Below are 56,300 nucleotides of genomic sequence, written 5' to 3'. Positions count from 1 at the left end.
AGGTGATGCACGCTGAATCGCGGGGGAGTGGTGGAGCCTTCACCGGAGGTTTCGTAAAGTCCAAAGGTCGGCGGGTTTCCGCCTTTGGGCAGGCTCGTGGAGCCGGGGTTCAGGCAGTAGACGCCATCGGCGTTCTTTTCGGCGGTAAAGATATGTGTATGACCGGAGAAGTACACGTCGGCCTTGTAGTGGCTGAACAGATACGGGTCGTACAGGTGACCGTGGCTCAAAAATAGGCGCAGTCCGTTTTCTTCTAATTCGGCGTAGTCCGCGAGGCAGGGGAATCCCAGCACCATCTGGTCCACTTCGGCGTCGCAGTTGCCGCGAACGGCGGTAATCTTGTCCTTAAGCGGGCTCAAGAGCTCGACAACTCCTTGCGGGTCGTGTCCGCCGGGCAGCGGGTTCCGGGGACCGTGATAAAGAAGATCGCCCAAAAGGAAAATGCGGTCGCATTTGAGCTTGTCGAGGTAAGAAAGTGCCATCTTGCAGGCGAAAGCAGAACCGTGGATATCAGATAGGACTAAAGTACGCATGATAATTTGTTTTTTTATTAGAATATAGCTTTTAAGTGCCACACGGATTTTATTTTACTAACGTAAAATCAGTTTATATAACTTTTTTTTCTAAAATGCCGTTAGGCATTTCCAACCCGTGTGGTATTAAATTAAATTTGCTTAGTCTGAATTCTTGAGGTTCCGGGAGGTCTTCTGTGAAATATTTTGCTGCGTTGTTGCTTTCTGCCGTTTTGTTTGTCGCCTGCGGTGATGAATCTAGTAGCTCTGCACCTGCTCCAGACCCGAGCGAAGAATCGTCTTCGTCACTTGAAAAGACAACGGAATCTAGCTCCTCGGCAAAGCCCACTTCTAGCGAAGACAAACAGTCTTCTTCTTCTGCGAAAAAAGATAACTCTAGCAGCAGTGCTGTGAAGGCTTCTTCTTCAAGCGCCACACCGAAGTCGAGCAGTAGCGAAGAAGTAAAGCAGTCTTCTTCGAGTATTGTGGCTTCGAGCAGCAGCGTGGCGGAGCAGTCAAGTAGCAGTTTTGTTATTCCAATGGATTTAAATCCCGGAATGTCTTATAGTGATTTAGAAGATCCTAGGGATTCTAGGACATACAAATATTTTGCTGTCACAGGAAAGGATACCAGTGGAAAAAAAGTGACGATAAATGTTATGGCTCAAAACCTGAATGTCGGTGTAATGGTTGATGGTGAAAAGAACCAAGAAGATGATTCCAAAATTGAACGATACTGTTATGATAATGATTCTATCAATTGCCTAATATATGGAGGCTTGTACCAGTGGGCCGAAATGATGCAATTGCCGAGCCGTTGTAACACCGAGAGCTGTGCAGACCTTATAAAGCCAAACCACCAGGGAATCTGCCCGGCTGGTTGGCGTCTTCTGACGTACAATGATTTCTATATCGTGGTACATGCTGAAGGTAATAAAAATGGTGTCGAGGATGTTCGAGCGACAGCCTTTGGGGGGTACAATTATTCTGGTTATAGCTTGATTGGTGCTGGCGCTAGGGTTGACGATGCTACCTCGAAATTTACGGATTTAGATGATGGGGCTTATTGGTTTTTTCCAACAGAACAGGTAACTCGCGTGTATCGAGGTGGTGCATCTTTTTCAAGTAAGTCTATGAAGACTTTCAATAATGGGTATGGCCCTAAATTGGATGGATATTCTGTTCGCTGTGTAATGGTTGAATAAATTGCCGATGCTGACCTTCGTCAGCATGACAACTGGCGGAACAGGGGCAACGCGACAGCAGAAGAGTAACCGCTGAAGAAAGCGGAGGCGAGTGCCTGACCGCAAAGCGAACATTCCGGAACGGCCATGTGAGCGTGCGGTGCAGGCCGAGGCGGAGCGTTCCTTTTTCATGCATCAAAGGAGATCCCGGCTTTCGCCGGGAAGACAGTCGGAGAGTCATGCCCAAAGGCGGAGGAAAGTAAGTCGGCGAGCGAACATTAGAGGCCGAAGGCCGAATCCATGTGAGCGAGGCGAGCTTATACTCATAGAGCATAACTCAACTAAGGCAACAAGTTGCCAAGTTTCGTTTACTTTCTGGAGCCGTGGGCATTTTTAATCAGTGAGGCTCTTTTGTTTGATTTTGGGGTTTTAGGGGCAGTGCCCCTAGGCGAGGGGGTGGAGAGCAACGAAGTGCGAACCAGGGGGAGACTTCCCCCCTTGGAAGTGGGGTCGGCCATAGCTTATTTTTTCCGTTTTTCGGCTTCGAGGGGCGATTTTCCATTGTCTGAAACACGAAAAAGTGCTATATTTGTTCCGTAAAATTCTAATTACCTTAAAAGGAAGGTTAAAATCATGGCAAGAAAGAAGATTGCACTTGTTGGTGCTGGTCAAATCGGTGGTACAATGGCTCTCGTTATCGCCCAGAAGAATCTTGGCGACGTTGTTCTTATCGACATTCCGCAGACTCAGGGTATGCCTAAGGGTAAGGCCCTCGATATCATGGAAGGCCGCTCTGTCATCAACTCCTCCGTGGATCTTCAGGGTTCTACCGACTACTCTGCTATCAAGGGTGCCGATGTCGTGATCGTTACCGCCGGTTTCCCGCGTATGCCGGGCATGAGCCGCGACGACCTTCTGGACAAGAACTGCGGCGTTATCAAGACTGTCGCTGAAGCCATCAAGGAAAACGCTCCGGATGCATTCGTAATCGTGATTACGAACCCGCTCGACGCCATGGTCTACAACATGCAGAAGCAGTCCGGTCTCCCGGCCAACAAGGTGATCGGTATGGCTGGCGTGCTTGACTCTGCCCGTCTCGCTTGCTTCGTTGCCGACGAACTCGGCGTGTCTGTCGAAGACGTGAAGGCCCTCGTGATGGGCGGCCACGGCGACACCATGGTTTCCATCATGGAATGCGTCACTGTCGGTGGTATCCCGGTTTCTCAGCTCATGAGCAAGGAAAAGTTTGCTGAACTCGCCAAGCGTACCGCTGGTGCCGGTGGCGAAATCGTGAACCTCCTCGGCCGCGGCTCCGCTTTCTACAGCCCGGCTACTTCTGCCGTGCACATGGCAGAAGCCTACCTCCTCGATAAGAAGAACGTGTTCTCTTGCGCTGCCAAGCTGAACGGCGAATACGGCGTGAAGGGCCTCTACTGCGGCGTGCCGGTTGTCGTTGGTGCAAACGGTGTCGAAAAGATCATCGAAGTTTCTATGAACGACGAAGAAAAGGCTGCTTTCGCAAAGTCTGTTGACGCCTGCCGCAAGAACGCTGAATGGGTCGACGCACATACGTAATCTTCAATAGAAGGTTTTGAAAAAGTCCCCGGTTTACGCCGGGGATTTTTTTTGCAAAAAAGAATGCCTCCGAGTGACTCGGAGGCGTTTCTCGTTTAAACTTGTTAAACTCGACTACTTGTAGTTGAACCAGTAGCCGATGCCGACGACCAGGCGGGAGTTAGAGACGTCGCCGTGTTCGTACATGTTGGTCAGGCCGTGGGTGTACTTGAGGGAGAATTCAAGGCCGAAACCAAGGGTAAAGCCGAGGCCGCCGCCGATTTCGACGTTCAGGAGCTTCTGTTCGTCGACGCTTTCCCATTCTCCGGCAGCGCCGTAATAGTACTGTTCGAAGAGGTTGACGTCGATTGTTGCGCCGGCTTCGAAGAAGAATGCATTGGAAACGTAGAAACGTGCCATTGCGGGGACTTGGATAGCCAAACCGAAGGATGCGTCATCTTCAGCGTCGTTGGAATAGTGGGTGCCAAAGCCGGTGTCATCGTCACCATTGACATAATTGGCGAAGCCGATCAACAGGCCTGCACCGGTATGGATGCCGAAGCGGTTGTTAACACCGATCAAGGCATTGAAAGAAAGGACAATGTTGGAATAGGAATAGTCTCCAAAATCCGGAGCGTTATCACCCTTGAGGAACACGGTTGCTTCGTCCAAGTAAATGCCGAAAATGTTCGGCTTGTTGAAGTCTGCGAAGGCGTTGGAAAATGCCATCAGGAAGACGGCGATTGCGAGGAGTTTTTTCATATTTTTTCCTTTTTTACTTTGTTCTTGCAAATAACCTAACCGGTTTTCGCTTGAGATGCAATGTAGTAAAAAAGTATTCTTTCGCAAGTATATGCGCGATAAAAAGTATGAAAGTGTGATTGTGGACAAATAAATTTAGTGAAAATCATGAAAAAACCTTGCTAATTAAGTAGTTTTTGCTAAAATGTGGACTTTTAATAAAAATTTTTGTTGACTTTTTCGAAAATAAAAGGTATATTAGGGGTATACCGTCAGGGAGTACTATATGTGTATGGGATTTGGTTTTCGTGGAATGTTTGGTTTCGCGGTGACGATTTGGGGCGCCACCGCCCTTTTTGCGGCCGATTGGTACGCGAAGGATAACTTGCAGCCGGGTCATGACCCGAGCATGATTCGCTTTGAGGACGGCTACGCCCTCATGAGCACCAATAACAATCTGCAATTGTGGACATCGGAAGATGCCTACACTTGGCGTGACCACAAGTCGACCGTGAGCAAGATTCCGCAGTGGGCCTATACCTACGCGCCCAAGACCGAGGGCATCTGGGCTCCGGACCTTTTCTACATGAACGGCGAGTATCGCGTTTACTATTGCGTGTCGGAATTCGGCGTGCGCAATTCGGCTATCGGTTACCAGTCGACGACTTCGATTATGCCGGGTACAACAGGCTATGGCTGGAAGGACCATGGCCATGTTTTCCATACGAAGCAGGGGACAGATTCGTATAACGCTATCGACGCCGACGTGGTCAAGGATACCGAGGGCAATTACTGGATGGCTTTCGGTTCGTTCGGGCTCGGCATTCAGTTGATCAAGTTGGACGCGACTACGGGCTACCAGGCGAGCGACGACAAGACGGTCTACAACATTGCTCGCCGTACGAGCAAGGAAAGCGGTGGTGCCGAAGAAGGCCCGAGCCTGATTGAGCATAATGGACAGTACTTCTTGTTTACGGCTTGGGATAAGTGCTGCCAGCAGGGCGCAAATATCGAGCAGACTACCTACAAGACGGCTTACGGTCGCGCTGACAAGGTGACGGGCCCGTACAAGGACCGCGCCGGTTACAATATGGCGACAGGTGGTGGCACGATTCTTTTGGAACGCTACGGACGCTACGTGGGCCCGGGCGGTGGCGAGGCCTTCCAGGACTTGAACCGAGTGCGCTTTGTGCATCACTACTACGATCTGAATGGCGACAAATACAACCATATTCACATTCGTGATGTCGTGTTTACCGAGGATAACTGGGCTGAGATGGGACAGCCCTTCCTCGGGCGTTATTTGAGTGCCGAAGTCGAACATGGCGCGCTGACGCGTGCGGTGTCGGGCGACCTTGCGATTACGCGGAGCAATACAGCTTCGAACGGGGAGTATCTCGCTTACGTGAATACCGCAGGTTCCAAGATTCGCTTGCCGATGAACATTATGCAGGCGGGAAACTACCTGCTGCGTTATCGCTATGCCAACGGTGGTGATGCGGCTGCGGAGCACAAGGTGACGGTGAATGGTAAGTCACAGACGGTGACGCTCCCGCCCACAGGTTCCTGGGGCACGTTCCCCGAAAAGTCTGTGGTGATGGTGCCTGCGACGCTCAAGCGTGGCGGCAACTTCATCGAAATCGAGCCGCAGCCGAACGGAAATTTTGCGGAACTCGACCGTATCGATTTCTTGCGCATTATCCGCGATACGATTCCCGCGAACGGCTTTGACAACGGCATCCGCGTGCGTTTGACGGCGGACGATGAATTCGCCATCAAGGACGGCGGCTACGCAATTTTCGAAAATGTGGTGCTGGATTCGCTCAAGGATATCGGCAATGTTTTCCTTCAGGTGAAAAACGCTTATTCGGGTAAGATCGTGATTCGCGATGGCAAGAAGGACGGGACGGCGCTCTTCACATGTGACCTGTCAAATAGTTCTCTCATGGGCGGCGGCTGGTCTGCGGTGAAATGCTCGGGCGATATGGGCCTGCGCGGCGTCAAGGACCTGTACCTGACGGCATCGGGAATTTCCGGCGAGGCGATTCTCGGGAATCTCATCTTTGAACCGATGCAGGTTGTCTGCGTTCAGGAACCGTGCGGCGACCCGATTTCCAGTTCCAGCGGTTCTGGCATTACCTCGAGTTCTTCGAATACGACTGCGATTGCCCCGCGTGCAATTCGCCACGATTCTCAGATGCCCGCCCGCAAGGCCTACCGCGACCTGAAGGGCCGCGCCTTCGACAAGCAAATCCCGTATCGCGTGATGTTCTAACCTTAATTGTCATCCCCGCGTAGGCGGGGATCTCCTAGAAAGGTTCTTGTTATGCATAAAGTTTCCTCAATCGCGTTGCTTGCGGCTGTGGCTTGTTTTGCGGCGAATCCGCTCACTACGAAGTTCTATTCGGCGGATGCGGCGGCGCTCGTGTATCACGACAGCCTGTTCATTTTTGCGGGGCATGACGAGCAGGGCCCGCAGGGCAATAACAACAAGGCGTTCGTGATGAACGACTGGCACGTGATGGTGACCGACGACATGGAAAACTATCACGACTACGGTGCTGTGCTGAGCGTGAAGACCTTCAAGTGGGCGAATGCGAGCGCATTTGCAGGGCATTGCGAATACCGTAACGGCAAGTTCTACTGGTATGTGGCGGTACATCACGGAACCATCAAGGAAAACGGGAGCGAAGGCTTTGCCATCGGTGTCGCTGTTGCTGACCATCCGTCGGGACCGTGGACGGACGCACTTGGGCATGCGCTGGTGACCGACAACACGCAAAATGACGTGGCGTTGAATATCGACCCCGCGATTTTTTACGATGGCGATGATATCTGGATGTATTGGGGCTCGTGGAATGCGGGCCGCCGCGTGAAACTCAAGGAAAACATGCTCGAACTCGCGAGCACTCCCGAAGACATCAAGATTAAGGACTTTTTCGAGGCCCCGTGGATGCACAAATACCGCGGCAACTACTACTTCAGTTACGCTTCGGGGTACCCCTCCACGACGAACTACTCGATGGCGCCGAGCTTGAATGGCCCCTGGACGCAGAAGGGCGTCATCAACGACAAACTTGACAATTCCGAGACGAACCACCAGGCAATTTTCAAGTATCTCGGGCACTGGTATTTTATGTATCATGGAGCGAACTCTCCGGGCGGCTGGACTTACCGCCGTTCCGTGAATATTGACTACCTGTATTATGACGAAAATGCGAATATCCAGAAAATCAAGCGCACCTCGACGGGTGTAGACAAGGTGAATAACGCTCCGCTTGCCGAAGGAGGCTACCGCTTGATGGTGACGCATAGCAATATGGCGCTCGAAGACGAGAATGGCATTGTGGTGCAGCGCCCGGCGGATGAGTCTTCCGACGCGCAACTCTGGGTGATTGCGAAGGGAGATTCCGCACGCCATTACACGCTCAAGAACTTTGCGACCGGCCGCTATTACTGCCCGCCCAAGGCATTGCTCGATACGGTCAAGACATCCGAGACTGCTTGTAATATCCGCATCGAGAATGCGTCTGTGAACAAGGGCTATTACGTTTATGGCGATTACGATAGCGATTTTGTGGGCGACGTGCTGAACATCTCGAAGGAAACGGGCATGCCTGTGATTACGTGGGTCCGCACCGGAACGGATAACCAGAAATTCCAATTTAAGGCCGCCCAGTTGCCGGAACCTGTCGTAGATTCTTCGAGTTCGGAGGTTGAGTCAAGTTCGAGCGATATCGGAATTTCAAGCTCGTCCGGAACGACTGCGATTGGATCGCGCGCTGTCCGTCCTGACAATACGATGCTGCCTGCCCGCAAGGGTTATCGCGACATCAAGGGCCGTAGCTTCGACAAGCAAATCCCGTACAGGGTGATGTTCTAGTTCTGCTAGAAAATGTTTGCTTGCAAGGTGAAACTTTTTAGTGTATTTTTGGTTTGTGGTGTATGGGTAAAGCGAGGGAAAATGAAATTCGGGATTGGCAAGGCTTCTGTCGTAACGACTGCGGCAATGCTTACTTTGGCTTATTCGGCCTTTGCGGCCGATTGGTACGCGAAGGAGACTCGCTGGGCGGGGCATGACCCGGACATTATCCGTTACGAGGACGGCTATGCGCTTGCCACGACGGACAACCACATGCTCATGCAGTTCTCCGAAGACGCGCTGAACTGGAAGAACGGCGAACCTGCCATGCCGAAGTTTTCTCAGTGGCTTTACAAGTATGCGCCGAACATGATTGACATCTGGGCGCCGGACATTCATTACATCGGCGGGGAATACCGCATGTACTATTGCGGTTCCGAGATGGGCATCCGCTCGTCGGGCATGGGCTTTATGGCGAGCAAGGAAATCGACCCGACAAAGCCTGGCTACGGTTGGACGGACATGGGCGAGGTGATTCACACGGTCAAGAGCGATTCGTACAACGCGATTGACGCGGCAGTGCTGAAGGACAACGATGGTAAGGTCTGGATGGCGTTCGGTTCGTGGGGCACGGGCATCCACATTCTGGAACTGAACGAAGAAACAGGCAAGGTGAAAGACGGCGCGAAGATGATCAACATCGCGAACCGCGGCGGTTCGGGCATCGAGGGCGCAAGCCTTATCGAACACGACGGTTACTATTACCTGTTTACGGCGTGGGATAACTGCTGCAAGAAGGGCGCTGACCTCGAAAACAATTCTTACAAGACGACGGTGGGACGCTCCAGTCGCATTGACGGCGGGTATGTGGACCGCAGCGGCAAGGCGCTCTTGAATGGCGGTGGCACGATTCTGTTGAGCCGTTACGGGCGCTACTACGGGCCTGCGGGCGGCGAGGCGTTCCAGGACGTGAATCGCCAGCGTTTTGTGAATCATTACTACGACAAGAATGATGGCGGAAACTCCTACATCCAAGTCCGCGATATCGTCTATACAGACGATGGCTGGCCGGAACTGGGACAACCGTTCCTCGGGCGTTATCTGAGTGCCGAGGCGGAACAAGGCGCTTTGACTCATGTGGATATTTCGAGCAGCTCGACGGCCTCGAACGGAGAATTCTGCGCTTACATCAACTACGAAGACAGCAAGATTCGCTTGCCGATGATTATCCCCCAGGCAGGCGACTACCTGATTCGCTACCGCTATGACAACAACTGGACCGAAGACGGTGCAAACGGTAGCTCGCATTTTGTGAGCGTCAACGGCAAAAATCAGGAAGTGGCGCTGCCGTTGACAGGCGCATGGAGCGCTTTCCCCGAAAAGTCGGTGGTGTACATTCCCACGAAATTCAAGCGCGGTTCGAACTTCATCGAGATTACGAAGGGCAAGCATTATGCGGAACTCGACCGTCTCGACTTCTTGCGCATTATTCGCGATACGATTCCGGCGAACGGCTTCGATAACGGTATCCGCGTGCGACTCACCGAAAAAGATGAGTTCGCCATTAAGGATGGCGGCTATGCAATTTTCGAGAACGTGATTACGGATTCCATCGCGGGGCCGGGCGTGCTTGTGCAGGTGAAGAACGGCGCGGGCGGAACGCTGAACATCCGTAAGGAAAGTAAGAAGGGCGACGTGATTTCCAAGTGCGAGTTGCCCTCGGCGGGTGATGCGAGCAAGTGGATTGACGTGCGCTGCACCAACCTTCCGGAAATCAAGGGCGTGCAGGACTTCTACCTGACGGCGGAAGGCCTCGGCGGTGAAATTCTCCTCGGAAACATCAAGTTTGACGAAGGCGTGAAAGATACGACGACTGCAATCCGCCGGATCGATGGGCGCGATAATCGAGCCCTTCGTGCGGGCGACATGCGCGGCCAGAATAAAAAATACCGCGACCTAAAAGGCCGGCGGTATGATAAGCAAATCCCGTATAGGGTGATGTTCTAGGCTTTAGCCCAGTCCTTATATTTCATCCAGATGTGCAGCCAGATTCGGGCGACGGAATCGATTGCGTCGCTGAAGATCATGGTGCTGTACATCTCGAAATATTTGCCCCATTCTGTTTCCGTCTCGAATTCCTTCATGGATTTTGTGTTTTCGAAATCTTCGGGAATCAGGAAATACGAGAACAGGTAGGAATATTGCGAAACGACGCTCATGTAGTCCCACACATTGTTGTTCTTGCCACCCCAGCCGTGCATGTACTTGCGGGTGGCAATTTCCTTTTCCACGTTTGTGGTGAATGGGGAGGCTGTCAGCGGTAGCGGATAACCATCCGGATCGTAGAAGAATCGGTTGTTGTCCTTGTCAATTTTGTAGGCCTTGCTAATGGCGTCTTCCCATTTCTTTTCGATGCCACCGTGAATGCCCTTGCCGTCGGAATAGGGGCGACAGTCGCAGTGCAGGGGCATGTGGCAGTCGGCAATGTAGTGGCTCAAAATGAAGAATCGCATGGCGATGTGGTTGCCCGATGTTGCGATGGGGCAGCCCTTTTCTTCGCGGTTAAGCATTTTGAAGTTGTCGATGATGCTGTGCGAAACTGCTTCGCAGCGGTCTGCGCAGTTGCCGCCTTCGATATTGTAGGGCTTGCTCTTGAGCGGCGATTCCTTGGACATCTTGGTGAAAATGCTATGGGTCGAGGGTAGACTGCCGAAGGTGTTGTAGGTGCCGTCTTCGTCGGGGCGGTATTTGACGATGTGGCTGGTGGCCATGTCCTTGAAAACATCGTCGGGGTACCAGGCTCCCTTAATCACGAAGTCGCGGTAATCCTTGAACCATTTGACTAAGGCCTTGGCCTCGGTGCGTACTTTTTCACTGACTCCGTTAGTGACTTTTTCATCGGTTGTGGTGGCGATAACTTCCAAACGCTTGATAGCCATAAAGGCAATCCAGGCGTGCGAATATTTTTTCATGCTAAAAGGCTCCTTTTTCTTAAAATATAAGAAAAAGGGATGTTTTGTACTTTAAATGTATTACAAAAGAATACGTTTGTGATTTTTATAAATTTCCTATATTTGCACTATGCTTACCATTAATGGACAGAGTGTCGATGCGGCGGGCAAGACCGTTGCTGAATACCTTGCTGAAGCAGGGTATAATACCGTGCGCATCGCTGTAGAACGGAACGAAGAAATTGTGCCCAAGGCGAAGTACGCTGAGACGGTGTTGGCCGACGGCGACGTAGTCGAGGTCGTGAATTTTGTAGGCGGCGGGTGATGGATTCTCGCGTGCCTTCGCAGAATGAGATGCATGCTGCGCTTGAAAAGCGGCAGGGTGCAGAAGCTGTGCGCAAATTGCAGGCGGCAACAGTTGCTGTTTGCGGTTTGGGTGGGCTCGGTTCGAATATTGCGATTTCTTTGGCGCGTGCCGGTGTCGGCAAACTGATTCTGATTGATTTTGATCGTGTCGATGTCACGAATTTGCATCGCCAGCAGTATAAGGCTTGCCAGGTTGGCATGCCGAAGCCCGAGGCGCTGCTTGCGAACTTGAAAGAGATTGCGCCGTATACGGAGTTTGAAATTCATTTTGAGAAAGTGAGCGCCGAGAATGCGGAGGCGTTGTTGGCCAAGGCCGACGTGATTTGCGAGGCCTTTGATAATGCCGAGGCGAAGGCGATGCTTGTGAATACGGTGCTTGAAAATATGCCCGAAAAGTTCCTGGTCGCGGCTTCTGGCATGGCGGGTTTCGACAGCGGAAATTCGATTACGACTCGCAAGGTGACCAAGCGCTTTTATGTTTGCGGTGATGGCAAAAGCGATGTGGCCGATGGAATCGGGCTCGTCGCGCCCCGCGTGATGCTTTGTGCCGCCCACCAGGCCTTGACTGCTATCCGCCTGATTCTCGGGCTGGAATAATGCTATATTTAGCCCTGCAAAAAAGAAGGCTTTATGGACGACAAACTTGTAATTGGTGGTCACGAATTCAATTCCCGCTTTATTTTAGGTTCCGGCAAATACTCCCTCAAGCTGATTGAGGCTGCTGTGCGCGATGCCGGGGCACAGATTGTGACCCTCGCGGTGCGCCGTGCGAACACCAAGGACCATGAAAATATTCTGGATTACATTCCGAAGGGTGTGACGCTGTTGCCGAATACGTCCGGCGCACGCAACGCCGCTGAAGCGGTGCGCGTCGCGCGTCTTTCTCGCGAACTCGGCTGCGGTGATTTCGTCAAGATCGAAATCATGCGCGACACGAAGTACCTTTTGCCCGACAACTACGAAACCATCAAGGCGACCGAAACCTTGGCGAAAGAAGGTTTCGTAGTAATGCCGTATATGTATCCGGATTTGAACGTGGCGCGCGACCTCGCTAACGCGGGTGCCGCAGCCGTGATGCCGCTGGCTGCTCCGATTGGTTCTAACAAGGGCCTTTCTACCCGCGAATTCATTCAGATTCTCATCGATGAAATCGACCTCCCGATTATTGTGGATGCGGGCATCGGTAAACCCTCTGAAGCTTGCGCTGCCATGGAAATGGGCGCAGCCGCCATTATGGCGAATACCGCTCTTGCAACCGCTGGCGATTTGCCCATGATGGCTCAGAGTTTCAAGCTCGCAATTGAAGCGGGTCGCAAGGCGTACCTCGCTGGCCTTGGCCGTGTGTTGACCCGCGGCGCTTCCGCTTCCGACCCGCTCACAGGATTCTTGAGAGACTAACCGGGGTTTTAGGGGCAGAGCCCTTAGGCGAAGGGGTAATGAAAAAAAGACGAGCTGTTTGCTCGTCTTTTTGCAATGAGGGGAAGACCTGCCCCTTACAGACCGTTCGGCTCTATCGTTTATTGCACGTCAACCTGAACCTTATACATGGCCTTGCGCTGGGTGAGTGCGCCGCGTGGGGCTGTTTTGACGGTCACGTTCTTGGGCGTTACGCCTGGCTGCTGTTGCAGCGTCTTGAGCAAGTCCTGATTGCGCTTTTCGGCCAGGTCGAGGATTTCCTTTTCGAGGGCCTTGCGGTCGAGATCCTTGGCGTGGGCTTCTGCGTAGGCGGCGTAGGCGCTGTCCTTGTCTTCGATGGCGAGGATTGCCTTTTCGTCGAGTTCGTTGAGCGCGGTCTTGTTCTGCGTTGCCTTGTAGAAGTCGGTCTTGAGCTTGTGCGTCTTGTAGGCGTCAACCGTCTTTTTCAGGTTGAAGTTTTGCACAAAGTTCATCTTGAGTTTCTTGTCGTTGGCGAGTGCTTCGACCATTTTCTGGGCTTTGGCGTACTGTTCGCTGGTGAAGGAACCTGCGAGCGGGTCGATATAGATTTCGTCGTTCTTGCCGAGGTCAATTCCGATGGCTCCTGCGCCTGTGGCGGCTACGTTACCCACGACTTTGAGCGGGGAGAGAGCCACCTTGATGAGCAGATTCATCACGGTCTGCCACACGATTTTCAGGTAAGAGAATTCAGGGTCTTGTACGTTGCCTTTCACAGGAACGTCGAACTGGATTTTGTCATCCTTGTCCTTGAGAATGTAGAGGCCGACCTTCATCGGAACCATGTATTCCGGGTCGGTTTTAGAATCCTTGTCGCCCACGTTGATGTTGTAGATGTCGATGGTGTTCTTACTTTCGATGTTCCAACCGCTCATCTTGTTTTCGCTGGCGAAGGCCATGGTGCCCGAGGTGATGGGGTAGCCGGTGTAGTGATGGCTATAAGGCGAGAAGTGTTTGAGTGCGAGGTTCTTGACGCTCACGTAGGCGTCCATGGTGCTGATGTCGGAAAGTGCGCCCTTGTACTTGAGCGAGAGCGTGCCGCCTTCGGGGAATGCGGCCGACACGTTGATGGCGCAGGGGGAGTTGAAGTTGATGTTGGATCCGTTTACGGTAATGCCGCTCACCTTGTAGTTGAACGCTTGCTTGGGCGTGTGGTCGGTGGCCGAAACGCTCGTGTTTGCTACCAAGAGCTTGTTGATTACGAACTTAAGCGGCATTGACTTTTCAGCCGGAGCTGGTGCTGCTTCTTCTTTTTCTGCGACAGGTTCTGCTGCTGCGGTAGAATCGGCGGCGACTTCCTTTTTGGCGTTTTTGTTCAGCGGTTCAAGCAAAACGTCGATGTTGGTGGTGCCGTTCTTGAACAGGTCAACATGTGCAGACACTCCGTTTACAATCACGGAATCCACACGGAAATCCATATCGTTCAGGTTGGCCTTGGCAATGCCTACGCCCACGTGCGCAACGCTAATGTCCTTGCCGCTGGTTTCGGTAAGTTTCAGGTGGTCGACAGACACGGTGCCGCTCACGTTAGAAGACAGAACGTGGTTCACATTGCCGTTCACGTTCAAGTTGACATTCAGGGATGCGTCGAAGTCCTTGTACTTGATAAAATCGTTCAGGTAGGGCTTGGCGATGGCGAGAGCCAGCTTGTTGAGCGTTACGTTCACGCCGAAGTCCTGGGTCTGCATATTGAACAGGACTTTAATGCCCAAATCACCGCCGTTTGCGAATTTGAGGTTCACGCCGATGTCGGTATCCTTGTTGCTAAAGTAGACAGCCGGAATGGCGACCGAGAAGTCCTGGATATGAATCTTAGAACCGATTTTCTGGTCTTCGTAAATGATGTTGCCCTTTTCGAGCGTGATGTTTTCGACCGCGACGCTAAAGCCGATCATTTCGTTCGGGTCAAGGTTCAGGGCCTGAGCGGTGTCGGCGGCGGTGGAGTCAACCTTGGGTTCTTCCTTTGCGGCCGTGGTGTCGGCTGTCGAGTCGGCGGCAAACTTGTCGAGAATGTCGCTAAAGTTGAACTGGTCTCCCTTCTGGGTGACGCGCGTGTACAGGCCCTTCAGGTAGATTTCGCTCACGCTGATTTCTTTGGCGATGAGTCGCGTGGGGTTAACGTTAATGCGGAATTTTTCAAAGGCCACAAAGGGGGTGGTTCCATCGGGTTCGTAAATCGCGAAGTCGTCGACGGTGACGGTGAACGTGAACGGGCTGAAGTCCACGTTTTCGATTTTCATTTTGCGACCGATGATTTCTTCGGAGTGGGCGACCACGTAGTTCTTGGCGATGCTGGGGCCGATTTTGAGGGCGACAATGACGATTACAATCAATGCCGCGAGAACGATAAGGGCAATGTAACGTTTCTTCATGGTGCCCTAAAAATAGAATTCTTACTTTGCAGATGTTTGTTAAATTTTTTTAGAACGCCTTTTTCTATCTTTATACATATAATGGAAAAATTCCCCGTGAATAACGATTCCTTGAACGTTTTAATTTTGGCGGCGGGCCTTGGAACCCGCCTGCGCCCGCTCACTAATGACGTGCCGAAGCCCCTTGTTCCTGTGGTTGACGCCTCGATTTTGGACTTGCAGGCTCGTAAGGCGCGCGCCATCGGAAGTGTTCGTTTGCATGCAAATGCTCATTATCTGGCTGAACAGGTGGTGTCGGCGGGTGGAACTTTAGGTTTCGAAAAAGTTTGGGTGGAGTTGCCCGATATCCTCGGGACTGCCGGCCCGCTCAAGCGCATTTACAATGAAGGCTATCGTGGAGGCCTTCTGATTATGAATGGCGATGCTTATTGCAATTTTGACTTGAAGGCCTTTGTCGAAAATGCGCTGGCGTTGGCTGCTCAGCCGGACGGTCCGCAGGTGGCTTTGCTCGCGGTTGATTTTCCGAAGGTGAACACATTCCGCGTGGGAGCGGACGGTCGCTTGGCCGGCGTGGTTGGCCGCTTTGGTAGCGAAGAAGGTTTGCCTGCGACGTTCTCGGGCGTTTCGTGGTACAGCGATGTCGCTCTTTCGCGTATTCGCGATGGAGAATTTGATATCCGTGAATTCTGGAAGCAAGAGATTGCGGCGGGTCGCGCTCCGTTCGTGGACATGACGCAACTGCATGCGACTTGGATTGATATGGGCTCGCCCGAAGGCTTGATGTCGGCGGTGGAGGCTCGCTTGAAGGAGCTTGGCCGCGACGTGAACGAAGCTGTCGTTGAAGCCGGCGTTCAAGTGCCTGCTGGTGTGACTATCAAGCATTCTGTGATTTATGCCGGTGCTGAAATTCAAGCCGGCGAAACAATTGAAAATGAAATCCGCGGTAAGGGATTTATTTGGAAGGTTTAAATTATGCGCAAGTTTAGAGTTGTCCTAGTCGAACCGGAACATCCGCACAATGTGGGCTTTGTGGCCCGCGCCATGCACTGCTACGCCCTCGATGAACTTTATATTGTTTACCCGAGACGCGACAAGGTCATTGAAAATTCTTACCATACGGCACCGAACAGTCACGAAGTCTTGGACAAGGCAACTATCGTGCATAAGTTCGAAGATGCCATTGGTGATTGCGCTTGCGCAGTTGCGTTTAGCCGCCGTATTTACGGTTCTGCCATCAAGCATACGATGATGCCTGGGCTTTCGGAATTGTTGCCCGAAAACGGAACGATTGCGCTGGTGTTCGGTCGCGAATCTTGCGGTCTTGAAACCGAAGAAGTGAACGCTTGCACTTACCAGTGTGAAATCCCGGTGCCGGGACTCATGAGTCTGAACTTGGCGCAGGCGGTGACGGTGGGCCTTTATGAACTTTGCCGCAGCGGTGCGCTTGCCAACGGCGAAGGCCGCGCGAAGCGTGGAAGCAAGGGTGCTTGCGAAACGGCTCCGGCGACCATCGATCAGATTGATAGCTTCAAGAAGTTCTTGGACCGCTATCTGACCGGCCAGTATCACGACCAATCTTGGCGCGACAACTTCCTCAATACGCTCTTGCAGCGTTTGCACCCGACCCGCAATGAACTTTCTGCGTTGTTTGGTCTCATCCGCAATCTCGCGAAAAAGCCCGCTCGCCTTGAACAAGCTGCCGACAAGGCCGCTGCCAAGGCTGCTAAGGCTGCCGAAGCCACTGAAAGCGAATCCTAGCCTATGGAAATCGAATACAACATCGCTGGAAGAATCTTGAAGGATGGCGAAACCCGCGCCATCTCGCTTACCGAAATTCTTTCGTCGGCTGGTGTTGTGAGCGCCGCAGACCTTTCCCAAGAAACCCTTGCGGCTTACTGCAAGTCGGTTTCCGCACAAAATGCCTGCAAAGTCTACGTGTGGAATGACCGCGAAGAATACGGCAATGCAAATGTGTTCAACGGCGGCTCCGATTACGAGGTCGTGAACGAAGTATGCTTCTTATGCGTTTACGACTGCGGAAAAGAAATGGTCTGTGAAACCACGAACCACTGGAACGAAAAAATCGATGAAGTTATTTAGCGATTTTCGAATTCTTCTTTCGTAATGCAACTGACATGCCCCGTGCGGTGCTCGCTCATCAAGGGGAGATAAAGGTCCTTGGTGGTCCACTGGTACTTGAATCCACATTTCTCTTGAACTCGACGAGATTTTTCATTGCCGTCGTAGTATCCGCACCAGACTTTTCGCATACCAAGATCTTGGAAGGCGTGGCGTATTAATTCTTTTGCGGCTTCGGGAATGAGCCCTTGCCCCCAAAAGGGTTTGCCTATCCAGTAGCCGAGCTCGCATTCGTCATCGCGCTCGGTCAAATCGGTGTTGCCGTTGAGCTTCAGCTCGATGGCTCCGATGGGCTTGTTGTCTTGTTTTAAGCATACGGCGTAGGCTTCGGCTCCGCAAAAAACGTACCTGATAACGCCAAGACTTTCTTTTACGTTTTTGTGAGCGGGCCAGCCTGCAATGGGGCCCACATCAGGGTCGCTGGCGTACTTGTAAAGATCTTCAGCATCGCTATCTTGCCAACGGCGAAGAATCAAACGTTCTGTTTCTAGGGACATATTCCAAATATAGACTTTTATATATTTGCACCATGACCACGAAGACGATTAAAATTCAGTACCTCGACGATTCTATCCCGAAACTCACTAACATCGGCGGCAAATCCGACTGGATTGACCTTGCCGCGGCAGAGACTGTGACGCTCAAGGCAGGCGAGTTCAAACTCATTCACTTGGGGGTCGCGATGAAGTTGCCTGAGGGTTACGAGGCGCATATCGCCCCGCGCAGTTCCACCTTCAAAAATTTTGGAATTTTACAAGCAAATTCTGTGGGCGTGGTCGATTCTAGCTATTGTGGCGCGAACGATTGGTGGAAAATGCCCGTGTACGCCACCCGCGACGTGACCATTGAGAAGGGGAGCCGCATCGCGCAGTTCCGCATCATGGAAATTCAGCCGACGCTTACCTTCGAGGAAGGCCCGCTTGAAGGCGCCGACCGCGGCGGGTTTGGCAGCACGGGAATCTAAAAGGATTGCGTCTAGCCCTTGTATTTCTGAAGAGCCCTGATGAATTCAGGGGCGAAATCGACGCCGTTCGACCATGTGATGCCCCATAATCGCCAATATATTTTGCGTCAATCACGTGAAGCATTCTCTTGTATTCTCCGGTGTTTGAAATATATGTAGTGTTGAAGGCTATTTTGTTTCCTGTCTGCAATAAAAGACGCGCAATATAACGACGATTCCTGAATTTTTCCCATTAGATTCTTTGCCGCGATAGGCGAACAAAGTGCTACGCTGATATAGTCAAAGATTTGATCGATATCATCCTGTGCTGCGGAAGAAAAATGGACTTCGAAATTCATACCTTGTGTTTTTTCTTGACATCGGAAAGGACCATCGCGGCTGGGCGGGTGCGACCTTTCAGCATGTCATTGTAGCCTTTCTCGAGTTCCGCATCGAGGCGCTCTTTAGACCATTTGGCGGAGTTTTCGGGAGCCTTGGGTATTTTCACGTCAAAGGGAATACCCTGTTGCAGAATAATCTGTTTATAGAACATGTTGATGGCGCTGGAAACGGATATGCCGAGGGTTTCCAGGACGTTTTCGGCTTGTTCCTTGACGTCGGGCTCTATGCGAGCGTATAAATTTGCAGTCTTGTTCATGTCACTTAATATACATTTTTGTGCGTACAAAAGCAATACATTTTGAAAACTTCTTGAAATTCACCAAAACGCATATGAGCCTTGAAGTAAAAAGCTGGGTTTGTGGTTTAGTGTCTGCTGATAAATATAAATTTATTGTCATGTCATATTATGACAAAATTGGGCCTATACGGAGTGTTTGGTCACGGGGTGTTTGTTTTGGGGCGGGGTTTAGGTTATATTTAGGGGTGAGGTATTTTATGCTGAAGAAGTTTGTTCTGGGGGGAATGCTTGTGGTGGCGGCGTTGCTTGGCAATGCTTGCGGCGATGACGACAGCAGTTTCGCCCCGCATGACGAGGATTCTTCTTCGTCCATTTGCGAAGACTGCGACGATGCCAGCAGCAGTTCTGCGAAGTCAAGCAGTTCCGTGCGGTCGTCATCCAGCGTCACACCGAAATCGAGCAGCAGTTCCAAGGTCCCTGAGCCTGTCGAAGGGCCCAGTAGCAGTTCCGTGAAATCAAGCAGTAGCGTGGCATCGAGCAGTTCAGCAAAGTCCAGTAGCAGCTCGGCGAAGTCTTCTTCGTCGGTGTCTAGCAGTTCCGCAAAATCGAGCAGCAGCGAATACGTACCGTTCGACCACTCGCAAACGTTGGCCGGTGCTTACAAGGTCGGCGAAAATGCATACAAGCAGTTTACGGACACGCGCAATGGCCGTAGCTACTATTACATTACAATCACGTCGGATTACAGCGGGAAATCTGTCACTGTCATGGCCGAAAACCTGAACATTGGCAAAATGGTTCCAGGAGCCGATGATCAGAACAATGACAACGAAATAGAACGTTACTGTTACAATAACGATACCACCAAGTGCGACGAGTTTGGCGGTCTTTACCAGTGGGCCGAGATGATGCAGTTGCCGAGCCGTTGCAACACGGAAAGCTGCTCCGATCTTATTCAGGAAAATCACCAAGGGATTTGTCCCGATGGCTGGCGATTGTTCACATACGATGATTATGAAATTGTCCGAGGTTATAAGGATGAAAACGGTGACGGAATCAAAGGCCTGCGCTCGACATACGGTTTTAGCGGGACGAATGCGAGCGGATTTTCGCTTACAGGTGCTGGTATTAGAAGCGATAATGGAACATTTAATGGTTTAAAAGAAAAAATCTTTATTTTTCGTCCAATCGAATATCAAGCCGATGCTGCAAAACAAGCTCATCATATGAGAATATCGGCGGCACTTGATAGTGGACCTTCGGAAAATGCTAGAGAATTGAAGACAAAAGGTTTCTCCGTCCGCTGTGTGATGGTCGAAAAATAACCACAACGAAGACTTTCTTCATCATCAATCATCCATTACACATCACTTTTAAAAGCCGGGGCGTTGCGGGGCGGCGAGCGCCCGCTCGAGAGGGTAGGTGGCAACGCAGTGCCGCCGAGGGGGAGGCTTCCCCCTACCAATTTGATATGAATTTCTCTCGCATCCCTAACCACTAACCACTGTTTACTGACCACTTTTCCTATATTTTCACTCGCAAAAATTTTTAACAAGGACCTTATTATGGCAAAGATCGCTATTCTCGGTTACGGTAACCTCGGTCGCGGCGTGGAATGCGCTGTGAAGCAGGCTCCCGATATGGAACTCGTCGCTGTTTTCACTCGTCGTGACCCCTCTACGGTCAAGATTCAGACGGCTGGCGTTCCGGTTTTGAACGTTTCTGAAATGGAAGCTTGGAAGGACAAGGTAGACGTGCTCATCATTTGCGGTGGCTCTGCTACGGACCTGCCGGTGCTCACCCCGAAGTACGCATCCATGTTCAACGTGATTGACTCCTTCGACACGCACGCCAAGATTCCGCAGCACTTCGCTGCCGTTGACGCCGCTGCCAAGGGCGCAAACAAGATCGCCATGATCTCTGTCGGTTGGGACCCGGGTATGTTCAGCCTGAACCGCGTGTACGCTCAGTCCATTCTTCCGGAAGGCAAGGACTACACGTTCTGGGGCAAGGGTGTTTCTCAGGGCCACAGCGACGCTGTCCGCCGTATCAAGGGCGTGAAGAACGCTAAGCAGTACACCTGCCCGGTGGAATCTGCTCTCGAAGCCGTGCGTAGCGGTTCCATGCCGGAACTCACCACTCGCCAGAAGCACACCCGTCTCGTTTACGTGGTTGCCGAAGAAGGTGCCGACAAGGCTTACATCGAAAACGCCATCAAGACGATGCCGAACTACTTCGATGAATACGACACTACCGTTAACTTCATCAGCGAAGAAGAATTCAACAAGAATCACAGCGGCCTCGCTCACGGTGGTTTCGTGATTCGTACCGGCAAGACTGGTATGAACAAGGAACACACTCACGTGATCGAATACAGCCTCAAGCTCGATTCTAACCCGGAATTCACGACGAGCGTTCTCGTGGCTTACGCCCGCGCCGCTCTCCGTATGAAGGCTAACGGACAGACCGGTTGCAAGACCGTTCTCGACGTGCCGCCTGCATACCTCAGCACCTTGAGCGACGAAGACCTCCGCGCTCACTGCTTATAAGACCGCTCGCGCCCAGTCGTACTAAGTACGTACCCGAAGCGCTCGCTCTCGCCTTCGACGACTCGTTGATACGAGTCGCCTACGGCTCACGGTAATGACACGATGAGTCATCCTGAGCGGAGGCGCGAAGCGCCGAAGTCGAAGGATCTAAAAGAAATTGCCTCGGGTGAATCCCGAGGCTTTTTCGTTGTGAGTCATGCCCGATTTAGTCGGGCATCTCCTATAAAAAGAATTTCTGGTTGATTTCAATTTCTAGGCCTGCATATCGCGGACCTAATTTTTTGCGTAGGGTAGTGGTGAGTCCGTCCGAAGTGCCTTTGTACGGGTAGTTGAATCGGACTTTCATTTCGGGGTGCAAGCGCTTGATTTCGGCCTTGATGACTTGGGCAAGTTCGCATTCTTTAGGGCGGCTCGGGTCGTAGAGAATTCCGATGTCGGTGTTGCGGACTTTTCCGTTCAATTCGGGCGTAAAGCTGTGAATGCCCAGATGAATGATTTCTTTCTTGGCGTTTGCTTTCACGAATTTTTCAATGGCGGCGCGGTATTCGTTCCAGTAGGCGGTGGCTTGCGCTTTCGCGTTTTTGTTGTTGCGCAAGAAATCGCTAAAGGCACTCTTGTTGGTGATGGTGCGATTCAGGTCCACGAACAGGCGCGAAAATTTGCCTTCGCTGTAGAATTCCGGCTTTGCGAATTTCACCAGTTTGCGGAATACGGCGAGCGCCCCGATGTCGTAGGCGCAGTGAGTCTTTAGGACCTCGGCGGGAACGGCGCTCTTGAACGCTGCGGGTAATTTGTTGCTCGCATGCTCGCAAGTAAGCATCAGAACGGAATCATTTTTAGGCTTCATACAGTCGGTTTTCCGCGAGGCAGTGGGCGAGTTTTCCGTATTCGTACACGAAGTCGTCGTGGTCAGGGTTTGCGCCCACGTTCTTGACGAGCGTGCTGGCGAGCGTACCGCGCTTGAACATCTTCTGTAGAAGTTCCTGCGAGTGGCTACTGATTTTATTCTTGACCTTCTCGGTGATTTTTAAAACCAGTTCTTTAGCTGTGATTTCGCTGGCATCAATTCCCCAAATTTTCAGATAATTGCAGTCGCTAATCACCGTCTTCTCGGCAGCATGAGTCGTGTCCAGCAGAATCTTGGCGAGTGCGTCGGTGTCGAGGGCGCGAATTTCTTTTTCGCTTGCGAAAGCGCCTTCTGCAAGGCCCTTGAGTACGGCGACTTCCCATTCGGCAATCGCAATGTCTGCATCCGGGCATTCCTGAATGTCAACCAGGCGGATTTCAACGGCGCCGCGGTCAAAGCGGGCTATTGCACCGCGGCTATTCAAGAAGAAATGATTCAGCAAATGTTCCGGATCGTAAGGCGCAATGTCTGCCTTCACACGATTGAAAATCTGCTCCTCGTAATCCTTGTAAGTAAAGACTGCTTCGGGAATCACCTTGCCGGTAATGCTCGGAATTTTCTCTTGGTTGTGGCGGTAAGTTTCGATTCGTCCATCCAAGAATCCGCAGTATTTGCTGTCCAAAAACGGACTAGATGCTGCTACGGCGGGAATCAGTGGCAGCAATGCGCGAATGGCTGCGTGCAACTTTCCGAATTCTTCGTCGCCGTTAAAAGAAAGGTTGATATGCGTGGATTGCAGGTTCGCCCAACCATGACCCTTGCAATTAAAGATGCGGTCGTAGGCCTGGTAAATATCCAAGCAATCGTAGGGCCAGAGCTGCATTACGGCGGGGTCCATAAAGGGGTGTGCTGCCGTCGGCAAGAGCATGGCGTTAATGCTCTTGAGCGATTCGTTCGCCTTCAAAATTTCATGATGGAACGTCTTGCCCAAATGCTTCAGACTATCGACTGGCTCTGCACACTTGAATTCCAGCACATGGCTCACCAGTTCGTTGGAAAGTCCGATGGGTCCGTGTTCTACATCCGAAAGCTGTTCGCCATTCTTGTCTTTTCCAAGCGGAACATCAGCGCGGGGGAGTACATCAAGAGTATCACGATCCACGATCATGTACTCCATTTCAATTCCATAACGTTGCCAAAGTTTGTAGTTGGACATTAGAACCATTCCCTTTCGTGCTGTTGCAATTTATGTTGTGCGGCGTTCATGCGGTCTTCGATGCGGTGGCGCAGCGATCTCATGATGGCGAGGTATACTTTGCTCTTGCCCACGCCATCTTCAATGCCCGCGTCAATACTCGGGTTGTCGTTCACTTCGATGACAATCGGGTGGCCGTGCCATTCCTTCAAATCCACACCGTAAAGTCCGTTACCGATTAAGCTGCAAATGCGGAGAGCTGTTTTCACGATTCCGTGCGGAACCATTTCAATCGGCACGCTTTCGCACTTGCCCGAAAATTCTTCGCTTTGCTTGTCGTTGCTTTCCCAGTTGTAAATCTGCCAGTGGCCTTTGGCCATGTGATATTTGCAGGCGTAGAGCGGCTTGCCGTCGAGCACGCCCACGCGCCAGTCGAATTCCGTCGGCGTAAATTCCTGTGCAATCAGCAAGTCGCTGTGCTGGAACATTTCGTCGAGAATCTGTTCAAGTTCTTCTTTGTTGGTTGCCTTTTTTACGCCCATGGAGAAACTCGAATCCGGCGACTTGATCACCATGGGGAATCCGATTTCCTTCGCGAGCGTGTGGCGGTTTTCGGCGTGGGCGATAATGGTCTTCGGCGAATGAATCTTGGCGGCCTGCATCAGTTCCTGCAGGTACACCTTATTGGAGCAACGCAGAATGCTGTCCGGGTCGTCAATCACCGCAATGCCTTGCGACTGCGCACGGCGCGCGAAACTGTAAGTGTAGTGGTTTACGTTCGTGGTTTCGCGGATAAAGATGGCGTCAAATTCGCCTACGCGCGGGTAATCCTTCTTGGTAATCATTTCCACGCGGAAACCCGTTTCTTCGGCGGCCTTGATAAAGTTCTGAATAGCCTGCGCATTGCTCGGCGGCTCCACTTCGTCGGGGTTCGTGAGAATGCCTAAGTCGTACAGGTAATCTTCTTCCTTGCTCGATGCATAGCGCGTCTTTTCGAAGTATTCCTGCGCAAACTTATCGACGAATTCCATGTGAGATTCGGGAATTTCATCCACGCAAATCGGGCGAATGCTTTGGATAAACCACTTCTGCTTGAATACGAATTTCGCACGCAGTAGCGGGGCTTGGAACAAGCGGTAAAGTTCCTGCGAAAGCTCCAAGTATTGCGGGCTCACGTTTTGACCGAAGTAAATTGAAAGTACGAATTCGGTGCCGGTGAGCTTGTGCAGACTCTTTTGAATCAGGTTGTCAATTTCGTCGGAAATATGCTTGATGACTGCCGGAGCCTTGAAGTCCCGCATGTTCTTGACGCCCGGAATCACCTTGTGTCCGCGGGCTTCAGCCAAGAGCGATACGTAGTAGCCTTTGCTCTGGTAGTTGTAATCGCGGCAAAGGTTGAATACGCGCAGGTTGCGTTCGTTAGTGTATTTGCTCGAAATCAGGTAGTCCTGTGCCGAAATGATATCGATGCCCGGAACGTGTAACTTCCAGTGCTTGGGATTGTTTACAACGATTAATTTTTTCATGATCCTATTTCTTATTCTCTATAACAAGCACGTTGCCGTCGTACGTCATGACGCCAAGCAAAATGCTGTGGAGAAGTCGGAACTTATCCACCTTGTAATAAGGGGTCTTGTGGAGGGGGTTGGTGCCGTCGGGGTCGGCCACCATGAATTGATTCTTGTCGTCTATACCGTACACCACAACAAAGTGCCCCATGGGTTCGCCGTGGATGTCGTCAAAGACGGACTTGTCATCAGCTCCGGTGAATTCGCGCATGCTGCGGTACAGGTAGGTAGCCGAAAGTCCGCACAGAACGGGCACGCCTTTCTTGAAATATTTTTCAAACATGGCGGCGCGGAGGTCGGAGAAAGCCACGGTCCCGCCCAAATCGATAAAGCGGATGTAGGCTTCGATTGCCTTACGGAGCTTGGGAGCGTGTTTTGCTTTGTGCAAAAGTTCCAGTTTTGCCTTCAGTTCCGGCATACTGAGCTCGCTCCAAGTGGGGTCCAAAAGCGTCAGGTTGTACGAATGAATAGTCGCCTTGAATCCACGCTTTAGGGCGTCGATTCCTAAGAACACGCCGAGGGTGCCGCCGTCTTCCAAAAATTCAATTTCAGAAATAAGTTGCTTTAGAGAAATCTTGTAGCCAAGGTGGTTGTACACCGCCTGTAGGCTGGTCGGCCCGCAAGTAACGTCGTCGGGCTGCTGTAGAATCTTAATATCCATCGTTATGCCTGTTTGCCTTTTAAGCCGGAGGTTTATCCGTTCTCGTCTGGCGGCTGTCGGAATGTTTTTCCGGGTCGTCGATGGGGTGCTGTAAAGATACCAAAATCTGTAAAAATGAGCAAGGGGGGCGAAAATGGGTTTGTAAATGAAATTTACAAGACAAATTGGCCGTATATATATAGATTTGCCTTTGTATGAAATCGATTTCTTTGAAGATTGCCTCGGTACTGGCCTTGACTGTGTCTATGGCTTTTGCTGATGATTTTGAAGATGCTCTTGCCGCAATCGATTCTGCCGATGCGGCTAACATGCCTGGCATGTATGATGTTAACCATTTTGAATACTTGGACTGCTGGGTGGAGTCTGCCGCAGATATTGTCCCGCGCGAACGTAACCGCATTGGTGCCATTCGCGATGAGGCCAAGGTATGTGGCTGCTATACGATTCGCGAAAAGGGTGGCTTTGGTTGGCGAGCAAATGACGAAGGCAAGAAGATTGTCAAAGTCTGGGACATTCCTAAGCCGCGTATCTTGACCTGCCCCAAGGGTATGAGCTGTACCGAAGAATTCTTCTTTGAACAGTGCGTGGACCACATCAAGCAGTCCGTGCCCATGCTTTCGGATTATGCGAAGGGAGCTCCGCTTGAAGGTGCAATTGCTCTCACGTTCGAAGACAATACGAAGACTCCGTTCGGTGAATACTATGAATCGCACAGGGCTGCCGCAGATTCGATCAACTGCTTCATTAACGTGCATAACAGGCCCGACGCCTCTTTTGATTCCGATAACCGCAACCCGTTCTTGTTCCACCTTTCTGGCATGCCTCGTAAGTTGATTCCGCCTGCAGCGGGTCGCTTTACTGACTACAGTGATGTGCGTTGCCTTGACCGTGGTATTTTGACTGGCTTTGCGAATAACGGCTATGTTGAAAACGTGCGCCATATCGATGCAAACGGCCTTATCTACGGCGAAGAAATCGGCTACATGAACGATCCGACTTACCCGAAAAAGCAGGGCCCTGAATGGGGTGGAATTCTTTGGAAGTCCAATTACAAAATGGGTATGCGCGAAGGTATTTCGACTTTCTATCGTTCGAGTGTTCTTGACCAGAAGGTCTATGGCAATGTGGGCGACAAGTCTTACTACTTCCAGTTCTTGGAAGTTCCCTATACGCAGGGCTACGTGAACGGAACGGCTCGCATGTTCTCGGACAAGGGTTTCGTAATGGCCGAAATCCCGTACAAGCGTAATGCTTTGCATGGCCGTATGACGGTGTTCAATCCGTTCAAGAAAAAGCCGGTGGCTTTGACCTTTAATGCGAACAGCCTCGAAGGCTTCGTTGACTTTGGTGAATTCGGTGGCGTGTTCCATAAGGGCCTTCCGAACGGCGTTGTGACATTCTGGACGGTCAAGGATACTTGCTATGAATGGATGCCCGGTGAATCGGTTTGCTATAGCGATCGCGTGACCAAGAAGCAGTGGGGCACCTACAAGATGGGTGAGTTCCAGGGCGTTATGGAATGTGCCGACGGCACCAAGGGTGGCAAGGATTTGATTTGCCCGGATTTGGATTCTGCCGCCGTCAAGAAGCTTGCTTTGAATGCCGATATCGCGGTTAAGGAAAAGGAACGCGCCAAGGCCGCCGAGGCCATGAAAGATGCAGAAGAAGACTTGGCGAGGGCTGATTCCGCTGTAGCGGTTAAGGCTGCAGCAGATTCTGCCGCAAAGGCAAAAGATTCAACTGCGACTGCTTCTGCCGCTCCGGCTCAGACAGACGACGAAATTACTCGGGCTATCGAACGCGGTAAGAAGGCTCTCGCCGCCAAGATTGAGGCCCAGAAGGCCCTTGCTGAAGCAGAAAAGGCTCTTGCCGAAGCTAAGAAGGCTGAACGTGAAGCCGTGAAGGCCGAACAGGCTGCTTTGAGGGCAGAACGTCAAGCTAAAAAAGCTGAGAAGCGTCGCCAGGCTCAAGAGAAAAAGGCCAAGAAAAACAAGAAAAAGAAATAGAGTTTAGAACTCAGAACTTAGAGCTTAGAATAAAAAAAGCGCTCTCGTTTAGAGAGTGCTTTTCATTTTATAATCTACACTAAATTCGACAGGTTGTTTAATCTACAGACCGTTAATCGTGAATCGAGTTCTTGAGGCTTTCGATGAGTCGTGCAAAGCTCGGGTCGGTTTCCATTTCTTTCTTGATGCTCTTGATGGCGTGAACCACGGTGGAGTGGTCCTTACCGCCAAAGCGGGAACCGATGCTCTGCAAGCTGATTGGGGAGCATTCGCGCATCAGGTACATAGCGACCTGGCGAGCCTTTGAAATTTCCTTGGTGCCACGGCCCGATTCGGTGAGCTTGGCTTCGGGCACTTCGTAGTGCTTCGAAACGGTGTGGAGGACGGCGTCGAGGCTTACGCGGCGACGAAGCGTCGGCGCAATTTCGGCGACCACCTTCTGGGCGATGCTCATGTCGATATCGTGGTGCATCAAGCTCGACTGCAAGGTGAGCTTAATGATTGCACTTTCGAGGCAGCGCACGTTGCTTGCGATGTTTTCGGCAAGGTAGTGCAGAACGTCGTCGCTGATTTCTAAGTGGCGTTCTTCGGCCTTCTTGTGCAAAATGGCTTCGCGAGTTTCAACATCTGGCGGCTGGATGTCGACCGTGAGGCCCCAGGCAAAGCGGCTGACCAAGCGGTCAGACAAGTTCTTGACTTCGGCAGCAGGTGCATCAGAGGTCAGCACAATCTGCTTGCCGGCCTGGTGCAGGGCATTAAAAATCAAGAAGAATTCGTTCTGGGTTTCGTACTTGCCGGTCCAGTTCTGGATGTCGTCAATCAGCAAGATGTCGACTTCGTTGCGGTAGAAGTCTGACATTTCGGTGATGCGCTGTTCGCGCAGGCACTTCATGTACTGTTGCGAAAAATCTTCAGAGGTCAGGTAGCACACGCGCTTGGTCGGATCTTCTTCGAGAATGTAGTTGCCGATAGCCTGCAAAAGGTGAGTCTTGCCAAGGCCCGAAGAACCGTAAATAAAGAGCGGGTTGTACTGCGTACCATCGGGGTTGCGAGCGACTGCAAGGGCTGCATTGAAGGCGAGCTGGGCCTTGTCGCCCGGCACAAAGTTTTCAAAGCGGAAAGAGCCTGAAAGCGGAATGCTTGGCTTTAAAAAATCGCGGAAGCTGTTGTTGCCTGCAGGGGCTGCCTGCGTCACAGCTTCTTGTTGCTGGAATTCAAATTCAATTGCAGATTCGTCGTGCGTGACTTCGCGCCAGGCGAGGCGGATGAGTTCCTTGTAAGCAGAATAGACGGCGGTATCCAGTCCGGGCGGAACGGTCACGACGGCATGACCGGTGGTAAGGCTTGTGAGCTTGGTCTGCGCAAAATAAGTCTTATAAACCGTGTCTGAAAGCATCCCACGGAGGTAGTTCAAACATCTTTCCCATTCAGCTTGCATTTCTTCCTCTTCCACTAAAGGGCGAACAAAAATCTATCAACAGGTAGGCCATATAATCTAGAAAAATGCGCTATGGTGTTGATAAGTTTTGATGCATTAAACAAGAAAAATTTGCTTTACCAGATTGGACTGCCACCCTAAGTCGTTGATTATTAACAAGATATGTGCAATATTTTACAAATTGTATACAAATTAATTTGTTTTGCGTTGGGTTCCTTAAAGAATCTTGTTTTTATCTTAAATTACTCGAAAGAGGCGCTATTTTTCTACATTTACGCCGCTATGCAGATGTTTGATATTGAAACTTTAATTTCTCAGGCGTATAATACGCTGGATTATTGGTTCTGGACCCCTGTTTTATCCTGGATCGGGCTCTATTTTTGGTTTTTCCGAGTTTCGTACCCCAGATATCTCAGAAAATTGGTTAATAAGGGCGTAAAATGGGCCATTATGCCCAAGTGGAGAGGCTATTGGCTGCCGCTCGATATCCTCTTTACGCTGCTTATGGCGCTTTTCTCGGCCGTGCCCGCTATTTGGGCCATTCAAAAATGGTTAGATTTTTCTTGGTACTACGGTTTTGCCGTGTCGCCGTTTTTCTTGGTGGTCGGGGTCTTTTTCTGCCATTCCGCCAAGAGAAAGGCTGCGCGACTTTACCAGTCCGCGTATTTCTACGAATACCGTAGGGTACGTTACGAAAGCGAAGTCAAGGGAATCTTCAGGAGCGAAACGGACGTTCAGAACCATACGGTTTGGAGCTTTACCAAGAAGCTCAAGAATGCCGAAGCTCATGGTCGTCTGTGGAAGTATATAAACGCCATGGCAAAGACCAAGAAAATTCCGCCTGACGTGCTTGCACAAACGATGATTTAGGACGAGGAACGAACAGAGATGTCAAATATTCTAGATTCGATAGGAGTAGGCGAAAACGTCTTGGACGGTCGTGCGGCATGGAAGTATGCCGAAGAAATCCTGCTGCAGGTTTCTAGAACCTTCGCGCTCAACATCAACGTTCTAAAAGGAAAGCTCCACAAGAGCATTCTGCTTGCTTACTTGTACTTGCGTATCGCGGATACCGTCGAAGACGATCCCGACATGAAGGCTTCTGAAAAAGAAGTCATTCTGGGCAAGTTTGCCAAAATTTTCAAGACCGCCGAACTCTCCGACGAACTGGTTGCCGAATTTGAACGTTCGCTCCCTGAAAGTTGGCGTAAGTCTGAACACCCGTACATGAACCTTTGCCTGCATACGCATGTGGTGGTGCCCTTGTTGCGCGAAATGCCTGAAACGTATGCGGCTCCTGTGCGTGCAGTGACGATTGAAATGTGCCAGGGCATGGCGAAGTTTGCGCTCAGGCAAGAGGCCGCCCTCAGTTCAGGCTGGTTTACGCTCGAAAGTGTCGCTGACCTTGATGAATACTGCTATTACGTGGCAGGCATTGTCGGCAAGCTTTTGACGAATCTTTTTGCCGCTGACACGTGCCTGATTAACGATGCCCGCAAGGCTGAAATGCAAAAACTCGACGTGAGCTTTGGGCTTGCGCTTCAGGTGGCAAATATCGTGAAGGACTGCGTCGAAGATTCTGCCCGCAGGGTTTGCTTTGTGCCCGAAGAAATCTGCCGCAGGCATGGCTTTGCACATTCGTATGAAATGTTCGATGTCCCGAGCGACCCGACGGCAAAGGCTGACTTTGACAAGCGCCGTGCCGCGGTAATGGGTGAGCTTGTGCTAAAGGCTTGGGGACACTTGGACGATGCAATTGCCTATACCAAGCTCATTCCGAACGTGAAGATGCGTACCAGGCTGTTCTGCTTGTGGCCGCTCTTTATGGCTGCCGAGAATATGAAGCTGATTGGTGATGGCTCAAGCCTCTTTGCCTCTGATAAGAAGGTGAAGATTACTCGCGATACCGTCAAGCGGATTATCAAGTCGACTACATTGCATTTCTATTCTGATCGTTGGATTGAAAAGTCCTACGCTCAATTAAGAAAATAAGAATTGAGAAAATCAAACTAAGAGTATATGAAGAAAACTGATTTTATAAACAAGTGGCCGTTTCATTTGGGAGTGATTCTTTTTAGCATTGTTGCCGATCAGCTGACAAAGCTCTGGGCGCTTGTGCGATTCACGAACGAAACGGGTGCTCCGAATCACGAAACAATCAATGTCATCGGCGAATTGGTTCGTTTTCAGTTAGTGTTCAACAAGGGTGCTGCTTTCAGTAGCCGTCCGCAAGACTTGATGCCCTTTTTGCCGCCTTGGCTGTTTTTTTTGCTGATTTCGATTGTCGCCACCATTGTGCTTTTGTGGTTCTACAAGTCCATCGACAAGCGCGATTGGATGAGCCGTTTGGGCGTGGTGATGATTCTCGGTGGTGCCGTGGGTAACTTTATTGACCGTATGCGTCTATCCATGGTCGTAGACTTTATCGATTGCGATTTCCCCGACTTTATCATGACGCGTTTCCCGACTTTCAATGTCGCCGATTCCTTTGTCACGGTCGGTGTCGCCGTTGTGATTCTTTCCCCGATAATTTTGAAAAAGATCCATCAAGAAATTAAGAACGATAAAGAAGCTAAAACCGAAGCGGCAAAAGAGGAAAAATGAATTATCTCGTAGAAGAAAAACACGCTGGCGAACGCATCGACAAGTTCCTTGTGGGTGTTATGGATAACGTGTCCCGCACGGATGTTCAGAAACTGATTGCCGCAGGCGAAGTCAAGGTGGGTGGCGTAGCTTCTCCCAAGAATTTCCGTGTCGAAGCAGGCATGGTCGTGGTGGTCGATAAGGTTCCCGAAAAAGAAGCGAGCACCTTGGAACCCGAAAATATTCCGCTCGATATTGTGTACGAAGACGACGATATCGTGGTCTTGAACAAGCCGCGTAACCTGGTGGTCCACCCGGGTAACGGCGTGCAGAACGGTACGCTTGCCGCAGGTTTGTTGTACCACTTTAAAGAAAATTTGTCTGCTGTAAACGGCCCGTTACGCCCGGGCATTGTCCATCGACTGGACAAGGATACACCAGGGCTTATGGTGGTGGCCAAGAATGACGCTGCCCATAGGCATTTGGCACACCAGCTGGAAACCCGCACGCTGCACCGCACCTATAATGCCCTGGTGTGGGGGCATCCCCGCGACTTGGAAGGTACAATTGATGCCCCCATCGGGCGTAACCCCAAGAATCGCTTGAAGATGGCTGTCGTGAGCGATGGCAAGCCGAGCCGCACACATTTTGTGGCCAAGAAATTCTTTGCGTTCGCAACGTTGCTTGAATTGCAGCTGGAATCGGGCCGTACGCACCAGATTCGCGTGCATAGTCGCTACATGGGTCACCCGGTCGTGGGCGATCCGCTGTACGATGGCCGCGATGGTTGCTTGAACCGCGTCGCTCCCTTAATGAAGGACATCGCGGCGAAGGTCTTGGAAATTGCTCCGGCTCAGCTCCTGCAGGCCGTGAAAATTGAACTGATTCACCCGACCACGGGCAAAAAGATGAAGTTCAAGGTCCCGCTTGAAAAGCCTTTCGAACAAGTTCTCAAACTCCTCAAAAAAGAATGTCCGGCAGACGCGCCCGTATTCGACGAAGATGAAGGCTTCCGCGATTTCGACCCCGAAATGCGTTATTTCGAAGAAGAGGAAGAATTTGACGATAGCGAACCGCTGGCTCTCTTCCCTGAAGAAGTTGCACCTTACAAAGAACGTAAAACTCGTGCCCAGCGCTTTGCAGAACGTGCAGCAAATGCCGCTAACCGCAAAGCTAAGGCTGCGGAACGCAAGCGTATCAAGCAAGAAAAGGCTGCTCGCAAGCGTGGTATCGCTCCCGAAGACTTCGTTCAGCCGGGTTACGAACCGACGATTGACCCGGACCTGCTTTAATAAAAGCGACAAAAGATTGCAAAAAAAGGTTCCCTTCGGGGAACCTTTTTTAGTTTATATAGATTTTGGCTATCGTAGCGGGTATTCCTTGAAGTCTTTGACGCCGAATTCCTTGCGCAGGTAATCCCAGCGAACCAAGCGATTCTTCCAGTAGTACTTACGGTACAGACGGCGTGCGACGCGGCTTGTTAATTCGTACGGAATCGTATGGTGGTCATCGGCCACGCTTTCCATCGAAATGCGGAAGTCCAGTTCGCCGTTTACCACATCGACCGTTTCGCCGACTTGCACATCAGGAATGTGGCTCACGTCGACCATGGTGGCATCCATGCACACGCGGCCAAGAATCGGGCAGAGCTGTCCGCGAATGAACACGAAACCCTTGTTGTATTCGCCGCGCAGGTAACCGTCGCCGTAACCGATAGCGATTGTTGCTATGCGGGTGGGCTGTTGGGCCATCCAGTAACCGCCGTAGCTCACGGTTTCGCCGGGCTTTACGTCGTGGATGTGGCGAATAGTAGACTTGATTCTCATCACCGGCTTAATCGGCCATGGAGAAGGTGCTGCGCCCATGCAGTTGTAGCCGTAAAGGGCAAGGCCTGGGCGCACCATGTCAAAATGACTTTCGGGGTGGGTGAGGGTTCCTGCCGAGCTAGAGCAGTGGCAAATCTCGGGGCGGAGTCCTTCGGCTTCCAGAACGTCGACCAGGCGTGTAAAGCGCTGAATCTGAATTTCGGTCTTCGGGTTCCCCGGCATGTCGGCGGTAGCCAAGTGCGTGAACATGCCTTCGAAGTGCAGGTTCTTGAGGCTGAGGGCCGCGCGAACATTGTTAAAGTCTTCGGCGTCAAAACCGTAGCGGTTCATGCCGGTATCAATGGCGAGGTGTGCCTTGCAGGTGGTTCCCGTATCGCGCAGGAACTGGTCGAATGCCATGGCGGTACGAATGTCCGTAATAGCCGCAGTCAGTTGGAATTCGACAAAGTAGGCAAAGTCGGCCGGAGTGCAGGGGCCAAGTACCAGAATCGGCAGGTCCATGCCGTATTGGCGAAGCAGCATGCCTTCGCTAATGTGGGCAACGCCTAGGTAGTCAGCACCGCCGAATTTGGCGGCAAAGGAGCAGGCAAGGCTTCCGTGGCCGTAAGAGTCCGCCTTTACGGGCAAAAGAATCTTCGTATTGGCAGGAATTTGGCTCCTGATAAATTGAATGTTGTTGCAGAGTGCGTCTAAGTTGATTTCAATCCAGTTCGGGCGCGCAATTTTATTTAAATCCGGAGGAGTAGCTAAAAGTTTCATGATGTGTGAAATATAGGTAAGTCTATTTGGTTTGGTTACATGTTTGTAAGAAAATTATCCATTTTCTAGGCGCTCTTATTCCAAACTGGAATAAATCAAGTTGAATTGTTTTTTGTAAATCGGCGAGCGCTTTTAAAAATTATAAATCGTCCGCAATCCTAGTAATGACGCGGAGTCCGTTATTTTGTATGAGTTTACAATTATGACGTTGAAAATTTGTTTACCATTTTGACTGAAACCTTTCCTTTTTTTGTTTGTAGTTTTCCAATCAAGAAAGAAAATATTTTGTTCTAATTCCGAGTAAAGGAACGGATATAGAATAGATAACAGATAAATTAATTCCTTTATTCTGTCGTTTTGAATCCCTGACATATAAGGCTTTGTGTAATGGGCTTGCTTTTAAAGTCCCGTTCCGAAGTCTATCTCAAGGCAAGTACAAAGCCCCCGTCAAAAGGGGAGTGTCCCTGCCTATACCCTAAAACAACATCCATCTAAACCCTGACAAAGGGAGGATAAAATCATGACAGCAGTAATCCAAACACCGGAATCGTTCATCGCTTCCTTGTTGCCGGATTCCGACAAAAAGATGGTACGCATTGCAGGCGTATCGCTTTTGGTCGCGATTCTTCTGTGCTTCTGGGCAACGACGTACGAGGTGCTCATTGACGATTCCATTTTTGTGGATACGCCAACCACCGAAATACAAGCAACCATGAACATCATCGACAAAAAGGAGGAAAAAAAGCCCGACAAGAAACCAGAACGAAAACCACAAGATATCCAACGCAAAAAGCCTGGCACTGGCGGGAAACCCGTAGGGCGTGGTAACCCTCGAGCCCCGCTCAATCGTGGCGTTATTCATGCGCTAGAGGCTCAAACTGCGAATGCTTCGGCTGCCGCTTACGACTTGATCAAGCAAAGCTTTGCCAAGGATATCGATAAGGTCCTCAAGAATACGAACGGCTTGCAGGTTACCGGAAAAACAAAAATTGGCGAAGTCCGTGGAAAAGTAGAGGGCGGCTTTAACCAAGGCATGTTTGCCGGTGGCAGCGGCGGTATCGGCAATGATATTACCAACCTGATGGGTGGCCCTGCGGGTGCTATTTCAACTCGATCCATGGGAAATATAAAGGCTCCCAAAGAAAACGAAATCGAGTGGGGCTCTGGGCCTGCGTCTCGTTCTGCAACCGATATCATGAAGGTCGTGCGTCAAAGAACACCGGGACTACGGCATGTATACAATAAATACCTCAAAAAGATGCCGGGGTTCCAAGGAAAGGTAACGCTCAAGTTCACGATTGCGCCTGGTGGCGAAATCATTAGCATTGCGCTAGCGTCTTCGACAACGGGCTACAGCGAATTCGACAACGAAATCAAGAATACTGTCGGTCGCTGGATGTTTAGCAAGGTGAAATCGGGCAATACAACCGTGACAATCCCGTTCACGTTCACCGAATAATTTTTGGTTCATTTATTTATCCTCGCTCTGTAAAGGGGCGGGGATTCTGTTTTTTTTTGCTGAAATGGAGTTTACTATATTTTTACATGTAAATAGGAGTATAAAAATGACTGATCCTCGTGTTACAAAGTTAGCTGAAAACCTTATTAACAACGCTATTGCACTTAAGCAGGGCGAAAACATTCTTATCGAAACGACCGACACTCCCGACGAAGTCACGACAGAACTCGTGAAGGCTGTCGCTAAAGTGGGCGGTAACGCATTCGTTCACAATTACCGCGGCCGTGTCCGTCGTGAAATGATCAAGTCGGCATCCATCGAACAGATGCAGCTTCAGGCAGACCTCGCTATGGCCGAAATGCAGAAGATGCAGGCTTACATCGCCATTCGCGGTGCCGATAACGCCCTCGAAAATTGCGATATCGATGGCCGCCAGATGATGAATTACCGCAAGATTACGGAACCCGTGCTGAATTACCGTGTCGATAAGACTCGCTGGTGCGTGCTTCGCTGGCCGAACCCCTCCATGGCGCAGGGAGCCAAGATGAGTTCCGAGGCGTTCGAAGACTTTTACTTCGAAGCTTGCCTTGCCGACTATCCGAAGATGGCCAAGGCCGCCCAGAACCTCGTGGACCTCATGAACCGCACCGACAAGGTCCGCCTTGTGGCAAACGGCACCGATTTGACGTTCAGCATCAAGGACATTCCTGCGATTCCGTGCTGTGGCAACATGAATATCCCCGATGGCGAAGTCTATACCGCACCGGTGCGCAACAGCGTGAACGGCGTAATTCACTACAATACGCCGACTCTTTACGATGGCAAGTATTTCAGCAATATCCGCCTGGAATTCAAGGACGGCAAGATTGTGAACGCCACTTGCGAATCCGGCGACAACGTGGCCCTGAACGCTCTCTTCGATACTGACGAAGGTGGCCGCTATGTGGGCGAGTTCGCTATCGGTTTCAACCCGTTCGTGAATGCTCCCATGTGCGACATTCTGTTCGACGAAAAGATTGCAGGCTCAATCCACTTTACGCCGGGCCGCTGCTATGAAGAAGCCCCGAACGGCAACATCAGCGCAATCCACTGGGATCTGGTGCTCATCATGCGCCCGGAATACGGTGGCGGCGAAATCTGGTTCGACGACAAGCTTATCCGTAAAGACGGCATCTTTGTTATCGACGAACTCAAGTGCCTGAACCCGGACCAGCTGGGAAAATAGATTTTCATAAGAAGGAGGAAATATGGTGAAAAAACTCTCCATTTTTTTGGGGGCCTTGCTGGCTGTACCATGCTTGGCTACAAATGGTAAAATGGCTGGTGCAGGAACCGCCGAAAGTCCATGGCAGGTCGCCGATTACGAAGACCTCAAGGCTGTGGGTTTAGGCGACTATGGTATGAATGGGCATTATGTCCTGGTGGCCGATATCGATGCATCTGCTTCGCGGAACGAGATGAGTGCAGTCGATTCTACTGCCGGATTCCAGCCTATTGGCGTAGCGTATTACGGAACGGAACAGTCTGTTTTTGATGGAGTATTTGACGGTGGTAACTATACCATATCAAAACTCTATTCGATGTCGAATAATGAGCGTTCAACCGCTCTGTTCATGGGAATTGGCTCTAAAGGCGTTGTCAAGAACCTTAAATTGACAGACTGTTATTTTACCGTTAAGTATGTCTGGGCCGCTGCTTCTGTTGCTGTGACGAATAGTGGCTTGGTTGAAAATATCGAACTTTTGCGTGATACGGTCCGCGCTCCAGGCAATGTGGGCGGTGTCGTTGGCGTAAACGAGGATGGAACCGTTAAGGACATTGACTTTAGCGGTGTTGTTTTCGGTACTAACGATCGCGATTTTATTGGTGGCGTGGTCGGCAACAATTCTGGCGAAAAATCTGTTATTCGCAATGTGAAGGTGAATGCCGACATGCGTTCGAATTTTTATGGGAAATACCTTGGATTGGTTACCGGCTATAACGAAGGCACGATTGTTTCTGCTGAAGTAGACGGTGTTATCAATTATGGTGACACCCTTGTTGGTGGAGTGACCGGAAAAAATTTGGGTACCATTGATTCTTGCGTTTCGCATGCTTCGATTTATTCAATGCACCAAAAGACTGCGGGCTTGGTGGGTTACAATAGTGGAACCATTAAGAACTCGAGTGTCGAAGCCGATTCTATTTTTTGCGAATATCGCGGTGCGGCAGGCTTTGTCGGAGTAAACGATACGACGGGAGTAATCGAAAACAGCTTTGTCAAGGCGAATGTCCATTCAGATAGTAGTGCCGGCTTTGCCTTGTATAATGCCGGTGTCATCAGGAATTCTTATGTGGAAGGTTCCGTGACGGCAGATTCGTTCCCGGGACATTTCGTTTCTGGGTTTGTCGTGCAAAATGTGGGCTTGATTACGAATTCTTATTCGAAGGCTGATGTTGATGCTTTCTACAAACTCGCGGGTTTCGTTGTCCGCAATAGCGGAAAAATTGACAGCAGCTATGCGACAGGCCATGTGCTTAATGGGGAGCGTGCTTCGGGTGATACCTTTGGTGGCTTTGTCGGCCAAAACGACAGTACAGGAATCATCACGAATAGCTACGCTGCCGGCGAGGTGGTTGGCGGAATGAAGGCTGGTGGCTTTGTAGGTGTCAATAACGGAAAAATCCACAATTGCTATGCTACTGGCGATGTTCGCTCTTATTCCGTGTTCGGTGGCTTCGTTGGGGAAAATTGGGGTGAAATACTCTATGCCTATTCTACAGGAAATCTTGGAAACATAAAGGGCTATACCTCCTCGTATACCGCAGGTGGTTTTGCCGGTGCTAATAACGGTTATATCAATAACGCCTATACCACCGGCAATGTCAATAGCGAGTTTACGCCGGGCGGATTTGTTTCGAGTAATTCTGGAACAATCAAGAACGCTTATGCTTCGGGTGACGTTTCTGGACGAATTGAATTTGGCGGTTTTGCCTCTGCAAACAGGCAATACCTTGAAAATGTATTCTTTGCAGGGAAGTTGATTGCGTCGTCTTCCGATTATGAAGCCCCGGGTTGCTTCATTGTGAATAATTCGGGCACCGTAAAAGAAGCTCTCTACAATAAAGATGGTTGCGAGTTCGAGGCTGACTCTTCTGCAAAGGAAACCGCTTTTGCTGACATGAAGGCGTCTGCCCTTTACAAGGGCTGGAATGACTTCGAAAAATTCTGGCTGGTGGGCGATACGCTCTCCTTCCCGCACCTTGTGTTTACGACAGGAGTGCTTCCCGAAATTATCGAAGATGGTCCTCCGATTGAAATTGCGAAGCCGAACGTGGTAGCCGTGAAGGGCGCTAATGGCCTTAAACTATATGGAAACCGCCGAAACCTGCAAGCTATGGTAACGCTTTCCCGTTCGGGAATGACGAACGTCAAGGTGTATAATTTGAAGGGGGTGTTGCAGAAGGTTGTTTCGCTTGGCAAAATGAGCGAAGGCGTGCATCAAGTGAATTTGAGTGGTGCCGTAGATGCTCGAGGCGTTGCCTTGATTGTTCTGGTGCAGAATGGTAAGGCTCTGTCGAGGACGCTTCTTCGCTAACGGTTGTTTGTAAAAAAAACATTGAAAATCAAAAAAGCCGTCCTTTATCGGGACGGCTTTTTAAATGTTTTTCGCTAAAGCGAAAGTTGCGCAGTCGCGCAATCTTTCGAATTACACACCCTTGGCCAAGATCTCGCCGATCTGCACGGCGTTGAGAGCAGCGCCCTTGCGGATCTGGTCACCGGTGAGCCACAGCGTGTTGCTGTTTTCATCGGCGAGGTCCTTGCGGATACGGCCTACGAACACGTTGTCCTTGCCGGCGCTTTCGAGCGGCATCGGGTACACGTAGTTCTGCGGATCGTCCTTGAGGGTCACGCCCGGAGCGTTCTTGAGAGCGTTGCGGATTTCTTCGACAGAAACCGGACGTTCGGTTTCGAACCACACGGATTCGGAGTGAGAACGGAGAGAGCTCACGCGCACGCAAGTGGCGCTCGTACGAACGTCAGAATGCATAATCTTGCGAGTTTCGTTGAACATCTTCATTTCTTCCTTCGTGTAGTCGTTTTCCGTCATCTTGTCGATCTGCGGAATCACGTTGTAAGCGAGCTGGAAGGGGAACTTGTTGATGTGGGTGGTAGAACCAGTTTCAAGGATATCCTTGTACTGCTGCTTGAGTTCTTCCATGGCCACGGCACCTGCACCGCTAGCGCTCTGGTAAGAAGAAATGTGAATCTTCTTGATGTGGGAAATCTTTTCGATCGGGTTCAGCACCACAACCATCATGATTGTCGTGCAGTTCGGGTTAGCGATAATGCCCTTGTGGAGCTTGATGTCTTCGGGGTTCACTTCCGGAACGACCAGCGGAACGTTCGGATCCATACGGAAGAAGCTCGTGTTGTCGACAACCACGGCACCGTTTTCGACGGCAATCGGAGCAAATTCCTGAGAAATGGCTGCACCAGCGGAGCTGAGCACCAGGTCGACACCCTTGAAGGAATCCTTGTTCAGGACTTCGCACTTGAGGGTTTCGCCCTTGAACTTGAATTCCTTGCCTGCGCTACGTTCGGAGGCGAGGAGCTTCAGGCTCTGCAGCGGGAAATTGCGCTCTTCGAGGATGGAGAGGATTTCTTGGCCTACGGCGCCGGTTGCGCCCATAATGGCTACGTTGCGAATCATAATTAACCTTTATTGTTCGGTTTGTTGTTGATTGTTTGATTGTAAAGCTTCTGTGACTTTCCAGAAACGCTTCAGGTAGATTTTCATCTGGCCAATCTGGTCTCTGGATTGCTTGTATTGAATCAGCTGCTGTTCCGGGTTTTCCTGGAGCGTGTAGCTGTAAAGCGCGTATGCAGCGAGTCGCACGCATTCACTTGCCTGAATCAGTTCCTTATGCGCGTCGCTCGATTCGTGCGGGTGGAAAAGCCCGAGCACCTTCTTGTTCAAGGCGACTGCATTGTTGTTGATGGCGAGCGCTTGGTTGCTGCGCGTTTCGCGTTCAGATTCTGAAATGCTAGACGGCAAGGTGCCAAAGGCATCCATGGCTTCTACGATATCGTTCATGCGCTTGATGACGATTTCTGCATCGGACAGGTAATTGTCGAGCCTGCTCAAGTCTTTGTCGTCTTTGCTAGCCTTGCCTGCCTGAGCACCGGTACGAATCCTGTGATGGTATATCGGGTCAGAACCGGACTGAATCTGGCCGCCTTCGCCGTTCTGGAACGAGGCGATGTAGTCCTGGTACTTCATGTTCATCGCAGCGATTTCTTCGGCGGTGTAGTCCGAGGTCGGAATGAACGTCGGACGATCCCAGTAGGCGATACCCATAAAGGCTGACAGCATAAAGAAGGCGAGGAACACGTTCGCTGCCCTGGCTGCGCGGTCGTCAAAACGGATAAAGCTTATGATAGCGAAGAAGAACAGGCTTGCGAATGAAAGCAAAAGTCCGCCGTCGCAGTTGTAGGCAATGAACGAATTCTTCGCGAAGAAGAAAATGCAGTCCATGACTACAATCAGGAACGATAAAAACACGCCCATCATAATCTTGGTGCGTGTTTCCGCAGATACGGACATGAGAATAGCTGTAAAGGTGATGCCCAGGGGGAGCACCATCATCAAAGCGATATCTGCAATTTGCTGGTTCATTTTTTAGAACGGTAGGTCGTCGTCGACGCCTTCCGGTGCCGGAGCATCGTAAGCGGGCGCACTTGCCTGGCTAAAGTTGTTGGACTGGCTGTAGGAGTTGCCTCCCTGGAAGTTGCCGCCGTTCTGGCCGCGCGGCGTCAAAAGCTGGAAGGTGTCCAGGTTGACTTCGGTGCTGTAACGCTTCTGACCGGTCGTCTGGTCGGTCCAGCTGCGGTTGGTAAGCGAACCTTCCACATAAAGGGTCATGCCCTTATGCACGCCGAGGGTTTCCATTGTGTCGGCAATTTTGCCCCAACCCACGATGTTGTGCCAGTCAGTCTGTTCCTTCTGTTCACCATTGTTATCACGATAGCGACGGCTGGTGGCCAAGGAGAACGATACGCGCTTGCGACCTGTTGCGCTTGCGCTAATGACGGGGTCCTTGCCGATATTGCCGATAAGCATCACTTTATTCAAATAAGCCATAATTAATCCTATTTTGTCTTTTTTAGTCTGTGGCTAAAAATAAAAAAATCCGTCTGTCACTTTGTGCCATTTTTAGAAAAATCTTCGTTTTGAAAACAATCTTTGTCAATTTGGGGGTAAAGCAATGCGTTAGGGAGTTTTTATTTATATATTGACTTCAGTTACTAATTCCCAACTCCTAACATCGAATAAAAAATGGTTTCACTAGCTCTTTCACATTTTGAAAAAGTTTTCCCCGCAAATCTCAAGGGCAAGCGCCTTGGCGCGGTCTTGCACCCGGCATCGGTTCTCCCGGATTTGCACTATACCCTCGATTTACTCAAAGAATACGACGGCAAACTGTTTAAGCTTTCTGCCCTTTTTGGCCCGCAGCACGGCATCAAGGGGCATACCCAGGACAACATGATCGAATGGGAAGGTTATACTGACCCCGAACTGGGCATTCCCGTTTATAGCCTTTATGGCGAAGACCGCGAACCTACTGCCGAAATGCTCTGCCACGTGGACGTTTTGCTTGTGGACTTGCAGGATGTGGGCGCCCGCTACTACACGTTTATCTGGACGCTGTTCCTTTGTATGAAAGCCTGCGAGAAGGCGGGCATCCCCGTGATTGTGGTGGATCGTCCGAACCCGATCAATTGCGTAGACGAAGAAGGCCCGGTACTTGATTTGAACTACACGAGTTTTGTGGGTCTGCACAGCATCCGTACGCGCCATGCAAAGACTATTGGCGAACTTGCTGTCCAGTTCAAGGAAGAACGTTTCCCCAAGTGCGAACTCTACGTGCTCGGCATGGAAGGTTACGATAAAAAGATGTGGTACGACCAGACCGGACTTCCGTGGATTCTGCCGAGTCCGAATATGCCGACTCTCGATACCGCTATCGTTTATCCGGGCATGTGCCTGTTCGAAGCGACCAACGTGAGCGAAGGCCGCGGCACGACGCGTCCCTTCGAAATTTTCGGCGCTCCGTTTATCGATGCTGTCAAACTTTGCAAGTACATGAACGATCTCAAGCTTCCAGGCGTGTATTTCCGTGAAAATTACTTCCAGCCCACATTCCACAAGGGTGCTGGCCAAATCTGTGGCGGTGCGCAGATTCATGTGCTCGACCGCGACAAGTTCCGCAGCTTTGATATGGCCGTAAAGCTGTTGCAGTACATCTTTAACGAATATTCGAAGGATTTTGCCTGGAAACAGCCGCCTTACGAATATGAATTCAAGAAATTGCCTATCGACATTCTGCTTGGCAACGGCACATTCCGCAAAGAATTTATCGAAAGTAGCATTTAACCATCAAAGAAGAGGAAAATATGATTCAACAATCTAACGGAAAATTTGAAATGCCGGCACTCCCGTATGCCGCAGGCGACCTGGCTCCGGTTCTCAGCCAGGAAACCATCGAATTCCACTACGGTAAGCACCTGCAGACTTACCTCAATAACTTGAACGCAGCCCTTCCGGGTAGCGCTTTCGAAGGCAAGACTGTCGAAGAAATCGTCAAGACGGCCGAAGGCGGCGTGTTCAATAACGCAGGTCAGTTCCTGAACCACTACATGTATTTCATGCAGTTCAAGGCTCCGTCTGCAGGCAACGTTCCGACGGGTAAAATTGCCGACGCCATCGCCCGCGATTTCGGCTCTTTCGAAAAGTTCCAGGAAGAATTCCAGGCGAAGGGCGCAGGCCTCTTCGGTTCTGGCTGGGTATGGCTCTCTGCAGACGCTTCGGGCAAGCTTGTCATCACACAAGAAGGTAACGCCCAGAACCCGCTCACCAAGGGCCTCAAGCCGTTGCTGACCTTCGATGTGTGGGAACATGCCTACTACATCGACTACCGCAACCGCCGTCCGGACTACCTCAAGGGTCTCTGGCAGATTGTGGACTGGAACGTCATCAACAACCGTCTCGGTTAATTCCAATACAAGTGTAAAAGAAAACCGCTGGTCATTAAACCAGCGGTTTTTCTTATAAGTAATTTGATTTATGGCTGATTATTCATCCGGGTTTTCACGTTCAATAAGTCCGTTCTCGCCTCGGAGCATTTCTTCCCATTCGTAGTTGTTGCCGTCTTTGCATTTGAAATAGAATCCTTCGGAGTAAGTTTCGCACAAACTCGAAGGAGTCGATTTCGCAATTTTGGTCTTGTACATTGTTTTGCAGTGGACGGTGGTATCGCTGGCGAGCATATACGGATAAGATGTGCTTGCTTCAGCTTGCGCGCGGTCTTGCGCGATCTTTTTCTGGATGGGAATATACTTGTTGTCTATGGTAGAATATTCCTGCTGAAAGATCGTGTCACCTTCCAGCTTGTTAAATGCTCCTGGTGAATATGTACATCCGTTATCGCAAGTATACACGTTGACCGTTCTGTCGTAATCTTGGCAGACAGGTTGGATAATACCGTATAAAGGCTCATTTTCAGCCATTTCGGCAACGGTTTGTTTTAAAGAGGGCTTGCTTGAAGGGCACCACGATTTATGAAAGTAACTTGAATCCTTGCAGTGAACATTTGGGAAAGTGCTCAGCGTGTAGGGGTATTCGCTATTCACGCTAGATGACGATTCCGCTTCGCTAGACGATTCGGATGTGGCTTCGGAGCTGCTGGAAACTTCGTCAAAAGATTCGCTCGAGGGAATCACTTCTTCTTCGGAAGAACTGGTGGGGGCTGTTGCTTCGGAACTGCTGGAGGTGATTTCGCCAGGATTGTCTGAAACGACTTCAGGTGCGGCGCTGTTGGAATCGCTGTCGCAACCTGCCCAAAAAAGTGCTGCAACACATAAAGCGATTTTACGCCTGTACTTTGTGATAGACATATTGTTCTCCTTTTTTTTCTTTAATATACCTTTAAAAGGATTCTTTTACAAATGTCCCAAATCAAAACTTTGGACAAATTGTAAATAAAATCGAGCGTTTCTTTGTTATTTGGTTATATTAATAGGGAAATGTTTATCCATTTTTCAAGAGGTGTGACTTATGGACAACGAATTGACGCTTTTGATAGGGAAGGGCGAAAAAATCCTTTATGCAGGCAAGCCCGACAGGAGGTGCTTCATCTTTGAATGCGTCTTCAATCCGCTGCTCCCGTTTGCGATTGTTTGGGGCCTTTTTGATATGTTTTTCATCGGGGCTGCGTTTTCGTCTGATCAGGCGGACAAGGCGGCTGTCTTTATCATCCCGTTCATGATGCTCCACATGATGCCTGTCTGGATTTACCTGGGCGGGGCACTGCTCTCGTTCAGGCGGTACCGCAACACGGCTTACATTGTCACGGACAAGGGAATCTACGCTTCTGGCGGAATCTTCGCTAGAACTTACAAGTCCAAACCATTCGCAGAACTTTCGCATGTGGATTTGCACCGAGGCATTTTCGACCAGTGGTTTGGCGTGGGTGACATCATTACGACCTCTGCGCAGGCAAATCCCGCAACATTGAACGGCCGGAGAACTTCTACCAACGCCGGCATTTCCATCGATAGCATTGCCAATTACGCAGAAGTGTACAAGCTTGTGAAACAGCTACAAGAAGACATCTACACCGACGTGATGTACCCGAACGACTTGCGCCCAAAAGAAAATCATGGGTACAAATCCAAGTATATGGGGTAGGGCTGTTTACGAAAAGAGTCCCAAGCCAAGCCCGATAAATGCTCTAATGGCGATGATGTCGGCGGCATACATGTTTACGTCGAAGCCGAAATGGATTGTCGCGTAAACAGCGTCGTGCAGGAGCCCTTCACGATAGTCCTCTTTGTCGACGGGGGCGTTAAAGGTGTATTCGTAACGAAATCCCAGGGAATAAAAAAACTGCTTGTGTGTATCGTCTTCTGCCGGGATTGATTCATCCCCGGAACTACCGCTGTAGTAGCATAATTTGACTGTAGGGATAATCCTGTGGTCCGTATTATCGAAAACCGGATATCCGTAGCTGATGTACGGAGCCACGCCGCCGGCAGTTTCTCCGCCCTTGTGGTAGATGTCTTCGTAGTAGAGGTCGTCCCCTTCATTTTTCCCATAGCCGACACTAAATCCTAAACCGAAGTCCCCTTTGGACGTTGTTGCCTTTACGGAAATATCCCCGCCATAGAACCGGATCTTGTTGAAGGAATCGTCAATAGTCGGCATCGCCATAAAGAAGGAAAGATCAAATGCGAAAAATCGACGTGGTGTATAATACCCTAACTGAGATCTCCCGTATATTCCCAGATGGCAAACATTTGCAACGGAGTCGAGTTGTCGGTCCATAAGTTGTAGGTGTTCTCTACGCTCTTTTTGGGATAAAGAATCCCGCTGCATCCTGTATGCATTCTGTGTGAGCTCGCTATGCTCCTTAAGGCTCTGGCACGACCAATTAAGCAAATCCTCTTGTTGTAGTGAATCCGGTGGTTCTTCTGTATGTATTGGCATTGAATCAACGCTTGCTTCGTATGCCTCTGGATCAACACGGTCATAAGCTATGCGGTGGGAGCCCGCAAGAACTTGCGCAACTAGAACAAATATGATTAGGAAGGTCGCCTTCATACAGTAAATATAGTATCCGCGGCGTAAATTTGTTTTCTTGAAATGTTGTACGTTAAACATTTTGTAATATACAAAATGTTAAATGGTTTCCATCCAGCGGCTAAGAAATACATTGTAAACAGAGTAGCTCTTGCCTTCGAGAGAAAGTGTTTCTAGCAGGAGTTCTTTTTCGATTAAAGATGTGAGTACACGTTTTACGGCGGCGCTGGTTCCTAATTTGTATTTGTTGATGAAGTTGCCTGCGGTTGGCTGCGATACCGTTCCTTCCTTGGCCACTGCTTTCAGAAATTGCCATTGCTTGTCGGTTAGCAGGTTGCGGCGTTCCAGGAATCCATTTAAATTTTCGTTCAAAATTTCTGAACAGGCTTGATGAACGTCGTTAATGGAGATGTTCTTGTTTCCATTGCGGAAAATTCGGTGGCAAAGATATTGGACATAAAAGGTGTGGCACCGAGTCCATTCTAAAATAAAATTGATTGTTTCGTCATCAATACGCCGCTTATCCATGCCGAAAAGCTTCTTGATGAAGGCTGCGTAAATTTCGGGATTGATTTTATCGAGATAGACGATGTGTGTGCTTTCGTAGAAAGGGCTTTTTTCGTTTACGAACATATCTGCCATAACGTGTTTCTGGCTGCCGCAAAAAACAAAGCGGACATTTTTTAAAGGCTGCATGTATGTTCGCAACAAGGCTTCCATATTCACTCCCTTGAAATTCCGGATAATTTGGAATTCATCAAAGGCGATGATAAAGTTTTTCTTTTGGCTTCCTAGAAAATCAAAAATATTTTTTAATGTGGTTTGTTTCTGACCGTCATTTTGATATGAGATACTTACTTGTGGAGCCCCTGAAATCGGATCGTAAGAAACCAAAGGACGGATCCCACTCAAAGCCGAAAAGAATTTTTTGATGAGGGACTCGGTCTTTGTGCTTGCTATGATTGATTCCGATAAAAGCTTGATGAATCCATCGAGACTGTCGGCCGAGTAAATGTCGCAGTAGCAAAGCGTGATGGATGGACGAGTTCGAGCGATTTCTTCGAAGACGTGGTAAATCAGTCCCGTTTTCCCATAGCGTCTTGGGGAAATCAACGTGACGTTGACTCCGTTCAGTAAATCGTCAATGATTTCCTTTGTTTCTTTTTCGCGGTCGCAAAAAAGTTCTGCATTTTTGTATGGTTGCAAGACAAATGGATTTTCCATAAACGCCTCCGTTTAACATTTTGTAATATACAAAATGTTAAATGAATGGTCAAGTAAGAAATCTATGTTTTTGAAGTTTAGGGTGAAAACTGCTAATATATTGGCGATTTTGATAGAATTTAAGCGAAAATCGCTAATATTTGAGCATGTACGTGAATTCTAAGGCTTGATGGTTATTGGCGTGCCGTCTTTGACGGCGGCGTAAATTTCTTCGATTTCGTCGTTGGTGACGGCGATGCAGCCGGCGGTCCAGTCTTTCCACCTGTGCCAAAATTTAAAGAGAAATGCCGGAATCTTGTTCGGGAAGCCATGAATCATGATGTCGCCGCCGGGCTCGTAGTTGCCTTCTTTCGCGGCCTTGATTTGCTCTGCGTTCGGGTACGAAACCTTCAGCGATAAATGAAAAATGCTTTTGGGATTGTGTTTCTCGATGGTGTAGTTGCCTTCGGGCGTCTTGTTGTCGCCGGATTTGACTTTTGCTCCGACTGGATTCTTACCCAATGAAATTCTGTACGTCTTGACAACTGTCTCGCCGTTGCGCAAGTGCATTTGGCGCTTCGCCTTTTCTACGAGAATGTTATCGATGGGTGAGGAGAGCATGGCTTTGGGGGATTCCTTTTCCGATGTACAAGAAAACAAAAGAAATGTTAGCAAAAGTAGGAGGAGTATTCGATTGATTGTCATCTTGTTTCCGCGGAAATTCTTTGTGAACGAATATAGTTTTTTTGAATAGAGGAGGGGAAAGCCTTCCCCTTGCTGCAGCCTTGGCTTCATCGTCATCCTGAGGCGTGAAACGGCGAAGGATCCAGACCCACGTCATTCAGCCAAGTCTTCCGCTACCCTTTTGCCTAGGGCTCTGCCCTAAAACCCGGAAATGTGTTATATTTACTGTTATGAAAAAAACTTTGTTCATTTTTTTGTTTGCTCTGTTTTTTACCGCTTGCGGTAGTGATTCGTCAATTTCGGCTAATAATTCGAATGATGACGATATTTCGTCTAAATCCAGTAGCAGTGTGAAGATTGCTTCTTCAAGCAGTGTTCCTTCGTCGTCATCCTCGACCAAAGGGAGGGGTTCCAGTAGCAGTTCCGCGAAGTCCTCGTCAAGCATAGTTGCAAAATCAAGTAGCAGTCAAAAAACGGTTTCGTCATCATCGGACAAGGTCGCTGAGCTTGCCGATTCTGCTGATGTGATTGTTGGCTCCATGAAGGATTCTCGCGACGGCCAGACTTACAAGACCGTAGAAATCGGCAATCAGGTGTGGATGGCGGAGAACATGAACTACGAAACGGCAGGCAGCTATTGCTATAACGACGCAGACTCCAACTGCACCAAGTACGGTCGCCTTTACACCTGGGCTGCTGCGATGGACAGTGCGGGAACATGGTCTGCAAACGGCAAGGGTTGCGGCTACAAAAAAACATGCTCACCGACGTACCCTGTGCGCGGCGTATGCCCCGAGGGCTGGCACCTGCCGAGTAAGGCCGAATGGGAAACTTTGTTCAATGCTGTCGGCGGACAATCGGTTACCGGTACAAAGCTCAAGTCCACGTCCGGGTGGTCCGGGTGGAATAGTAATGGCAACGGCACGGATGCGTTCTCGTTTTCGGCGTTGCCTGCTGGCTACAGGATCAACGATGGGGTTTACGACGACGAGGGCAACGACGCGTACTTCTGGAGTTCTACGGAGTACTATAGCAGCTACGCGTACCGCATGTACTTGTACTACGGCGGCGACGATGCGTACCTGGGCGACGACCGCAAGTACTACGGGTTTAGCGTTCGTTGTCTAAAGGACTAGGCCTACAACCGCCAGCGATGGCAATAAAATGGATAGATTCAGTCTGTCCGAATTAAAAAAAAGAAAAATTCTAGAAAAAAAACGCCCAGGCTTTTAACCTGGACGTTTTTGAATTGCCTGTGGATCCTATCGCCGCTACGTGGCTCCAGGATGACAATATCGGGTAGGTGATTGCTTCGCTACGCTCGCAATGACAATTCCTACAGACTACTTCAGAAAGTTCATATACGGCAGCTTGCTGGCGAGTTCCTGCACCTTGTCGGCGTTGGCCATGAGGGCGGAACGGGCGTGCCAGGAACCGTCGAGGAACTGACCGCGGGGGCCGTCGGCGAGCGTAAGCTGGATGGTTTCGTCACCCATCTTGAGCGTACGGCTTTCGGTGCTCGTGACAAGTTCTGCACTCGGGTTGGCTTCGATCCAGGCGAGGATCTTGTCGGCCGTAGCGTGGTCTACCTTGTAGCAGGGCACGCCAATGGCGACGCAGTTACCGAAGAAGATTTCGGAGTAGCTTTCGGCGATGATGGCACGGATGCCCCAGCGCTTGAGTGCCTGCGGGGCGTGTTCGCGGCTGGAACCGCAACCGAAGTTCTGGTTCGAGACGAGAATGGAGCCGTTCTTGTAGGCCGGATCGCGGAACGGGTGAACCTTGCCCTGGGCGGCGAGGCCAGCGATATCGTCGGCAAAGGCGTTGTCGCCGAGGCCTTCGAAGGTGACGCACTTGAGGAAGCGTGCCGGGATGATACGGTCAGTGTCGATGTCGTTGCCGCGTACAGGAACGCCGGAACCTTTAACAATGTCGATAGAATTCATTTTTTAAATCTCCTTAGCGTTACTTGATGTACTTGCGGACGTCGGTGACACAGCCTTCGATGGCGGCGGCGGCCACCATGGCGGGGCTCATGAGGATGGTGCGGCCCGACGGGCTGCCCTGACGGCCCTTGAAGTTACGGTTGCTGGAGCTTGCGCTCACCTGGCGGCCCTTGAGCTTATCCGGGTTCATGGCGAGGCAGAGCGAGCAGCCCGCTTCGCGCCATTCGGCACCGGCTTCCTTAAAGATCTTGTCGAGGCCGAGAGCTTCGGCTTCCACCTTAATCTTCATGGAGCCAGGAACGACCCACATCTTGACGGTCGGGGCGACCTTGTGGCCCTTGATGATTTCGGCGGCGGCCTGCAAGTCGCTGAGGCGGCCGTTGGTGCAGCTACCCACGAATGCGATGTCGATGGGGCGGCCAATCATTTTGGAACCTTCTTCCCAGCCCATGTATTCGTAGGCTTCGGAGATGACCTTCTTTTCGCTGCCGGTAAATTCGTCAATCTTCGGCATGTTTCCGTTCAGCGGAATGGCCTGAGCCGGAGTGATACCCCAGGTGACCATGGGTTCCAGGTTGTCGCAGTTGATTTCGACTTCGTCGTCAAACTGGGCGTCGGCGTCTGTAGCAACGGACTTCCAGTAAGCAACGGCTTCGTCCCACTTGTCGGCCTTCGGGGCGTACGGACGTCCCTTGAGGTATTCGAACGTCTTTTCGTCGGGGTTGCAGTAACCGACGCGGGCGCCGCCTTCGATAGCCATGTTGCAGACCGTCATACGGCCTTCCATGCCCATTTCTTCGATGACCGGGCCTGCAAATTCGTAAGCGTAGCCAACGCCACCATTCACGCCGAGCTTGGCGATGTAGGCGAGGGCAACGTCCTTGGCGGTCACACCCGGCTTGAGCTTGCCGGTGAACTTGATGCGGCGAGTCTTGAGCGGGCTCATGGCGAGCGTCTGGGTGGCCAAAACGTCGGCCACCTGGCTTGTACCGATACCGAATGCGATAGCACCGAAGGCTCCGTGCGTTGCCGTGTGGGAGTCACCGCAGGCAACAGTCATGCCCGGCTGGGTCACGCCTTCTTCGGGGCCCACGATGTGGATCACGCCCTGTTCGGCGGTAGCGGGGCCAAAGAACTTGATGCCGTTGTTCTTGGTGTTATTTTCAATGTGGGAGAACATCTCTTCGGAAATGCCGTCCTTGAGCGGGCGGTTGCGTTCCGGGAACGTGGTCGGAATGATGTGGTCCACCGTGGCGAACGTGCGTTCGGGGAACAGCACCTTCTGGCCTTCTTCGCGGAGCTGCGCAAAAGCCTGCGGGCTCGTGACTTCGTGGCAGAGGTGGAGCCCGATAAAGAGCTGGCACTGGCCGCTCGGGAGCTTTGCTACCGTGTGGCTTTCAAAAATCTTCTGATAGAGTGATTTTCCCATGATTTTGTCTCTTTTTTATGCCTTTTCGATTTGTTCTCCAAGGCTGATTAATTGCGGCGTAAATATAGTAAAAGTCCCGCAGAATGACTGCAGGACTTTTGTTTACCGAAGAATAAAATTCAATCTTCCTAGTACTGTTCAACCTGGGTGTCGAACTGGTATTTTTCGTGATAGTAGCTGAGCATTTCGCTGGTGCTTGTGAAAGCGGCTGCGCGAATGGCGTTGCGAACTTCAGGATCGTTGCGGGACATTTCGATGATCTTTGCATCTATGTCCTTGAACAGCAACTTGTTAGAGGCCATTGCAACGTGATTCTGGTTGTAATCCAGGTGGTAGCTACGTTCGAGCATCTGGAAAAGTTCAGATTGGCACTGGTTTTCAGGCGGATGCTTCTTGGCAACTGGGAGGTAGCACTTGTTGATGTAATCCGTCTTGTAAGCGATGATCATCTCATCAATGGCGGGGATATTGTGAGCGGAATCGTGATTGGCGACTTCTACAGTGGGTTTAACGACACCGGAGCAACCGGTAAGAAGGGCAGCGGTCATGGTAGCAAGGGCCAATACACGTAACTTCATCTTTTTTTTCCTTTTTTCTTTGTTGATACCTTATCCCTAATTCCAAAATAAAAGTTATTTAATTGTGGGGTTTTTGGCGAGCCCAAGTATGTAACTATTCGCTTACATCGGGCCGAAAAAAACGCTTAGAGAACACTTTTTAGGTCGCGTTGTGACCGCTATCACTTTTGCCGCAATGTTGTTCGTTTTACAACGAGTTTTTATTGCCGGTTTCTTACTGCATCTGCTGTTGGCTTGAACATGTAGAACCACTTAATCGGGTCTATTACTTTGTACCGAACGTTGCCGATACGCTTGTCGCCATTCCTGTCGATAAGCCCTGTAACGATGTGTGCATGCGGGCCCGTGGTGTGACCTGTAAGGCCGACTGTTGCAATGGGGTCGCCGGCCATCACTTCTTGGCCGTCCAAATAAAGCAACTGGTCGCAGTGCATAAAGATGACTACGTCTTTTTGGCGTACAAGCCCAATCACAATGCCGCCGCGTTCGTCGCGAGCGGTCCATGCCTTGGCTGCGAACGGGGCGAGTATGCGGGCGCCCTGACGCGATGCCAAGTCGATGCCGTTATGTTGTCTGTACTTTGCGGTGGCTTGGGCGTGGTAAAATTCTGTAAGGTAGGCGACGCTGTCCGATACGATCGATGTCCAGTATTTCCAAGCGGCGCCAATGGAATCGCTTGCAGACTTTTCAAAAAAGTCAGGTCTTGAAAACTTGATGGCGGTTCCTACGGGCGGAATGTTCTTGCTGTTGTTTTCCCAAGCGTTAGCGGGGTAGCCGTTTTCTTCGAGCGTGACCTTGACATATTGCTGAATCATCTTGTCGTTGGTAATCAATGCGTTAAAACGACCGATGGCATAGCGTGAAATACGCTGCATTGATTCCTTGCCGTCAAAGGTGTATTCAAATGACGGCGCAATCGAAAGTTTGTCGCGTTCGTGAATGCGGTCTCGCGTATTCGAAATGCCTGGTTCCGTTTTTGTCACAAAGAAAAACGGCAGCGCAATCATGAGTAAGAACAGAAGCGGGAAAAGCGTCCTGAAAACTTTTGAAGTGCCGTCAAGCGGATTCTTTTCAAGAATTGAAAACTTGTGCAGATTCTCGATAATCTTGGCGAATGTTTCGGGATCTTTTTTCCAGTCGCAATTTCGAATTTCTTTGTAGAACGAATGGCTGCGACGAACCGCCCTGTAGGCGTGGTAAAATTTCTTCTTGTCTGGCTTTTGCGGGAATAGCCAAAGCAAGTTTGATTTGTTGAAGTGCGGAAGGTCTTCCAAATAAGCTGACGCTTCGTGAGCACTCTCACCGTCGATTACGATAAGCCTAGAAACAAGCTTTGCGTAATAGGCCTCTTGGTCGCTAATTTCCAAGGGCAGAACGGCGACGATTTGCGAAATCGATTTCTTGATTTGTTGCAGGTTATGGTACAGGCACCTGAATTGATCGTCGTTTTGCGGGAAACACCTGGTTCCTGTAATAGTCCAGCTATTCGTATCGGAACCGAGTTCGTTCAGTGTTTCTTGCGAAAGAGGCTTTTCGAAAAGATCGCTTGCAGAAATGGGGGAGTTTCCTTTCAGGATATTTTTTCCTGAAAAGTCAATAACCAAAAAACGAGCGCCGGCGTTTAGCGCCAGCGCAAGGTTCTGCAAGGGTTCAAGCGGAATCTCGTTTTCGCCCGGAAAAGCAAAAAAGGTGATTCCGCCCTGCCTGTACAGGTCATTTAAGACCTTGTGCTGCATTGTCCCCTAATTAGGCCTTCTGAGTGCCACGCGGGTAGGTGAAACCTGCAGGCGGAGCAGCCACGAACTTGTCGACCTGAAGATAGAGTTCTTCGGCAGAAGCGCTCGGGTTGAAGTAGATTTCCTGATTGCGGTTCTGGGTGCGGCCCTTCAGCGGTTCGCTACGGCGAGAACGGCTCACGATGCCCAGCGGGAGCACTTCCAAAAGCGGAAGCAGGCCAAAGTAGCGGAACAGGCTGAAGTTCTTCTGCCAAGTGGTGCGTTCGGCGAGCACGGCAAACGTGCCTTCGAAAATGGACTTGGTCTGGAGCAGTTCGTCGCTAGTCATGGTCACCAGTTCGTGGTTGGTGGGGAAGTTGTTCACGAAGTTGACCATGTCACCCTTGAGGTAGTTGGCGTCGCAAAGGAATACGAATTTCATTGTTTTACCTGTTTTTGTTTGTTGTTTAGGGCAAAGATACTTTTTTGTCAACCCCCTGTCAGCGGACAAAGGCGTGAAAACGAATGCTTTCGGAACTTTTTGTTCCGGTTGAATGTAAATTTTTTGTAAAAAGTGCTTTTTCCTCCGAAATCCTCAAAAAAAGCGTTCTTTTTCGAACAAATAAAAAAAATGAATCCCTGTTCGTAACTCATTGACTATCAACGATTTAGCGAAAAAAAGTGAGACTTTTGTCAATTTTTGCAAACAAAAAAAAATGCCTTTTTTTAGCAAAATAGCGGTATGCAGCTGTCAAAAACATTATATTTGACCTCGTAAAATCGCGCCCGGACTAGCGGGGGCGGTACGATTTTTGTGAAAGCAAAAGTGTGTAATTGGAAGAAGAAATTTATGGGAGATCATAAATGAAACGAATAAATTGGTCTGTAGCGACCCTGCTGGCGTCAGCCGGAATGCTTGCATCTGTGGGTGTTGCTCAGGAGGCTGAAAATAGCGCTCCTTCAGTTATGGGAATTCCGGGTGAATCCATTAACGAAGGTGGAAAGTTCGCCCCGATTAAGTTGGATAAGTATGTATCCGATGATATGGATAAGCCTGAAAAGCTGAAATGGTCGGTTTCCGGCAACAAGCAGCTCAAGGTTTCTATTTCTCCCGAGCGTATTGCAACGATCGAAATTCCGAGCAAGTATTGGAACGGCTCCGAAGACATCACGTTCATGGCCACTGACTCCAAGGGTGCCGTTGGTTCTGAAACCGTGAACTTCAACGTGGAATCCGTGAACAATCCGCCCGAAGTCAAGCAGATTCCTGATCAGAACATTGATGAAGGTAAGTCCTTCACGAAGATCAAGCTCGACGATTTCGTGACTGACCCTGACCATCCGAAGAACCAGATCCTTTGGGAATTTGACATCCAACCGGTGGGCAAGGATCAAGCTGAAGGCGACCTGAATGTGGAAATCGATCCGAACCGCGTCGCTTCCGTGATTATCCCGGACCAGAACTGGTACGGCTCTGCAAAGATTAAGTTTACGGCTACTGACGGCGAATATGCTAGCGCCTCTACGACCGCAAACTTCGTGGTAAAGCCCATCAACGATGCTCCGGTTCTCAAGAAGATTCCGGACCAGACCATCGAAGAAAAGAACGAATTCGAATCCATTAGCCTCACTGATTACGTGACAGACGTTGATGACGATGTCATGAAACTCAAGTGGAGCATTTCGGGCAACAAGGACCTCAAGTTCGACATCGACAAGTACGGTTCTGCAAACATCAAGATCCCGAACGAATTCTGGAATGGCTCTGAAACCGTGACCTTCACGGCAACTGACCCTGCTGGTGCATCTGCCAAGGCAACGGCCAAGTTCACCGTCAAGTCTGTGAACGATGCTCCTGAATTCATCAAGGAAGTTTCTGATCAGACGATCGAAGAAAAGCAGGAATTCAAGCCGATCGAACTGGACAAGCTGGTCAAGGATCCCGACCATCCTTTCGAACAACTTAAATGGACGGTTTCTGGCAACAAGGATCTTGCTGTGAACATTGCTGGTAAGACCGCTACCATCAAGATTCCGAACAAAATGTGGAACGGTTCTGAATCCATCAAGTTCAAGGTTTGCGACCCGGCCGGCGCTTGCGCTGAATCCGAAAACAGCTTCTCGGTGAACTCCGTGAACGATGTGCCGCAGCTCGTGAAGCAGATTCCGAACCAGACCATCGACGAAAAGAAGACCTTCGCAAAGATCAAGCTCGATGAATACGTGAAGGATGCTGACCACAAGAATTCTGAACTTTCTTGGGAAGCCGATGTGAAGCACCAGGGCAAGGAACCGCAGTCCGGTACTTTGTCTGTAAACATCGACGACTCTCACGTTGCTTCTATTGAAATTCCGGACCCGAGCTGGAATGGTTCTGCTGTCGTGACCTTCACGGTGTCTGACCCGGAAGGCGCAACCGCTAAGCAGCAGGTGACTCTGACTGTCAAGTCTATTAACGATATTCCTGTGTTCAAGAAGATTCCGGACCAGACTATCGAAGAAAAGAATGAATTCTCTTCTGTCATGCTTGATGA

General features: G+C 50.4%; 51 protein-coding genes (2 of these 51 only partly in view). 27 read left to right on the top strand and 24 right to left on the bottom strand.

Features of this window, described 5'->3' with window-relative positions; all coding sequences use genetic code 11:
• On the bottom strand, positions 1 to 533 hold the 5' portion of the coding sequence (gene yfcE / locus QOL41_RS08665) for a phosphodiesterase (RefSeq protein ID WP_283429438.1). Its footprint begins 46 nt before the window's first position; the window shows 533 of its 579 coding nt (coding positions 1–533); its start codon is at positions 531 to 533; the stop codon falls past the left edge of the window.
• Positions 534 to 709: 176 nt separating this feature from the next.
• On the opposite strand from yfcE, the gene QOL41_RS08660 reads away from it, so the two are divergent.
• On the top strand, positions 710 to 1,717 hold the full coding sequence (locus QOL41_RS08660; protein WP_283429437.1) for an FISUMP domain-containing protein: 1,008 nt from the start codon (positions 710 to 712) through the stop codon (positions 1,715 to 1,717).
• A 612-nt stretch (positions 1,718 to 2,329) separates the two neighbouring features.
• Positions 2,330 to 3,271, top strand: coding sequence for a malate dehydrogenase (gene mdh / locus QOL41_RS08655; RefSeq protein ID WP_173654276.1), 942 nt, complete (start codon positions 2,330 to 2,332; stop codon positions 3,269 to 3,271).
• 114 nt (positions 3,272 to 3,385) lie between these two features.
• On the opposite strand, the gene QOL41_RS08650 is transcribed toward mdh, so the two are convergent.
• Positions 3,386 to 4,012: an outer membrane beta-barrel protein gene (locus tag QOL41_RS08650; RefSeq protein WP_283429436.1), complete on the bottom strand. Its 627-nt coding sequence runs from the start codon at positions 4,010 to 4,012 to the stop codon at positions 3,386 to 3,388.
• A gap of 271 nt (positions 4,013 to 4,283) precedes the next feature.
• Between QOL41_RS08650 and QOL41_RS08645 the strand changes: the two genes are divergently transcribed.
• From QOL41_RS08645 to QOL41_RS08635, 3 genes are all read left to right on the top strand, one after another.
• Positions 4,284 to 6,266 (top strand): family 43 glycosylhydrolase, encoded by a 1,983-nt coding sequence (locus QOL41_RS08645; protein WP_283429435.1) that lies wholly within the window; start codon positions 4,284 to 4,286, stop codon positions 6,264 to 6,266.
• A 51-nt stretch (positions 6,267 to 6,317) separates the two neighbouring features.
• The gene (locus QOL41_RS08640; protein ID WP_283429434.1) at positions 6,318 to 7,874 is read left to right on the top strand and encodes a family 43 glycosylhydrolase; all 1,557 of its coding nucleotides are present in this window, start codon (positions 6,318 to 6,320) and stop codon (positions 7,872 to 7,874) included.
• A gap of 81 nt (positions 7,875 to 7,955) precedes the next feature.
• On the top strand, positions 7,956 to 9,860 hold the full coding sequence (locus QOL41_RS08635; protein WP_283429433.1) for a family 43 glycosylhydrolase: 1,905 nt from the start codon (positions 7,956 to 7,958) through the stop codon (positions 9,858 to 9,860).
• Here the strand turns inward: QOL41_RS08635 and QOL41_RS08630 are convergent.
• On the bottom strand, positions 9,857 to 10,825 hold the full coding sequence (locus QOL41_RS08630) for a phospholipase C/P1 nuclease family protein (RefSeq protein ID WP_283429432.1): 969 nt from the start codon (positions 10,823 to 10,825) through the stop codon (positions 9,857 to 9,859). The genes QOL41_RS08635 and QOL41_RS08630 overlap by 4 nt on opposite strands.
• Before the next feature lie 109 nt (positions 10,826 to 10,934).
• Here QOL41_RS08630 and thiS point away from each other — a divergent pair, with 109 nt between their 5' ends.
• From thiS to QOL41_RS08615, 3 genes are read left to right on the top strand one after another with little or no spacing between them, the layout of a single operon-like run.
• The gene (gene thiS, locus QOL41_RS08625; protein WP_072978161.1) at positions 10,935 to 11,129 is read left to right on the top strand and encodes a sulfur carrier protein ThiS; all 195 of its coding nucleotides are present in this window, start codon (positions 10,935 to 10,937) and stop codon (positions 11,127 to 11,129) included.
• Positions 11,129 to 11,767: a thiamine biosynthesis protein ThiF gene (gene thiF, locus QOL41_RS08620; RefSeq protein ID WP_283429431.1), complete on the top strand. Its 639-nt coding sequence runs from the start codon at positions 11,129 to 11,131 to the stop codon at positions 11,765 to 11,767. Before thiS ends, thiF begins: the two co-directional genes overlap by 1 nt.
• 33 nt (positions 11,768 to 11,800) lie before the next feature.
• Positions 11,801 to 12,568 carry a thiazole synthase gene (locus QOL41_RS08615; RefSeq protein WP_283429430.1) on the top strand — a complete coding sequence of 256 codons (768 nt, stop codon included), beginning with the start codon at positions 11,801 to 11,803 and terminating at the stop codon, positions 12,566 to 12,568.
• A gap of 119 nt (positions 12,569 to 12,687) precedes the next feature.
• On the opposite strand, the gene QOL41_RS08610 is transcribed toward QOL41_RS08615, so the two are convergent.
• Positions 12,688 to 14,976, bottom strand: coding sequence for a DUF748 domain-containing protein (locus tag QOL41_RS08610; RefSeq protein ID WP_283429429.1), 2,289 nt, complete (start codon positions 14,974 to 14,976; stop codon positions 12,688 to 12,690).
• A gap of 81 nt (positions 14,977 to 15,057) precedes the next feature.
• Here QOL41_RS08610 and QOL41_RS08605 point away from each other — a divergent pair, with 81 nt between their 5' ends.
• The 3 genes from QOL41_RS08605 to QOL41_RS08595 are packed head-to-tail and all read left to right on the top strand — an operon-like array spanning position 15,058 to position 17,076.
• Entirely contained in the window at positions 15,058 to 15,945 is an 888-nt protein-coding gene (locus QOL41_RS08605; RefSeq protein WP_283429428.1) for a sugar phosphate nucleotidyltransferase, read from the top strand.
• 3 nt (positions 15,946 to 15,948) lie between these two features.
• The gene (locus tag QOL41_RS08600; protein ID WP_283429427.1) at positions 15,949 to 16,734 is read left to right on the top strand and encodes an RNA methyltransferase; all 786 of its coding nucleotides are present in this window, start codon (positions 15,949 to 15,951) and stop codon (positions 16,732 to 16,734) included.
• A gap of 3 nt (positions 16,735 to 16,737) precedes the next feature.
• A complete protein-coding gene (locus QOL41_RS08595; RefSeq protein WP_283429426.1) occupies positions 16,738 to 17,076 on the top strand; it encodes a hypothetical protein in 339 nt (112 codons plus the stop codon).
• Here the strand turns inward: QOL41_RS08595 and QOL41_RS08590 are convergent.
• Positions 17,073 to 17,612 carry a GNAT family N-acetyltransferase gene (locus QOL41_RS08590; protein ID WP_283429425.1) on the bottom strand — a complete coding sequence of 180 codons (540 nt, stop codon included), beginning with the start codon at positions 17,610 to 17,612 and terminating at the stop codon, positions 17,073 to 17,075. The two genes, QOL41_RS08595 and QOL41_RS08590, sit on opposite strands and share 4 nt — an antisense overlap.
• A gap of 32 nt (positions 17,613 to 17,644) precedes the next feature.
• On the opposite strand from QOL41_RS08590, the gene QOL41_RS08585 reads away from it, so the two are divergent.
• Complete coding sequence (locus QOL41_RS08585; RefSeq protein WP_283429424.1) at positions 17,645 to 18,079, top strand: dUTP diphosphatase; 435 nt, start codon at positions 17,645 to 17,647, stop codon at positions 18,077 to 18,079.
• A gap of 334 nt (positions 18,080 to 18,413) precedes the next feature.
• On the opposite strand, the gene QOL41_RS08580 is transcribed toward QOL41_RS08585, so the two are convergent.
• Positions 18,414 to 18,716, bottom strand: coding sequence for a type II toxin-antitoxin system RelB/DinJ family antitoxin (locus QOL41_RS08580; protein ID WP_283429423.1), 303 nt, complete (start codon positions 18,714 to 18,716; stop codon positions 18,414 to 18,416).
• A gap of 239 nt (positions 18,717 to 18,955) precedes the next feature.
• On the opposite strand from QOL41_RS08580, the gene QOL41_RS08575 reads away from it, so the two are divergent.
• Positions 18,956 to 20,023 carry an FISUMP domain-containing protein gene (locus tag QOL41_RS08575; protein WP_283429422.1) on the top strand — a complete coding sequence of 356 codons (1,068 nt, stop codon included), beginning with the start codon at positions 18,956 to 18,958 and terminating at the stop codon, positions 20,021 to 20,023.
• Between the two features lie 240 nt (positions 20,024 to 20,263).
• Positions 20,264 to 21,247 (top strand): diaminopimelate dehydrogenase, encoded by a 984-nt coding sequence (locus QOL41_RS08570; protein WP_073423980.1) that lies wholly within the window; start codon positions 20,264 to 20,266, stop codon positions 21,245 to 21,247.
• Positions 21,248 to 21,467: 220 nt separating this feature from the next.
• Here QOL41_RS08570 and QOL41_RS08565 read toward each other — a convergent pair whose 3' ends face one another.
• From QOL41_RS08565 to QOL41_RS08550, 4 genes are read right to left on the bottom strand one after another with little or no spacing between them, the layout of a single operon-like run.
• Complete coding sequence (locus QOL41_RS08565; RefSeq protein WP_283429421.1) at positions 21,468 to 22,094, bottom strand: N-formylglutamate amidohydrolase; 627 nt, start codon at positions 22,092 to 22,094, stop codon at positions 21,468 to 21,470.
• Positions 22,084 to 23,310, bottom strand: a complete 1,227-nt coding sequence (locus tag QOL41_RS08560; protein WP_283429420.1) for a glutamate-cysteine ligase family protein — start codon at positions 23,308 to 23,310, stop codon at positions 22,084 to 22,086. Before QOL41_RS08560 ends, QOL41_RS08565 begins: the two co-directional genes overlap by 11 nt.
• The gene (locus QOL41_RS08555) at positions 23,310 to 24,815 is read right to left on the bottom strand and encodes a RimK family ATP-grasp domain-containing protein (protein ID WP_283429419.1); all 1,506 of its coding nucleotides are present in this window, start codon (positions 24,813 to 24,815) and stop codon (positions 23,310 to 23,312) included. The genes QOL41_RS08560 and QOL41_RS08555 overlap by 1 nt, the downstream gene beginning before the upstream one ends.
• A gap of 4 nt (positions 24,816 to 24,819) precedes the next feature.
• Entirely contained in the window at positions 24,820 to 25,518 is a 699-nt protein-coding gene (locus QOL41_RS08550; RefSeq protein ID WP_283429418.1) for a C39 family peptidase, read from the bottom strand.
• Positions 25,519 to 25,712: 194 nt separating this feature from the next.
• On the opposite strand from QOL41_RS08550, the gene QOL41_RS08545 reads away from it, so the two are divergent.
• Positions 25,713 to 27,524, top strand: coding sequence for a toxin-antitoxin system YwqK family antitoxin (locus QOL41_RS08545; protein WP_283429417.1), 1,812 nt, complete (start codon positions 25,713 to 25,715; stop codon positions 27,522 to 27,524).
• 112 nt (positions 27,525 to 27,636) lie between these two features.
• Here the strand turns inward: QOL41_RS08545 and dnaA are convergent, their stop codons facing one another.
• Positions 27,637 to 28,962 (bottom strand): chromosomal replication initiator protein DnaA, encoded by a 1,326-nt coding sequence (gene dnaA / locus QOL41_RS08540; RefSeq protein ID WP_163437769.1) that lies wholly within the window; start codon positions 28,960 to 28,962, stop codon positions 27,637 to 27,639.
• Between the two features lie 450 nt (positions 28,963 to 29,412).
• Between dnaA and QOL41_RS08535 the strand changes: the two genes are divergently transcribed.
• The 4 genes from QOL41_RS08535 to QOL41_RS08520 are packed head-to-tail and all read left to right on the top strand — an operon-like array spanning position 29,413 to position 32,837.
• On the top strand, positions 29,413 to 29,832 hold the full coding sequence (locus QOL41_RS08535) for a hypothetical protein (protein ID WP_283429416.1): 420 nt from the start codon (positions 29,413 to 29,415) through the stop codon (positions 29,830 to 29,832).
• An 18-nt stretch (positions 29,833 to 29,850) separates the two neighbouring features.
• Positions 29,851 to 30,954 (top strand): squalene/phytoene synthase family protein, encoded by a 1,104-nt coding sequence (locus tag QOL41_RS08530; RefSeq protein WP_283429415.1) that lies wholly within the window; start codon positions 29,851 to 29,853, stop codon positions 30,952 to 30,954.
• 27 nt (positions 30,955 to 30,981) lie between these two features.
• Positions 30,982 to 31,566: a signal peptidase II gene (lspA, locus tag QOL41_RS08525; RefSeq protein ID WP_283429414.1), complete on the top strand. Its 585-nt coding sequence runs from the start codon at positions 30,982 to 30,984 to the stop codon at positions 31,564 to 31,566.
• Positions 31,563 to 32,837, top strand: a complete 1,275-nt coding sequence (locus tag QOL41_RS08520) for an RluA family pseudouridine synthase (protein ID WP_283429413.1) — start codon at positions 31,563 to 31,565, stop codon at positions 32,835 to 32,837. The genes lspA and QOL41_RS08520 overlap by 4 nt, the downstream gene beginning before the upstream one ends.
• A gap of 69 nt (positions 32,838 to 32,906) precedes the next feature.
• Here QOL41_RS08520 and alr read toward each other — a convergent pair whose 3' ends face one another.
• Positions 32,907 to 34,130, bottom strand: a complete 1,224-nt coding sequence (gene alr / locus QOL41_RS08515) for an alanine racemase (RefSeq protein WP_163437746.1) — start codon at positions 34,128 to 34,130, stop codon at positions 32,907 to 32,909.
• 520 nt (positions 34,131 to 34,650) lie between these two features.
• Here alr and QOL41_RS08510 point away from each other — a divergent pair.
• The 3 genes from QOL41_RS08510 to QOL41_RS08500 all read left to right on the top strand — a co-directional run bounded on the left by QOL41_RS08510 (position 34,651) and on the right by QOL41_RS08500 (position 39,167).
• Complete coding sequence (locus QOL41_RS08510) at positions 34,651 to 35,589, top strand: AgmX/PglI C-terminal domain-containing protein (protein ID WP_283429412.1); 939 nt, start codon at positions 34,651 to 34,653, stop codon at positions 35,587 to 35,589.
• 106 nt (positions 35,590 to 35,695) lie between these two features.
• Positions 35,696 to 36,814, top strand: a complete 1,119-nt coding sequence (locus QOL41_RS08505) for an aminopeptidase (RefSeq protein ID WP_283429411.1) — start codon at positions 35,696 to 35,698, stop codon at positions 36,812 to 36,814.
• Positions 36,815 to 36,836: 22 nt separating this feature from the next.
• A complete protein-coding gene (locus QOL41_RS08500) occupies positions 36,837 to 39,167 on the top strand; it encodes a GLUG motif-containing protein (protein ID WP_283429410.1) in 2,331 nt (776 codons plus the stop codon).
• Between the two features lie 111 nt (positions 39,168 to 39,278).
• Here QOL41_RS08500 and QOL41_RS08495 read toward each other — a convergent pair whose 3' ends face one another.
• The 3 genes from QOL41_RS08495 to QOL41_RS08485 are packed head-to-tail and all read right to left on the bottom strand — an operon-like array spanning position 39,279 to position 41,714.
• Positions 39,279 to 40,283 carry an aspartate-semialdehyde dehydrogenase gene (locus tag QOL41_RS08495; RefSeq protein ID WP_283429409.1) on the bottom strand — a complete coding sequence of 335 codons (1,005 nt, stop codon included), beginning with the start codon at positions 40,281 to 40,283 and terminating at the stop codon, positions 39,279 to 39,281.
• Positions 40,284 to 40,292: 9 nt separating this feature from the next.
• Positions 40,293 to 41,249, bottom strand: coding sequence for a hypothetical protein (locus QOL41_RS08490; protein WP_283429408.1), 957 nt, complete (start codon positions 41,247 to 41,249; stop codon positions 40,293 to 40,295).
• A 3-nt stretch (positions 41,250 to 41,252) separates the two neighbouring features.
• Positions 41,253 to 41,714, bottom strand: a complete 462-nt coding sequence (locus tag QOL41_RS08485) for a single-stranded DNA-binding protein (RefSeq protein ID WP_088628943.1) — start codon at positions 41,712 to 41,714, stop codon at positions 41,253 to 41,255.
• A 195-nt stretch (positions 41,715 to 41,909) separates the two neighbouring features.
• Here QOL41_RS08485 and QOL41_RS08480 point away from each other — a divergent pair, with 195 nt between their 5' ends.
• Together QOL41_RS08480 and QOL41_RS08475 are read left to right on the top strand one after the other, a co-directional pair.
• Positions 41,910 to 43,007, top strand: a complete 1,098-nt coding sequence (locus QOL41_RS08480) for an exo-beta-N-acetylmuramidase NamZ family protein (RefSeq protein WP_283429407.1) — start codon at positions 41,910 to 41,912, stop codon at positions 43,005 to 43,007.
• A gap of 20 nt (positions 43,008 to 43,027) precedes the next feature.
• Positions 43,028 to 43,627: a superoxide dismutase gene (locus QOL41_RS08475; protein ID WP_283429406.1), complete on the top strand. Its 600-nt coding sequence runs from the start codon at positions 43,028 to 43,030 to the stop codon at positions 43,625 to 43,627.
• 78 nt (positions 43,628 to 43,705) lie between these two features.
• Here QOL41_RS08475 and QOL41_RS08470 read toward each other — a convergent pair whose 3' ends face one another.
• Positions 43,706 to 44,527 (bottom strand): hypothetical protein, encoded by an 822-nt coding sequence (locus tag QOL41_RS08470; protein ID WP_283429405.1) that lies wholly within the window; start codon positions 44,525 to 44,527, stop codon positions 43,706 to 43,708.
• Positions 44,528 to 44,687: 160 nt separating this feature from the next.
• Between QOL41_RS08470 and QOL41_RS08465 the strand changes: the two genes are divergently transcribed.
• The gene (locus QOL41_RS08465; protein WP_283429404.1) at positions 44,688 to 45,320 is read left to right on the top strand and encodes a PH domain-containing protein; all 633 of its coding nucleotides are present in this window, start codon (positions 44,688 to 44,690) and stop codon (positions 45,318 to 45,320) included.
• 6 nt (positions 45,321 to 45,326) lie between these two features.
• On the opposite strand, the gene QOL41_RS08460 is transcribed toward QOL41_RS08465, so the two are convergent.
• From QOL41_RS08460 to QOL41_RS08450, 3 genes are all read right to left on the bottom strand, one after another.
• Positions 45,327 to 45,842, bottom strand: a complete 516-nt coding sequence (locus QOL41_RS08460; protein ID WP_283429403.1) for a hypothetical protein — start codon at positions 45,840 to 45,842, stop codon at positions 45,327 to 45,329.
• 468 nt (positions 45,843 to 46,310) lie between these two features.
• On the bottom strand, positions 46,311 to 47,435 hold the full coding sequence (locus QOL41_RS08455) for an AAA family ATPase (RefSeq protein WP_283429402.1): 1,125 nt from the start codon (positions 47,433 to 47,435) through the stop codon (positions 46,311 to 46,313).
• Between the two features lie 159 nt (positions 47,436 to 47,594).
• Positions 47,595 to 48,035, bottom strand: coding sequence for a L,D-transpeptidase family protein (locus tag QOL41_RS08450; protein WP_283429401.1), 441 nt, complete (start codon positions 48,033 to 48,035; stop codon positions 47,595 to 47,597).
• Between the two features lie 293 nt (positions 48,036 to 48,328).
• Here QOL41_RS08450 and QOL41_RS08445 point away from each other — a divergent pair, with 293 nt between their 5' ends.
• A complete protein-coding gene (locus QOL41_RS08445; RefSeq protein ID WP_283429400.1) occupies positions 48,329 to 49,234 on the top strand; it encodes a fibrobacter succinogenes major paralogous domain-containing protein in 906 nt (301 codons plus the stop codon).
• 207 nt (positions 49,235 to 49,441) lie between these two features.
• Here the strand turns inward: QOL41_RS08445 and QOL41_RS08440 are convergent, their stop codons facing one another.
• The 5 genes from QOL41_RS08440 to QOL41_RS08420 all read right to left on the bottom strand — a co-directional run bounded on the left by QOL41_RS08440 (position 49,442) and on the right by QOL41_RS08420 (position 54,208).
• A complete protein-coding gene (locus QOL41_RS08440; RefSeq protein ID WP_283429399.1) occupies positions 49,442 to 50,044 on the bottom strand; it encodes a 3-isopropylmalate dehydratase small subunit in 603 nt (200 codons plus the stop codon).
• A 19-nt stretch (positions 50,045 to 50,063) separates the two neighbouring features.
• Positions 50,064 to 51,473: a 3-isopropylmalate dehydratase large subunit gene (gene leuC / locus QOL41_RS08435; RefSeq protein WP_073322686.1), complete on the bottom strand. Its 1,410-nt coding sequence runs from the start codon at positions 51,471 to 51,473 to the stop codon at positions 50,064 to 50,066.
• A 128-nt stretch (positions 51,474 to 51,601) separates the two neighbouring features.
• Positions 51,602 to 52,051, bottom strand: coding sequence for a hypothetical protein (locus QOL41_RS08430; RefSeq protein ID WP_283429398.1), 450 nt, complete (start codon positions 52,049 to 52,051; stop codon positions 51,602 to 51,604).
• Positions 52,052 to 52,251: 200 nt separating this feature from the next.
• The gene (locus QOL41_RS08425; RefSeq protein WP_283429397.1) at positions 52,252 to 53,787 is read right to left on the bottom strand and encodes a M23 family metallopeptidase; all 1,536 of its coding nucleotides are present in this window, start codon (positions 53,785 to 53,787) and stop codon (positions 52,252 to 52,254) included.
• Between the two features lie 10 nt (positions 53,788 to 53,797).
• On the bottom strand, positions 53,798 to 54,208 hold the full coding sequence (locus QOL41_RS08420; protein WP_073322692.1) for a hypothetical protein: 411 nt from the start codon (positions 54,206 to 54,208) through the stop codon (positions 53,798 to 53,800).
• A 422-nt stretch (positions 54,209 to 54,630) separates the two neighbouring features.
• On the opposite strand from QOL41_RS08420, the gene QOL41_RS08415 reads away from it, so the two are divergent.
• A protein-coding gene (locus tag QOL41_RS08415; RefSeq protein WP_283429396.1) for a tandem-95 repeat protein crosses the window boundary here: on the top strand, positions 54,631 to 56,300 show its start. It continues 5,596 nt past the right edge of the window; only the first 1,670 of its 7,266 coding nucleotides appear in the window; its start codon is at positions 54,631 to 54,633; the stop codon falls past the right edge of the window.

It is taken from the genome of Fibrobacter sp. UWB10 (assembly GCF_900182935.1).
Classification (GTDB): domain Bacteria; phylum Fibrobacterota; class Fibrobacteria; order Fibrobacterales; family Fibrobacteraceae; genus Fibrobacter; species Fibrobacter succinogenes_O.
Note: the sequence above shows the minus strand (reverse complement) of the source record. Positions and strands in the feature narration are given on the sequence as shown.

What these genes read in the sequence shown, in the direction of transcription:
- thiS (WP_072978161.1), top strand. Translation starts at nt 10,935, where the DNA reads ATGCTTACCATTAATGGACAGAGTGTCGATGCGGCGGGCAAGACCGTT.
- QOL41_RS08580 (WP_283429423.1), bottom strand. Translation starts at nt 18,716, where the DNA reads ATGAACAAGACTGCAAATTTATACGCTCGCATAGAGCCCGACGTCAAG.
- QOL41_RS08445 (WP_283429400.1), top strand. Translation starts at nt 48,329, where the DNA reads ATGAAAAAAACTTTGTTCATTTTTTTGTTTGCTCTGTTTTTTACCGCT.
- QOL41_RS08425 (WP_283429397.1), bottom strand. Translation starts at nt 53,787, where the DNA reads ATGCAGCACAAGGTCTTAAATGACCTGTACAGGCAGGGCGGAATCACC.
- QOL41_RS08575 (WP_283429422.1), top strand. Translation starts at nt 18,956, where the DNA reads ATGCTGAAGAAGTTTGTTCTGGGGGGAATGCTTGTGGTGGCGGCGTTG.
- QOL41_RS08520 (WP_283429413.1), top strand. Translation starts at nt 31,563, where the DNA reads ATGAATTATCTCGTAGAAGAAAAACACGCTGGCGAACGCATCGACAAG.
- QOL41_RS08555 (WP_283429419.1), bottom strand. Translation starts at nt 24,815, where the DNA reads ATGAAAAAATTAATCGTTGTAAACAATCCCAAGCACTGGAAGTTACAC.
- QOL41_RS08585 (WP_283429424.1), top strand. Translation starts at nt 17,645, where the DNA reads ATGACCACGAAGACGATTAAAATTCAGTACCTCGACGATTCTATCCCG.
- QOL41_RS08420 (WP_073322692.1), bottom strand. Translation starts at nt 54,208, where the DNA reads ATGAAATTCGTATTCCTTTGCGACGCCAACTACCTCAAGGGTGACATG.
- QOL41_RS08485 (WP_088628943.1), bottom strand. Translation starts at nt 41,714, where the DNA reads ATGGCTTATTTGAATAAAGTGATGCTTATCGGCAATATCGGCAAGGAC.
- QOL41_RS08635 (WP_283429433.1), top strand. Translation starts at nt 7,956, where the DNA reads ATGAAATTCGGGATTGGCAAGGCTTCTGTCGTAACGACTGCGGCAATG.
- QOL41_RS08455 (WP_283429402.1), bottom strand. Translation starts at nt 47,435, where the DNA reads ATGGAAAATCCATTTGTCTTGCAACCATACAAAAATGCAGAACTTTTT.
- QOL41_RS08440 (WP_283429399.1), bottom strand. Translation starts at nt 50,044, where the DNA reads ATGAATTCTATCGACATTGTTAAAGGTTCCGGCGTTCCTGTACGCGGC.
- QOL41_RS08505 (WP_283429411.1), top strand. Translation starts at nt 35,696, where the DNA reads ATGACTGATCCTCGTGTTACAAAGTTAGCTGAAAACCTTATTAACAAC.
- QOL41_RS08565 (WP_283429421.1), bottom strand. Translation starts at nt 22,094, where the DNA reads ATGAAGCCTAAAAATGATTCCGTTCTGATGCTTACTTGCGAGCATGCG.
- alr (WP_163437746.1), bottom strand. Translation starts at nt 34,130, where the DNA reads ATGAAACTTTTAGCTACTCCTCCGGATTTAAATAAAATTGCGCGCCCG.
- QOL41_RS08450 (WP_283429401.1), bottom strand. Translation starts at nt 48,035, where the DNA reads ATGCTCTCCTCACCCATCGATAACATTCTCGTAGAAAAGGCGAAGCGC.
- QOL41_RS08570 (WP_073423980.1), top strand. Translation starts at nt 20,264, where the DNA reads ATGGCAAAGATCGCTATTCTCGGTTACGGTAACCTCGGTCGCGGCGTG.
- QOL41_RS08610 (WP_283429429.1), bottom strand. Translation starts at nt 14,976, where the DNA reads ATGAAGAAACGTTACATTGCCCTTATCGTTCTCGCGGCATTGATTGTA.
- QOL41_RS08500 (WP_283429410.1), top strand. Translation starts at nt 36,837, where the DNA reads ATGGTGAAAAAACTCTCCATTTTTTTGGGGGCCTTGCTGGCTGTACCA.
- lspA (WP_283429414.1), top strand. Translation starts at nt 30,982, where the DNA reads ATGAAGAAAACTGATTTTATAAACAAGTGGCCGTTTCATTTGGGAGTG.
- QOL41_RS08535 (WP_283429416.1), top strand. Translation starts at nt 29,413, where the DNA reads ATGCCCAAGTGGAGAGGCTATTGGCTGCCGCTCGATATCCTCTTTACG.
- QOL41_RS08465 (WP_283429404.1), top strand. Translation starts at nt 44,688, where the DNA reads ATGGACAACGAATTGACGCTTTTGATAGGGAAGGGCGAAAAAATCCTT.
- QOL41_RS08600 (WP_283429427.1), top strand. Translation starts at nt 15,949, where the DNA reads ATGCGCAAGTTTAGAGTTGTCCTAGTCGAACCGGAACATCCGCACAAT.
- QOL41_RS08640 (WP_283429434.1), top strand. Translation starts at nt 6,318, where the DNA reads ATGCATAAAGTTTCCTCAATCGCGTTGCTTGCGGCTGTGGCTTGTTTT.
- QOL41_RS08645 (WP_283429435.1), top strand. Translation starts at nt 4,284, where the DNA reads ATGGGATTTGGTTTTCGTGGAATGTTTGGTTTCGCGGTGACGATTTGG.
- leuC (WP_073322686.1), bottom strand. Translation starts at nt 51,473, where the DNA reads ATGGGAAAATCACTCTATCAGAAGATTTTTGAAAGCCACACGGTAGCA.
- QOL41_RS08430 (WP_283429398.1), bottom strand. Translation starts at nt 52,051, where the DNA reads ATGAAGTTACGTGTATTGGCCCTTGCTACCATGACCGCTGCCCTTCTT.
- QOL41_RS08510 (WP_283429412.1), top strand. Translation starts at nt 34,651, where the DNA reads ATGACAGCAGTAATCCAAACACCGGAATCGTTCATCGCTTCCTTGTTG.
- QOL41_RS08460 (WP_283429403.1), bottom strand. Translation starts at nt 45,842, where the DNA reads ATGGCGATGCCGACTATTGACGATTCCTTCAACAAGATCCGGTTCTAT.
- QOL41_RS08475 (WP_283429406.1), top strand. Translation starts at nt 43,028, where the DNA reads ATGATTCAACAATCTAACGGAAAATTTGAAATGCCGGCACTCCCGTAT.
- QOL41_RS08495 (WP_283429409.1), bottom strand. Translation starts at nt 40,283, where the DNA reads ATGATTCGCAACGTAGCCATTATGGGCGCAACCGGCGCCGTAGGCCAA.
- QOL41_RS08615 (WP_283429430.1), top strand. Translation starts at nt 11,801, where the DNA reads ATGGACGACAAACTTGTAATTGGTGGTCACGAATTCAATTCCCGCTTT.
- QOL41_RS08630 (WP_283429432.1), bottom strand. Translation starts at nt 10,825, where the DNA reads ATGAAAAAATATTCGCACGCCTGGATTGCCTTTATGGCTATCAAGCGT.
- QOL41_RS08590 (WP_283429425.1), bottom strand. Translation starts at nt 17,612, where the DNA reads ATGTCCCTAGAAACAGAACGTTTGATTCTTCGCCGTTGGCAAGATAGC.
- QOL41_RS08480 (WP_283429407.1), top strand. Translation starts at nt 41,910, where the DNA reads ATGGTTTCACTAGCTCTTTCACATTTTGAAAAAGTTTTCCCCGCAAAT.
- mdh (WP_173654276.1), top strand. Translation starts at nt 2,330, where the DNA reads ATGGCAAGAAAGAAGATTGCACTTGTTGGTGCTGGTCAAATCGGTGGT.
- QOL41_RS08545 (WP_283429417.1), top strand. Translation starts at nt 25,713, where the DNA reads ATGAAATCGATTTCTTTGAAGATTGCCTCGGTACTGGCCTTGACTGTG.
- QOL41_RS08530 (WP_283429415.1), top strand. Translation starts at nt 29,851, where the DNA reads ATGTCAAATATTCTAGATTCGATAGGAGTAGGCGAAAACGTCTTGGAC.
- QOL41_RS08490 (WP_283429408.1), bottom strand. Translation starts at nt 41,249, where the DNA reads ATGAACCAGCAAATTGCAGATATCGCTTTGATGATGGTGCTCCCCCTG.
- QOL41_RS08605 (WP_283429428.1), top strand. Translation starts at nt 15,058, where the DNA reads ATGGAAAAATTCCCCGTGAATAACGATTCCTTGAACGTTTTAATTTTG.
- QOL41_RS08470 (WP_283429405.1), bottom strand. Translation starts at nt 44,527, where the DNA reads ATGTCTATCACAAAGTACAGGCGTAAAATCGCTTTATGTGTTGCAGCA.
- thiF (WP_283429431.1), top strand. Translation starts at nt 11,129, where the DNA reads ATGGATTCTCGCGTGCCTTCGCAGAATGAGATGCATGCTGCGCTTGAA.
- QOL41_RS08650 (WP_283429436.1), bottom strand. Translation starts at nt 4,012, where the DNA reads ATGAAAAAACTCCTCGCAATCGCCGTCTTCCTGATGGCATTTTCCAAC.
- QOL41_RS08595 (WP_283429426.1), top strand. Translation starts at nt 16,738, where the DNA reads ATGGAAATCGAATACAACATCGCTGGAAGAATCTTGAAGGATGGCGAA.
- QOL41_RS08560 (WP_283429420.1), bottom strand. Translation starts at nt 23,310, where the DNA reads ATGTCCAACTACAAACTTTGGCAACGTTATGGAATTGAAATGGAGTAC.
- QOL41_RS08550 (WP_283429418.1), bottom strand. Translation starts at nt 25,518, where the DNA reads ATGGATATTAAGATTCTACAGCAGCCCGACGACGTTACTTGCGGGCCG.
- dnaA (WP_163437769.1), bottom strand. Translation starts at nt 28,962, where the DNA reads ATGCAAGCTGAATGGGAAAGATGTTTGAACTACCTCCGTGGGATGCTT.